This window comes from Amphritea sp. 1_MG-2023, from assembly GCF_030547545.1.
GTDB lineage: Bacteria > Pseudomonadota > Gammaproteobacteria > Pseudomonadales > Balneatricaceae > Amphritea.
This window is the reverse complement of the sequence record NZ_JAUOQE010000033.1, coordinates 1-45,554: the sequence shown is the minus strand read 5'-3', so window position 1 is coordinate 45,554 and position 45,554 is coordinate 1. Positions and strand designations below refer to the sequence as shown.

At 48.2% G+C, this 45,554-nt stretch carries 47 protein-coding genes; 20 read left to right on the top strand and 27 right to left on the bottom strand.

What is annotated here, in order from left to right; genetic code table 11:
• Positions 1–209: 209 nt before the first annotated feature.
• The 4 genes from gmd to Q4488_RS15510 form a co-directional block, all read right to left on the bottom strand.
• Positions 210–1,334, bottom strand: a complete 1,125-nt coding sequence (gmd, locus tag Q4488_RS15525; RefSeq protein ID WP_303581395.1) for a GDP-mannose 4,6-dehydratase — start codon at positions 1,332–1,334, stop codon at positions 210–212.
• A 304-nt stretch (positions 1,335–1,638) separates the two neighbouring features.
• Positions 1,639–2,979 carry an amino-acid N-acetyltransferase gene (gene argA / locus Q4488_RS15520; RefSeq protein WP_303581398.1) on the bottom strand — a complete coding sequence of 447 codons (1,341 nt, stop codon included), beginning with the start codon at positions 2,977–2,979 and terminating at the stop codon, positions 1,639–1,641.
• Positions 2,979–4,130, bottom strand: coding sequence for an acetylornithine deacetylase (gene argE, locus Q4488_RS15515; protein WP_303581394.1), 1,152 nt, complete (start codon positions 4,128–4,130; stop codon positions 2,979–2,981). The genes argA and argE overlap by 1 nt, the downstream gene beginning before the upstream one ends.
• A gap of 144 nt (positions 4,131–4,274) precedes the next feature.
• A complete protein-coding gene (locus Q4488_RS15510) occupies positions 4,275–5,270 on the bottom strand; it encodes a branched-chain amino acid aminotransferase (RefSeq protein WP_303581393.1) in 996 nt (331 codons plus the stop codon).
• 290 nt (positions 5,271–5,560) lie between these two features.
• On the opposite strand from Q4488_RS15510, the gene rfaC reads away from it, so the two are divergent.
• A complete protein-coding gene (gene rfaC / locus Q4488_RS15505; protein WP_303581392.1) occupies positions 5,561–6,550 on the top strand; it encodes a lipopolysaccharide heptosyltransferase RfaC in 990 nt (329 codons plus the stop codon).
• 4 nt (positions 6,551–6,554) lie between these two features.
• Here the strand turns inward: rfaC and Q4488_RS15500 are convergent, their stop codons facing one another.
• From Q4488_RS15500 to Q4488_RS15490, 3 genes are all read right to left on the bottom strand, one after another.
• Positions 6,555–7,391: a glycosyltransferase family 2 protein gene (locus Q4488_RS15500; RefSeq protein WP_303581391.1), complete on the bottom strand. Its 837-nt coding sequence runs from the start codon at positions 7,389–7,391 to the stop codon at positions 6,555–6,557.
• A 97-nt stretch (positions 7,392–7,488) separates the two neighbouring features.
• Positions 7,489–8,496 carry a polysialyltransferase family glycosyltransferase gene (locus tag Q4488_RS15495; RefSeq protein ID WP_303581390.1) on the bottom strand — a complete coding sequence of 336 codons (1,008 nt, stop codon included), beginning with the start codon at positions 8,494–8,496 and terminating at the stop codon, positions 7,489–7,491.
• A complete protein-coding gene (locus Q4488_RS15490) occupies positions 8,496–9,611 on the bottom strand; it encodes a hypothetical protein (RefSeq protein WP_303581389.1) in 1,116 nt (371 codons plus the stop codon). Before Q4488_RS15490 ends, Q4488_RS15495 begins: the two co-directional genes overlap by 1 nt.
• Positions 9,612–9,843: 232 nt before the next feature.
• Between Q4488_RS15490 and Q4488_RS15485 the strand changes: the two genes are divergently transcribed.
• Genes Q4488_RS15485 through Q4488_RS15475 form a run of 3 tightly spaced genes read left to right on the top strand, consistent with a single transcriptional unit; the run spans position 9,844 to position 12,358 of the window.
• A complete protein-coding gene (locus tag Q4488_RS15485) occupies positions 9,844–10,893 on the top strand; it encodes a glycosyltransferase (protein ID WP_303581388.1) in 1,050 nt (349 codons plus the stop codon).
• Positions 10,894–10,914: 21 nt separating this feature from the next.
• The gene (locus Q4488_RS15480) at positions 10,915–11,616 is read left to right on the top strand and encodes a sulfotransferase family 2 domain-containing protein (protein WP_303581387.1); all 702 of its coding nucleotides are present in this window, start codon (positions 10,915–10,917) and stop codon (positions 11,614–11,616) included.
• Positions 11,573–12,358 (top strand): hypothetical protein, encoded by a 786-nt coding sequence (locus Q4488_RS15475; RefSeq protein ID WP_303581386.1) that lies wholly within the window; start codon positions 11,573–11,575, stop codon positions 12,356–12,358. The genes Q4488_RS15480 and Q4488_RS15475 overlap by 44 nt, the downstream gene beginning before the upstream one ends.
• Before the next feature lie 70 nt (positions 12,359–12,428).
• Here the strand turns inward: Q4488_RS15475 and lpxL are convergent, their stop codons facing one another.
• Positions 12,429–13,349 carry an LpxL/LpxP family Kdo(2)-lipid IV(A) lauroyl/palmitoleoyl acyltransferase gene (gene lpxL, locus Q4488_RS15470; protein ID WP_303581385.1) on the bottom strand — a complete coding sequence of 307 codons (921 nt, stop codon included), beginning with the start codon at positions 13,347–13,349 and terminating at the stop codon, positions 12,429–12,431.
• A 146-nt stretch (positions 13,350–13,495) separates the two neighbouring features.
• Here lpxL and msbA point away from each other — a divergent pair, with 146 nt between their 5' ends.
• Together msbA and hldE are read left to right on the top strand one after the other, a co-directional pair.
• Positions 13,496–15,280 carry a lipid A export permease/ATP-binding protein MsbA gene (msbA, locus tag Q4488_RS15465; protein ID WP_303581384.1) on the top strand — a complete coding sequence of 595 codons (1,785 nt, stop codon included), beginning with the start codon at positions 13,496–13,498 and terminating at the stop codon, positions 15,278–15,280.
• Entirely contained in the window at positions 15,280–16,704 is a 1,425-nt protein-coding gene (gene hldE / locus Q4488_RS15460) for a bifunctional D-glycero-beta-D-manno-heptose-7-phosphate kinase/D-glycero-beta-D-manno-heptose 1-phosphate adenylyltransferase HldE (RefSeq protein WP_303581383.1), read from the top strand. The genes msbA and hldE overlap by 1 nt, the downstream gene beginning before the upstream one ends.
• 73 nt (positions 16,705–16,777) lie before the next feature.
• Here hldE and Q4488_RS15455 read toward each other — a convergent pair whose 3' ends face one another.
• Both Q4488_RS15455 and Q4488_RS15450 read right to left on the bottom strand, forming a co-directional pair.
• Complete coding sequence (locus tag Q4488_RS15455; RefSeq protein WP_303581382.1) at positions 16,778–17,584, bottom strand: aldo/keto reductase; 807 nt, start codon at positions 17,582–17,584, stop codon at positions 16,778–16,780.
• On the bottom strand, positions 17,578–18,762 hold the full coding sequence (locus Q4488_RS15450; protein ID WP_303581381.1) for an FAD-dependent oxidoreductase: 1,185 nt from the start codon (positions 18,760–18,762) through the stop codon (positions 17,578–17,580). The genes Q4488_RS15455 and Q4488_RS15450 overlap by 7 nt, the downstream gene beginning before the upstream one ends.
• Before the next feature lie 98 nt (positions 18,763–18,860).
• Here Q4488_RS15450 and waaA point away from each other — a divergent pair, with 98 nt between their 5' ends.
• Positions 18,861–20,141 carry a lipid IV(A) 3-deoxy-D-manno-octulosonic acid transferase gene (waaA, locus tag Q4488_RS15445; protein ID WP_303581380.1) on the top strand — a complete coding sequence of 427 codons (1,281 nt, stop codon included), beginning with the start codon at positions 18,861–18,863 and terminating at the stop codon, positions 20,139–20,141.
• A 30-nt stretch (positions 20,142–20,171) separates the two neighbouring features.
• Here the strand turns inward: waaA and Q4488_RS15440 are convergent, their stop codons facing one another.
• Positions 20,172–20,750, bottom strand: a complete 579-nt coding sequence (locus Q4488_RS15440; protein WP_303581379.1) for an SIS domain-containing protein — start codon at positions 20,748–20,750, stop codon at positions 20,172–20,174.
• 11 nt (positions 20,751–20,761) lie between these two features.
• Complete coding sequence (gene cyaY / locus Q4488_RS15435; RefSeq protein WP_303581378.1) at positions 20,762–21,079, bottom strand: iron donor protein CyaY; 318 nt, start codon at positions 21,077–21,079, stop codon at positions 20,762–20,764.
• 77 nt (positions 21,080–21,156) lie between these two features.
• Between cyaY and Q4488_RS15430 the strand changes: the two genes are divergently transcribed.
• From Q4488_RS15430 to Q4488_RS15400, 7 genes are all read left to right on the top strand, one after another.
• A complete protein-coding gene (locus Q4488_RS15430; RefSeq protein WP_303581377.1) occupies positions 21,157–21,321 on the top strand; it encodes a lipoprotein in 165 nt (54 codons plus the stop codon).
• A 111-nt stretch (positions 21,322–21,432) separates the two neighbouring features.
• Positions 21,433–22,683, top strand: coding sequence for a diaminopimelate decarboxylase (gene lysA / locus Q4488_RS15425; protein ID WP_303581397.1), 1,251 nt, complete (start codon positions 21,433–21,435; stop codon positions 22,681–22,683).
• 92 nt (positions 22,684–22,775) lie between these two features.
• The gene (dapF, locus tag Q4488_RS15420; protein ID WP_303581376.1) at positions 22,776–23,606 is read left to right on the top strand and encodes a diaminopimelate epimerase; all 831 of its coding nucleotides are present in this window, start codon (positions 22,776–22,778) and stop codon (positions 23,604–23,606) included.
• The gene (locus Q4488_RS15415) at positions 23,603–24,352 is read left to right on the top strand and encodes a DUF484 family protein (RefSeq protein ID WP_368411587.1); all 750 of its coding nucleotides are present in this window, start codon (positions 23,603–23,605) and stop codon (positions 24,350–24,352) included. Before dapF ends, Q4488_RS15415 begins: the two co-directional genes overlap by 4 nt.
• Before the next feature lie 12 nt (positions 24,353–24,364).
• Positions 24,365–25,312 carry a tyrosine recombinase XerC gene (gene xerC, locus Q4488_RS15410; RefSeq protein WP_303581375.1) on the top strand — a complete coding sequence of 316 codons (948 nt, stop codon included), beginning with the start codon at positions 24,365–24,367 and terminating at the stop codon, positions 25,310–25,312.
• Positions 25,305–26,030 (top strand): HAD family hydrolase, encoded by a 726-nt coding sequence (locus Q4488_RS15405; RefSeq protein ID WP_303581374.1) that lies wholly within the window; start codon positions 25,305–25,307, stop codon positions 26,028–26,030. Before xerC ends, Q4488_RS15405 begins: the two co-directional genes overlap by 8 nt.
• Positions 26,031–26,038: 8 nt before the next feature.
• On the top strand, positions 26,039–26,572 hold the full coding sequence (locus Q4488_RS15400) for a hypothetical protein (protein WP_303581373.1): 534 nt from the start codon (positions 26,039–26,041) through the stop codon (positions 26,570–26,572).
• A 9-nt stretch (positions 26,573–26,581) separates the two neighbouring features.
• Here Q4488_RS15400 and Q4488_RS15395 read toward each other — a convergent pair whose 3' ends face one another.
• The 4 genes from Q4488_RS15395 to Q4488_RS15380 form a co-directional block, all read right to left on the bottom strand.
• Positions 26,582–27,457 carry a DMT family transporter gene (locus Q4488_RS15395; RefSeq protein ID WP_303581372.1) on the bottom strand — a complete coding sequence of 292 codons (876 nt, stop codon included), beginning with the start codon at positions 27,455–27,457 and terminating at the stop codon, positions 26,582–26,584.
• Between the two features lie 72 nt (positions 27,458–27,529).
• On the bottom strand, positions 27,530–28,276 hold the full coding sequence (locus tag Q4488_RS15390; RefSeq protein WP_303581371.1) for an AraC family transcriptional regulator: 747 nt from the start codon (positions 28,274–28,276) through the stop codon (positions 27,530–27,532).
• A 57-nt stretch (positions 28,277–28,333) separates the two neighbouring features.
• Positions 28,334–29,077 (bottom strand): acetoacetyl-CoA reductase, encoded by a 744-nt coding sequence (phbB, locus tag Q4488_RS15385; protein WP_303581370.1) that lies wholly within the window; start codon positions 29,075–29,077, stop codon positions 28,334–28,336.
• Between the two features lie 50 nt (positions 29,078–29,127).
• The gene (locus tag Q4488_RS15380) at positions 29,128–30,504 is read right to left on the bottom strand and encodes a malonyl-CoA decarboxylase (protein ID WP_303581369.1); all 1,377 of its coding nucleotides are present in this window, start codon (positions 30,502–30,504) and stop codon (positions 29,128–29,130) included.
• A gap of 180 nt (positions 30,505–30,684) precedes the next feature.
• Here Q4488_RS15380 and Q4488_RS15375 point away from each other — a divergent pair, with 180 nt between their 5' ends.
• The 4 genes from Q4488_RS15375 (at position 30,685) to Q4488_RS15360 (ending at position 33,963) form a co-directional block, all read left to right on the top strand.
• Positions 30,685–31,125, top strand: coding sequence for a MaoC family dehydratase (locus tag Q4488_RS15375; RefSeq protein WP_303581368.1), 441 nt, complete (start codon positions 30,685–30,687; stop codon positions 31,123–31,125).
• 5 nt (positions 31,126–31,130) lie between these two features.
• Positions 31,131–31,676, top strand: coding sequence for a hydrolase (locus Q4488_RS15370; protein ID WP_303581367.1), 546 nt, complete (start codon positions 31,131–31,133; stop codon positions 31,674–31,676).
• A 97-nt stretch (positions 31,677–31,773) separates the two neighbouring features.
• On the top strand, positions 31,774–33,297 hold the full coding sequence (locus Q4488_RS15365; RefSeq protein ID WP_303581366.1) for a PAS domain S-box protein: 1,524 nt from the start codon (positions 31,774–31,776) through the stop codon (positions 33,295–33,297).
• 39 nt (positions 33,298–33,336) lie between these two features.
• Positions 33,337–33,963 carry a response regulator transcription factor gene (locus Q4488_RS15360; protein ID WP_303581365.1) on the top strand — a complete coding sequence of 209 codons (627 nt, stop codon included), beginning with the start codon at positions 33,337–33,339 and terminating at the stop codon, positions 33,961–33,963.
• A 78-nt stretch (positions 33,964–34,041) separates the two neighbouring features.
• Here the strand turns inward: Q4488_RS15360 and Q4488_RS15355 are convergent, their stop codons facing one another.
• From Q4488_RS15355 to Q4488_RS15305, 11 genes are all read right to left on the bottom strand, one after another.
• Positions 34,042–34,923, bottom strand: a complete 882-nt coding sequence (locus tag Q4488_RS15355; RefSeq protein WP_303581364.1) for a methylated-DNA--[protein]-cysteine S-methyltransferase — start codon at positions 34,921–34,923, stop codon at positions 34,042–34,044.
• Positions 34,916–35,809, bottom strand: a complete 894-nt coding sequence (locus tag Q4488_RS15350; RefSeq protein WP_303581363.1) for a DMT family transporter — start codon at positions 35,807–35,809, stop codon at positions 34,916–34,918. Before Q4488_RS15350 ends, Q4488_RS15355 begins: the two co-directional genes overlap by 8 nt.
• Before the next feature lie 218 nt (positions 35,810–36,027).
• Entirely contained in the window at positions 36,028–37,170 is a 1,143-nt protein-coding gene (gene hemW / locus Q4488_RS15345) for a radical SAM family heme chaperone HemW (RefSeq protein WP_303581362.1), read from the bottom strand.
• Between the two features lies 1 nt (position 37,171).
• The gene (gene rdgB / locus Q4488_RS15340; protein WP_303581361.1) at positions 37,172–37,771 is read right to left on the bottom strand and encodes an RdgB/HAM1 family non-canonical purine NTP pyrophosphatase; all 600 of its coding nucleotides are present in this window, start codon (positions 37,769–37,771) and stop codon (positions 37,172–37,174) included.
• Between the two features lie 43 nt (positions 37,772–37,814).
• A complete protein-coding gene (locus tag Q4488_RS15335) occupies positions 37,815–38,291 on the bottom strand; it encodes a DUF4426 domain-containing protein (RefSeq protein ID WP_303581360.1) in 477 nt (158 codons plus the stop codon).
• An 11-nt stretch (positions 38,292–38,302) separates the two neighbouring features.
• Entirely contained in the window at positions 38,303–38,893 is a 591-nt protein-coding gene (gene metW, locus Q4488_RS15330; protein ID WP_303581359.1) for a methionine biosynthesis protein MetW, read from the bottom strand.
• On the bottom strand, positions 38,893–40,059 hold the full coding sequence (locus tag Q4488_RS15325) for a homoserine O-acetyltransferase (protein ID WP_303581358.1): 1,167 nt from the start codon (positions 40,057–40,059) through the stop codon (positions 38,893–38,895). Before Q4488_RS15325 ends, metW begins: the two co-directional genes overlap by 1 nt.
• Before the next feature lie 138 nt (positions 40,060–40,197).
• The gene (locus tag Q4488_RS15320; protein ID WP_303581357.1) at positions 40,198–40,494 is read right to left on the bottom strand and encodes a DUF167 domain-containing protein; all 297 of its coding nucleotides are present in this window, start codon (positions 40,492–40,494) and stop codon (positions 40,198–40,200) included.
• 8 nt (positions 40,495–40,502) lie between these two features.
• Entirely contained in the window at positions 40,503–41,060 is a 558-nt protein-coding gene (locus tag Q4488_RS15315) for a YggT family protein (RefSeq protein ID WP_303581356.1), read from the bottom strand.
• 127 nt (positions 41,061–41,187) lie between these two features.
• Positions 41,188–42,012: a pyrroline-5-carboxylate reductase gene (gene proC / locus Q4488_RS15310; RefSeq protein WP_303581355.1), complete on the bottom strand. Its 825-nt coding sequence runs from the start codon at positions 42,010–42,012 to the stop codon at positions 41,188–41,190.
• Positions 42,013–42,069: 57 nt separating this feature from the next.
• A complete protein-coding gene (locus tag Q4488_RS15305; protein WP_303581354.1) occupies positions 42,070–42,768 on the bottom strand; it encodes a YggS family pyridoxal phosphate-dependent enzyme in 699 nt (232 codons plus the stop codon).
• A gap of 369 nt (positions 42,769–43,137) precedes the next feature.
• Between Q4488_RS15305 and Q4488_RS15300 the strand changes: the two genes are divergently transcribed.
• Entirely contained in the window at positions 43,138–44,172 is a 1,035-nt protein-coding gene (locus Q4488_RS15300) for a type IV pilus twitching motility protein PilT (protein WP_303581353.1), read from the top strand.
• Between the two features lie 15 nt (positions 44,173–44,187).
• The gene (locus Q4488_RS15295) at positions 44,188–45,354 is read left to right on the top strand and encodes a PilT/PilU family type 4a pilus ATPase (RefSeq protein WP_303581352.1); all 1,167 of its coding nucleotides are present in this window, start codon (positions 44,188–44,190) and stop codon (positions 45,352–45,354) included.
• Positions 45,355–45,554 lie beyond the last annotated feature (200 nt).

Here is a 45,554-nt window from a genome sequence, read left to right as displayed (position 1 = left end):
GATAAGAAGCTCAAAACCATCCCTTAACCAAGCACTTCTCTGTGATTCTCTGTGCCCTCTGTGGTGAACAGTTCTTAAAAAATCAACCACCGAGAACACAGAGCACACCGAGTAAAAGATAAGAAGCTCAAAACCATCCCTTAACCAAGCACTTCTCTGTGATTCTCTGTGCCCTCTGTGGTGAACAGTTCTTATCTCGTAAACAGTTCTTAATGTTCTAACGAGACATTGACGGCATAACCATTTTTTTTCAACAAAGCATGTTGCTTAGCTTTATTCAGGTCGTTCTGCACCATCTCGGCACACATCTCTTCGACGGTAATCTCTGGAGTCCAGCCTAACTTTTCTTTCGCCTTAGACGGATCGCCCAATAGCGTTTCAACTTCAGCTGGGCGGAAATATTTAGGGTCTACACGTACAATCACATCCCCGACACTCACCGCTGCAGCATTTTCACCCTCAACAGCAACAACCTCAGCGTATTCTTTAATGCCCTCGCCTTTAAATTCGAGCGTAATACCCACTTCCGCCGCTGACATACGCACAAATTCACGTACAGAGATCTGTTTGCCAGTGGCTATAACGAAATCTTCTGCTGATTCTTGCTGCAGCATCATCCATTGCATACGCACGTAGTCCTTCGCATGGCCCCAATCACGCAGCGCATCCATATTGCCGAGGTACAGGCACTTTTCAACACCTTGAGCAATATTAGCAATAGCCCGTGTTATCTTGCGGGTAACGAAGGTTTCACCTCGACGTGGGGATTCGTGGTTAAATAGAATGCCGTTACAAGCATACATACCATAAGATTCACGATAGTTAACCGTAATCCAATAGGCGTACATTTTAGCTGCTGCATAAGGAGAGCGTGGATAAAAAGGTGTCGTCTCACGCTGTGGAATTTCTTGTACTTCACCGAACAGCTCGGACGTTGATGCCTGATAAAAACGCGTTTTCTTTTCTAAGCCTAAAAAGCGAATGGCTTCGAGCAATCGTAAGGTACCAATGGCATCGACATCGGCCGTATATTCCGGCGACTCAAACGATACCGCTACATGGGATTGCGCACCTAAGTTGTACACCTCATCGGGCTGAATCTGCTGAATAATACGAGTCAGGTTAGAGGTGTCGGTCAAGTCACCGTAGTGCAGATGGAAATTAACATTCGCCTCATGTGGGTCCTGATACAGATGATCAACACGTTCTGTATTAAAAGAGGAAGCTCGGCGTTTAATACCGTGGACTTCATAACCCTTTTCCAACAAAAGTTCGGCAAGATAAGAACCATCTTGGCCTGTGACGCCGGTGATCAATGCGATTTTTTTCGTCATATCAGAACCTTATAAAAAGTAGTTAGTGACCATATGCTCAATAGAGAAAGCATTGTAACCTGAAGTATTAGTCTGAGTAAGGATAGAACTCTCTTGAAAGCCATGAAAAATGGACGTTATACAGGATTAGAGCTACGAAAGAAGTAGCCCATAATCTGCCGAGTTAATCCGTTTCGGGGACAATAATGGTATTTCAAAGAAACCCTAAAGTATCGATCATGTGCTAGGTTTTGAGTCTTAGCACTGATCTTGAACACAGTAGCGATGTCTCATGTCGGGGCGTTGCAGCAGCGTAACACCGTTACTATAGCGGCTTTACAAATGCCTTGGAGTTACGCTGAAAGTTATACATCTCTTGTTTTCTATTCGGCAGTTGATTGATTGCCGTTGGCTCGAAGCCACGTTCAATAAACCAGTGCGCAGTGCGGGTTGTAAGTACAAATAGCTGCTTAAGTTGTTGCTCTCGTGCGGAGGTTTCAATCGCTTGCAGTAAGGCTTCGCCCCGTTCACCACCTCGGTATTCGGGAGAGATCGCAACGCAGGCGAGCTCGCCGGCCTGTTCCTCATGAAACGGATAGAGTGCTGCACACCCGACAATCGCACCATCGAGGGCAACCACGGTAAACTGATTGATTTCGGCTTCTAACAGTTCTCGCGAGCGGCGGACTAAAATTCCGGCCTCTTCCATCGGCCGGATAAGTTCTAAAATCCCCCCCACATCTTCAATTGTGGCAGGCCTAACTTGTTCGTAAGACTGTTCGATCACCATGGTGCCGATACCGTTACGACTAAACAGTTCTGACACCAAAGCACCGTCTTCACGGTAGCTAATGAGATGGCTACGGGCAACACCATGCCGAGAGGCTTTCACGGCGGCCTGTAGGTGACGACACAGTTCCGATGGCACTTGATCAGGGGCGCTATGTTTCGCCATATATTGACTCACCAAGCGCTCAGCGGTGTCGGCTAGCAGTTCTGACCGCAGCGCTTCGCTACTATCACGAACCCCGCCGTTTTCGCCAAATAGTATTAACTTATCGGCATCAAGACTGATGGCGACCTGAGTCGCTACATCTTCAACGGCCAGATTGAAAATCTCCCCGGTGGGTGAGTAGCCCAGATGTGACAGCAGGACGATATTATTCATGCTGAGCTGCTGCCGGATCGCTTCTTGATCAATCCGCCGAACTTCACCGGTATGGCAAAGGTCGACACCGTTATAGATGCCGAATGGCCGAGCGGTGACGAAATTACCGCTACAGACACGAATTTTCGCACCATGCATGGGGGAGTTAGCCAGCCCCATCGACAGTTTGGCTTCGATTTCGATACGCAAGCTGGCGGCGGATTCGATCACGCAGCGGAGGGTGTTGGTATCGGTAATACGTAAATGATGATGCACTCGATCGACTATATTTTGCTCTTCAAGGCGCGCTTCAATTTGAGGACGAGAGCCATGAATCAAAACTAACTTCACCCCAAGACTATTGAGCAGGGCAATATCGTGAATAATGTTGGCGAAATTGGCGTCAGCGAGCGCTTCTCCTCCTAGCATCAGGACAAAGGTTTTCCCCCTATGGGCATTGATATAGGGAGAGCTATGGCGAAACCAGTTTACGTAGGGAGTACTTTCTTTATTCACGATTAAAAACAGTACCTTGCAATCAGTTGCTCTAATACCGCTACTGTAGGCTTTATCTGATCAAAAGCCAAATATTCATCGGGCTGATGAGCCTGATCGATAGAGCCAGGGCCCATCACAATGGTATCCATTCCCAAGTCTTGCATAAAGGGGGCTTCTGTACCGAAGGCGACAGCTTCGGCCTGATGGCCGGTGAGTCGTTCTGCGGTTGTCACCAGCTCAGAATGCTTATCGTTGCTAAAGGGGCGTACTTCGGGAAACAGAGGTTCAGTGGTAATCTCGACGCCAAACTTATTTTCTAGAGGCTGTAAGCGCTGACCAATGGCTTCTCGGAGCACGTCTGCCGACATGCCTGGCAGTGGACGTAGGTCATACTCTAATTCGCAAGCGCCGCAGATACGGTTAGGGTTATCACCCCCATGAATACAACCTAAATTGAGCGTGGGCACCGAGACTTTAAAATCGCTGTTTTGATAGTTTTGCTGTAACTCTTGTCGAAACTGGATCAACTGCCCTAACACTGAATGCATCGCGTCAAGTGCGTTTGCTCCAAGGGCCGGATCGGATGAATGGCCAGCGGTACCTTTAATTTTGATCTGCTCCATCATAATGCCTTTATGCATATAAATGGGGCGTAAGCTGGTGGGTTCGCCTATGACCGCGTAACGGGCCTTAGGGCGACCCGCCTCAGCGAGTGCACGGGCGCCATTCATGGAACTTTCTTCATCGGCGGTCGCCAGAATGATCAGCGGCTGTTTGAATGTATTGTGTGCATATTTGCGGGCTGCTTCGATGGCGATGGGAAAGAAACCTTTCATATCGCAGGTGCCGAGGCCGTAGAAGCGGTTATTTTTCTCGGTCAGCTTAAAGGGATCGCTATGCCATCGTTCGGCATTAAAAGGCACGGTGTCGGTATGTCCCGATAGTACTAGCCCGCCAGAGCCACTGCCGAGCGTAGCAATCAGATTGGCTTTTTCTGGGGCACCGGGAATGGCCATGATCTCAGTTTTAAACCCTAGCGCTGAGAGCCACTGCTCGAGCTTCTCTATCACCTTGAGATTACTTTGATCCCAATGAGCCGCGGTACAGCTCACAGAGGGCGTAGCGATCAGTTCTGTCAGCATAGTCAGCAACTCAGGCGTGGCAGGGCGCATGGCAATATCCGTGTATTATATAATTATAAGGCTATTGTGCAGTGTTTGAGGGTAATATAAAAGGTGGTCAATATATTCGTCAGTTAAAAAGAAAACCCCGCAAGGAGCGGGGTTGGCGAGGTATCGATTTAATGTTCGATGCTTTTAAATACGTGTTAGCCAGCCATGTTTATCTTCTGCTTTACCCCACTGAATATCATTCAATGCTTGACGCAATTTGAGGGTGGTTTGACCAATCCCACCATTACCAACCGGATAGTCTTTGCCGTCATGAATCAGCGTGCCGACTGGCGTCAATACTGCCGCTGTGCCTGATAGTGCTGCTTCACAGCCTGGCTTCGCGGCTCTTTCCAGTAGCTCATCAACGCTGAGTTGACGTTCTTGAACGTCCATACCTAAATCTCGAGCTAGGGTGAGGATGGAATCACGGGTAACACCGTGTAAAAAACTCTCATCTAACGCTTTGGTAATCACGGTATTGCCGTCGATTAGTAGGAAGTTAGCCGCGCCGGTTTCCTGTACATCACCCTCGGGGCAGAATAGTACCTGATCCGCATTGAACGCTTGTTTAGCTTTCATGATCGGCCGTAGCGCACTGGCATAATTACCACCACTTTTAATCATTCCCATATGCGCGGCACAGCGAGCGCCGTTCTCTTCCAGCAGCAGGCGCAGGGTGGTGTCACCTCCGGCAAAGTAATCACCAACGGGGGATAATAAAATATACTGGAAAGAGGTGACGGATGGTGCTGCCGCTTTCCCGATGGCTGGCTCTGTACCGAAGTGCGTCGGGCGAATATACATCGAGCCAGGAGGCGCAGGCACTTCATCTTTATAGCGGCTGACAATGTCGATGATCATCTGGCCGGTAGCGGCTTTATCGATGGCTGGCAGTGCCAGCAACTCGCTACTCTGAGAAAAACGTTCGATATTGCGATCCATACGGAAAATATTGATCGATCCGTCTTCGTGTCGGAACGCCTTAAGGCCCTCAAAGCAGGTGCTGGAATAGTGTAGAACATGGGCACCGGGATGTAGCTGAATGCTGTCGCTACTGACGATCTCAGATGGGCTCCAGCGATTGCCATCAAACCTAGCGATTGCCATTTCCGGTATAAACACAGTTCCAAAAGCTGCCATTGGTTACCTCGAACATATAAAAAGTTGATGGGTCTGAGTGGATTGATCTGTTGCACGCAGCGCGATTCAGAGAATTTTCAGGCAAACAATTGTAATCAGCAATCGCTAAAAAGGGAATCGGCTAGCGGATAATAAAGTTGGCGAAACGATAGAAAAGTCGTTATTTATTGATCTCTAGGGGGCTGTTGTTATTGCGTGGTACAAAGCTGAAGGGTCGATAGGTGACGTGTTAGCGAGAAATGCTATACTGCGCCTTTATCTAATATCCTCTTTGGCCGACAGGAACCCCCTTGAAAGTTCTGATAGTAAAAACCTCATCCATGGGGGATGTTATTCATACACTGCCAGCGCTGACTGATGCGGTGAAGGCGATACCCGGTATCCGTTTTGACTGGGTAGTCGAAGAAGCGTTCGCTGAAATTCCGAGCTGGCACTTTGCTGTTGATAAGGTCATACCCGTTGCGATTCGTCGTTGGCGCAAAAATATCTGGCAGGCGCTACGCAGTGGCGAGTGGCGGCGTTATCGCGCGGCGTTGGCTGAAACCGATTATGATGTTGTCATTGATGCACAGGGACTGATAAAAAGCGCCTTGCTGGTGACTCGCTATAGTCGAGGCATACAGTGTGGTTATGATAAGCACTCCGCCAGAGAGCCATTAGCTGCCCGCTTTTATCAGCGTCAATACTATGTGGATGAACAGCAGCATGCAGTAGAGAGGACTCGTCAGCTGTTTGCTCAGGCGTTGGACTATGAGCTTGAAGGGCGGGGCGACTTCGCCATTCGCAAGCATTTTATTGACGATCAACAAGCGGCCTCGAATTATCTCGTATTTTTGCATAGCACGACTCGCTTTGATAAGCATTGGCCAGAGGTGTATTGGCGAGAACTCATCGCTAAGGCGGAAGCAGCCGGCTGGAACATTAAATTGCCCTGGGGCAGCCCTGAAGAAAAGGCGCGGGCTGAGAGACTGGCCAAAGGGCATCATGCGGTTGAGGTTTTGCCTAAATTAAATCTGGCGCAGGTGACCACGGTATTAGCCGGTGCAGCTGCCTGTGTGTCTGTAGATACTGGATTATCGCATATGGCCGCCGCACTGGATCGGCCTAACGTGATCCTGTTTGGTCCTACCGATCCAGGTCTTGTGGGTGGCTATGGCAAAGATCAGCTCTGTCTTGAGGCTTCTCAACAGAAGCCTAGCGAGCGTGAGGTAGAGCCTGCCGTGTTTGCTAACCTGACGCCGGATATCGTGTGGACTAAACTAATTAGGATTACAGATTGATCATCTAGCTATTTGTGATCGATAATTTTTTATGCTCTAGAACACCTAGCTTAAGCAAGGTATCGATCTCTTGTTGGTTAAGGATAAAGCGCTTAAACTCATCCTCAAGTGTTCCTTCATTGAGCATCCGAACCCAGCGTCTATAATGGTCTCCCATTTTGGCATTTGTTGTTTCTAACAGCCGTTTTCGGTTTTGTATATTACGTTCGAATTGTGCGTAGTTTCTGATGGGATAATGGTGTACAGAAATACCGGGCTCGTTTCGAGCATTCATCAGCTTCCAGACATGTTTAGCCCGGTGGTTGCCGCCTTTGAGTCGAATGAGACCATATGGGTTAACAATGGTTTTAGGGCTGATTTTAACTAATAGCATTGCGACGGCAGTTTCATTGATTTGAGCACTAGAATCATAAAGTATGGGGTTTTTTACTCGCAGTGATGCATGTGAATAATGATAACCCTTGCTTAAAACTGAGTAATCTAATGCCATATTATACCGACGAACAGTAACAACTGAGTCAGTATAATGAAGATAGTCTTGGAGTGATTCTGCTTCTTCAGCTTGCCAGAATTCGTCAGCATCATTACTGATGACTAAATCTGCTTTTAACTCGGTTCGGCAATACTCTGCCAGTTCAGTCATCCAGCGTGCTTGTTGATAGTTTTGGTCAGGCTGATCTATAACGTGCAGGTCAAATTCGGATTTCAAAACCTCAAGAATTTCTCGTGTTCCATCATCAGAGGCGTTATCCATAACGGCGAAACATTGAACGCCCTGCGCAGCATGGTAACGAATGTTATCTTCAATAATATCGGCTTCGTTCTTGACGAGTATCGTCATAGCTAACCGGATCGGACCTCGGTGTCTCAATCTATGGTGCCAATATTGAATGGGTTTTAGTATCACGGCTCTTCTCTGTAATTTAGATATAAAAGAACTATTTAGTGCTAACACCTATACCAGAAAGTAACTCTTTCCACCCGTCTGGAATAGTCGCTGAGGTGAGTGCTTCGACCTCTAAGTCAGGTCTAAGGCATTTTGCTGTTAATAAAGCTGTAGAAATATCGCCACAGAGTATACAGTTAGTTTTAAAGAGGGATAGCATTATCTCGATTGGTAGTTCAGCAGGCAACTCTATGAGCCCTTCTAGTTGCAAAGAGTGTTTTGCTGTGGATCTAGGGTGATGTTTGAACGCTACACATTGCCCTGATTTTGAAGTAATCCACGTATGTAACCGATTAATTTTTGTGCTATCAAGTACTGACTCATGAGGTAACAATAATAGAGCGTCAAGCTGCTGCAATGAATGTGCAAGCTCTGGATAGTTTTCTAGGCAGGCTTGAGATAGTTCTGTAAACTCTGATCTGGTGATATCCAAAGGGAGATGTTTGATATTTTTTCCTTTCAGTAGCGGGGTTACTTGCTTCGGAAAGGTAACGTGAGCGATACTTATCCAGTCTGATGCACCAATAGTTGGCGGCTGTTTCCACCATGTGCCATAGGATATTTTCTTTATAAAATTATCTATCAGTTTATCTTTGATCCAGTGAGTTTTACGACCTAAATAGGTATAAGTGCCATCATCTATATAATGCCCTATTGCTTTGCAATGGCAATGGGCCATTGCGTATTGAAATTCAATTCTTCGATCATTAGCCGTGTAAATGTTGCTCGGATTTATTAATGATATTAACTGATTTATTTTTTTTAGCTCTTGCTTTCTTTGCTTTTTTTTCGTTAACCCTTTGGACTTTTTAGAAACTATTTGAATTGAGTTGAATGGTGAATTTTTCCATGTAAGGAATGACTTAACAAATGGAGATGCGGATGGCGGTTGATCTATTAAACATATATATTTTGAATCGCGTGCTGGCAAGGAGAAAGCAACCATGCTTGCTGTAAGCATATTGAAAGGCGTAGATGCAAAAAAAAGATGGCTGCTCATTAGCTGATTTCCTGAATTCTTTTTATAACATTTTTTAGGTGTTCTGAGGAGCTATCTTGCCAACGGCCCGGTAATTGATATTCCTTAACTAGATACTCAAAGAAATTAGAAATGATTAGTGGGTCTGGATGCCATTTATAAGAATTTCTTATTGCGTTAATTAATTGTTTTTGTGTATTACAGGTAAGTGTTAGTCCATCTATATTATAGAAAGCCTGGCCTAAGGATATGACTGTTTTGTTTTGAAGTAATGATTCAATACCAACAGTTGAGTTGATGGTTATCACTGCTGTTGCATGATAGATAAGTTCAGCTGTAGTTAATTTATCATCATCTAATAATAATAATTTTTTAGATTTTTTTGAGCTTTCTATTGATTTTGAATAATTTTGAGAACATGCAGGATGAGTCTTAAAAATAAAAATAGGAGATTCTTTGTCAAGTTCAAGAGATGCTTTATTTATTATTTCAATAAAGTCATACATATCTTTAATCCAAGGTGAGAATCGTATTATTTGACTATCAGTATTAACTTGCAAGGGAATGAAAATATATTTTTCAGGAAGTTTTTGTTTTTTTAAAGTGCTTGGGTTGAATGTAATTAGCTCTTTGTAATTGAATTTTCCGTCGGAATATGTCTGGTAAAATGATTTTTCTCTTGGGACTGAGTTTAAATAGTTTATGCCATGAGGGTCAATTGTTGTATGTCCAGGTAATAGCCCGTTTTCCATATAAATACATTGGATTCCAAGGTTTTTGGCAGCGATAGATACAATTGATTGCCTATGTTTTAGACCGTTCCATAGAATAATTTTATTAATGTTTCTATTGGCTAACGCTTTATAGTAGCAAAGATATAGCCAATAGGACTCAGTGGATTTGAGCGCGTTAAAAAAAAACCAGAATGTAGTGTTTTTGAAGCGGTACTTGGAATGGTTTTTCTTCTCACTGATGAGGATATGTACTGCTGCATTGATACTTTTGAAGGGGATGGAGGTCAGTGCAGGGATAACGCATTCCTTGTAATTGATGACTCTACTACTATCAAGGTAGGTTGCTAGCTTGCTGAAGTAGTCTTTATGTATCCTTCGAGAGGCAAAGAACGCAGTAGTCATGGGCTATCCAGATTAGATTATTTTAACGCAGTAGGGTACAATGATACTATTTCATGCATACTAATAAAAGCTGCTTATGGTCACTAGTTATGCGGGCGATTTGAGAATGTTGTTGTTATTGCAGCGAAAATAAAAGAAGTAATTGAGACTATTTTTTATTATCTTTAATAACTCGTTTTTTACATGCTGTTGAAAATCTTATTCAAATAAAGAGAAGTTGGCTTTAATATTTATGAGAAAATACCGGATAGGCTTTTTGCTAGGGTCTTTAAATGGTGCTGGTGCCGAAAAGACAATAATTGTTATTGCTAAGCAGTTAGCTGTTCTAGGTCATAATGTTTATCTTTTACTATTAAAAAACACTGGCGATTATTTCCCTCCTGAAAATATCAAGCTGATTGAGGTTGAAGGGGAAGGGCGCCATGAAAAAAACAAATCATTGAGTGTGATTTGTGAAAAAACAAACTTCAATTTTTTTGTGACTAGTCGAGCTGAATATTATGATGCAATTAGTGCTGAAAAAATATTTGCGTCTGTGCATATAACGCCCACAGCTTGGATAGATCTTCCTAAATGGAGGTTTTTGAAAAGATGGATGCGAATTAAAAGGCTGAAGTCAAAATTCAAGGGTAAGAACTTAATTGCGCTTTCTTATGGAATTAAAAATGATTTAGTCTCTAACCTTGGTTGTGATGAAAGTAATATTGTGGTGTTAAATAATCCATTTGAATTAAGTGTTATGCGCAGTAAATCTATTGAACGCCAACATGGATATGATTTTGAATATATTGTTTATGTTGCATCATTTATTGAACGTAAACGACACGAAGATCTTATTAATGCATTTCACATGCTAAAAAATGACTCAATAAAACTAGTACTTGTTGGCAAAGGAGAATTGGAATCTAAAATTAAGGCGTTGGTAAGTGCAAGAGGTCTGACTGATAGAGTTGTTTTTCATGGTTGGGATGCTAACCCTTATTCTATCATTAAAAATGCAAGAGTGTCTGTTTTGGTCTCTTCTGCTGAAGGGTTACCGAGAACGCTCGTTGAATCTTTGGTATTAGGTGTGCCTATGGTTTCCACTGATTGTCCGTCAGGACCAAATGAGGTTTTAACTGGAAATTTAGCAAAGTTTTTGGTTCCGATTGGTGATACCGTAGCGCTTGCTAATGCTATTGACAGTGCATTAATAGAATATCCGGAAATAAAACCGGAAGTAGTCGAGCGGTTTGATGCTAAATTAGTTGCTAACAGATATATATCCCTATTTGAAAAATAGTTACTTGCAGAGATAAGATTCATGATTTCAAAAAAATATAGTTGTATTTTTATACATATTCCTAAAACAGCAGGTCAGAGTGTTGAACAACTGTTTATAGATGATGAAGGATTGACGAAAGATACTAAGTATCAGTTATTACTTGGTATTAATCCTGATCCAGAGAAAGGCCCTGAACGTATTTCTCACTTGAAAGCATGTGAATATAAGCAGCTTGGATATGTATCAGAAGCGGAATATGAAAATTTATTTAAATTTTCATTTGTCAGGAACCCTTGGGAGCGGATTGTCTCCGAGTATCGTTATAGGCATTTTTGGAAGCAGTTTAGCTTTCGGGACTTTGTTCTCAGTCACCTTCCAGAAGAGGACAGCTACTGTGATTACTCTCGGCATATTATACCTCAAAGTGATTATTTGTATGATGAATCTGGAAAGCTTATTGTGGACTATGTAGGGCGATTTGAAACTCTACAAGATGATTTTTATAAAATATGTCAAGCTATTGGTTTTGATAATAATGTAATACCCCATATAAATAAATCTGGTCTAAAAAAGTTTAGACATAAAATAAAGCGACAAATTGGATTGACTAAATCATTTCAAAAAGACTTTAAAGATTATCGTGCCTTCTTTGATGATGATACTGCGAGTATAGTTGAGAACATGTACCGGAAAGATATTGAAAACTTTGGGTATTGTTTTGATGGTTCAGCAAAAAAGTAGATCTTTAGTGGTTAATATGAAAAAAATTAAAGCAATTGTCTTAACTTATGATAAATATCGTAGTTTTACAGATCATATGATTCTTTGCTACGAAAAGTTATGGCCTCAGCATCCGTTTATATTTCAGGTGCCATATCAAGATATTGAACCTACAATTTTATCTGATAAAGTTGACTATATTAAGTGTCCTTCAGATATTAAAGGGACAGTGCTTACCTTGCTTAAAGATTTAGATGATGAAACGCTTGTCTATTGGTGTATTGATGATAAGTATCCTATTTATCTCAATGTTCATGAAATTGAGAAAATACATAGCGACGTATGCCAACAAGATAATGGTGGTATAGATGGTGTGCTTTTTTGTCGGTGTAGAGGTATGCTGGAAAGGAAAAATCTGGTTAAGAAAAGCTTTTTTAGTAGAAGGGAAGACGTATTAATAGAAAGGAAAAACTATCAGCAAATATGGCTCCACCAATATCTAAAAGTTAAAGTGATACGAAACCTTTTTAAGGCTTTTCCAGATAGTATCTCTACAGCGAAAGTTATGGATTCCTATAAAGATCAGTTAGAAAAACCAGCTGATCAGAGGATTTATGTGACACGGGATAATTTTGCTACATTTGGTGAAAGTACATCGCGTGGAGTTGTCACGGAAAATTGTTTTAATAGTATGAAAAATCATGGGGTTATTATTCCTGAGTGGGTTACTGAAACTACTAAGAGTGAAATCATTATGGGGTAGTTATTAGCTTAGCCTGTATGCTATTACCTAATAATGCAAAGGCTTTGAGTAAGTTGGCTTCAGTGAAGATTTAAATTCGATATTTATTCTTGATTTTTTTCGGCTGTGTCTTAAAGCGTTTATGAACCCACATATATTGAGAAGGGGCTTTTCTAATACCCGCTTCTATTGCCTGATTTATCAATGTAGCGTCAACCTCTTCGGAACCTGAGGGAAACCCTGTTACTTCACTACACTCCAAAATATAGCCTGAATTGTCAGGCTTTCGCCAGCAATCGAGTTTAATCAAGGGGGAGCCATTTAAACTATGCATTTTGGTGGTCGCTAACGTAGTGGCGGCAGGGTGACCAAAAAAAGGTGCAAACGTCGCATTTTTTCGCCCTAGGTCTTGATCGGGGGCATACCAGATACAGTGATTCTTGCGCATTGCGCGTAGCATTTGTCGCGTTTTTTGGCGTTCAACCGGAAAACTGAACCGCTGTCGTCCTTGGGTGAAAAACCATTCAAGCATCGGGTTATCATGTTGTCGATAAAGGGTACTGCAGGGTTTGCCGTGAAGGGAGAAAAGTAACCCGGCAAGATCCAAACAGGAGAAATGCCAGCCCATTAAAATCACACCATGACCTTTGTCTAGGGCTCGATCGAGCAGATCGAAGTTGTGAAACTCGGTTCGTTGACGAAAAAAACGTTCATCTTTCCAGTAGGCCCAACCGGTTTCAATCAGGCCTATGCCGTTATTTTCAAACACTTCTTTGATGCGTTGCTGTTGTTCTTGAGGCGATAATTCAGGAAAGCAGAGCTGAATATTAACGCGGGTGATATGACGGCGAGTTTTCATCAGACGGTAGAGCGCTCGACCAAGGTATTTTCCGATCGATAAGCCCCAGCGATAGGGAAGTGCACAGATTAAGCGTAGCAGGCCGATACTCAACCATATCAGCCAGTATTTAGGTGCAAGAAAATCTGACCAGCGTGCTTCTTTGTTGCCCACAATTCATCCAGATACTGTAAAATCAGGCAATTATAATGTTCGTGCTTACGGAACACTAGTATCAAGTCCGTTCGACTGTTAATGCGTTGAAGCTTGATGACTCGGATTTCGTGTGCCTTAGTGAATTGATAAGAGCGTTTTGATTTGTGAAAAAAGATAACAGTGTTCAGGTGTATCTACGCTTATTGCAGTATGTCAAAAAGTATTGGTCAGCATTTCTGCTCAGTGTGCTGGGTTTTGCGATTTATGCCGGTTCTCAGACGGCATCGGCTAAATGGCTGGAAGCCTTTGTCGATACCGTTGGCTCTGGGGAGTTTGATAATCGTGGCTGGCTGGCGCTCGCGGTGCTGGGGATTTTCTTTGTTCGAGGGCTGGGTACTTTTTTGGGTAACTATGGCCTGTCTTATGTCGCACGGTTTGTTGTCCATGACTTAAGAACCGATCTATTCAAACACTTGTTGCTCTTGCCCAGCAGCTACTTTCATAAGCATTCCAGTGGCGAGCTGTTAGCGAAGCTGACGTATAACGTTGAGCAGGTCACCGGGGCGGCAACTAATGCGCTCAAAGTGGCGATTCGTGAAGGCTTTACGGTGTTAGGTTTATTTGGCTATATGCTTTACCTCAACTGGAAGTTAACGCTGTTGTTTCTAGTGGTTGGGCCTGTGGTCGGGGCCGTCGTGGCGATTGCTGCCCGACGTATGCGCGGTATTAGTCGGCACGTACAGAAGAGTGTGGGGAATATTACTGCAGCGGCCTCAGAGGCGATTAAAGGTTATCAGGTGGTGCGTATTTTTGGTGCCACTGAGTTGGAAGTCGATCGATTTACCAAAGTCAGTCAGCAAAATCGTCGTCAGGTGATGAAAATGGTGGTGACTCAGTCGGTCACCACGCCCGTTGTACAGATGATGGTGGCCGGTGTGATTGCACTGATGACTTATCTGGCGATGCAGCCTGAGTTGATTAATGAAATGAGTACCGGTCAATTCATCGCCTTTATTTCTGCAGCAGCATTGATGGCCAAACCGGTGCGTTCATTAACTGAGATTGGCAGCATGATTCAGCAGGGTTTAGCCGCTTCGGAGAGTGTTTTTGAGGTGGTGGATACCGCCCCGGAACGCGATACTGGCACGCATGATCCTGAGCAGGTTAACGGTGCATTAGCCTTTAATAAGCTTGGTTTTAAGTATGAAGCCGATGGTAAGCAGATACTCGACAATATTACCGTGGCGATTAGGCCGGGTGAAACGGTTGCCTTGGTGGGGAAGTCGGGAAGCGGCAAGTCGACGTTAGCGGGGCTGTTGCCGCGTTTTTATGATGCGACTGAAGGCGAAATTTTACTCGATGGCTGCAATATTCAAGATTATACATTGACCAATCTGCGCCGTCAGATTGCCTTAGTCAATCAGCAAGTGGTGCTTTTCAATGGTACGATTGCTGAGAATATTGCTTACGGCGGTATGGCAAACTGTTCTCGCGAGATGATCGAAGCGGCGGCCGAGGCGGCTCATGTGACTGAGTTCGTGCAGCACCTTCCCGATGGGCTAGAGACGATGGTGGGTGAAAATGGTGTATTGCTCTCTGGTGGTCAGCGACAGCGTATTGCAATAGCGCGAGCGATTCTCAAAGATGCACCGATTCTGATTCTGGACGAAGCCACCTCGGCACTCGATACTGAATCTGAGCGACATATTCAAGATGCGCTTGAACATGTGATGCAAGGACGCACTACCTTGGTGATCGCTCACCGATTATCAACCATTGAGAACGCTGACCGCATTCTGGTGATGGAATCGGGTCGCATTGTTGAGCAGGGGTCACATACGCAGTTACTTCAGCATAATGGCATTTATGCTAACCTGCAGCGGCTGCAATTTTCTGAGGTTGCCGATGATACTGATATAGATCAACCTGCCGATCAGGATACTAAATAATGAAACTGGTAATGCCCCAATTAAATAAAGCTCAAGTGTTAGTGGTGGGTGATCTCATGTTGGATCGCTACTGGCATGGGCCTACTTCTCGCATCTCACCGGAAGCGCCGGTGCCGGTGGTTAAAGTCGATCAAAAAGAGGATCGTCCCGGTGGCGCGGCCAATGTGGCGTTGAATATTACGGCCTTGGGTGGGGGTGTTTCTTTAGTCGGTATTGTTGGTAAAGATGAAGCCGGAGAGGCGTTACAGCAGCAGCTCGTATCGGCTCGGGTGAATTGTGAGTTTTGTCACAGCAGCCGCGAACCGACGATCACCAAGTTGCGCGTATTGAGCCGTCATCAACAGCTGATTCGGTTAGATTTTGAAGAGCGTTTCAGTGCCGAGCATAGCGATGATGTGCAGCAACAGGTTGAGGCGTTGTTAGGTAACGTACGGGCATTGATCTTATCGGATTATGATAAAGGCACCCTGAGTGATCCTCAACGTTTGATTCATGCGGCACGCAAGGCCAAGGTGCCGGTACTGATCGACCCTAAAGGTACAGATTTCGAACGCTACCGTGGCGCAACATTACTCACACCCAATATGGGTGAGTTTGAAGCGGTGGTCGGCCGGTGTGAATCGGAGCAAGCCTTGGTCGAAAAAGCGAAACGCTTGGTGCTGCAGCTCGAGCTTGACGCGTTACTCGTCACGCGCAGTGAGCAGGGGATGACACTGATTAAGCCGGGCCAAAATGAGGTGCACTTTCCTGCCCGCGCCCGCGAAGTGTTTGATGTGACTGGCGCGGGGGATACGGTGATCTCTACTCTCGCCACGGCTCTGGCCGCTGGGGAAAGCTTGGAAGTGGCGACGGGGCTGGCCAATATTGCTGCGGGTATTGTGGTGGGTAAGCTGGGCACGGCCGCGATTAGTGGCCCAGAGCTACGTCGGGCGGTGAATCAAGCGCAAGGTTCTGAACGGGGCGTGGTGAGTGATGAGCAGTTATTAGTGGCGTTAGCCGATGCCCGTGCGGCGGGTGAAAAAATTGTCTTTACTAACGGTTGCTTTGATATCTTGCACGCCGGTCATGTGGGCTATCTGGAGCAAGCTCGGGCTCAAGGGGATCGCTTGGTCTTGGCGATTAATGATGATGAGTCGGTGCGACGACTGAAGGGCGAAGGTCGACCGATTAATCCAGTCGAACGCCGCAAAGCTGTATTAGCGGGGCTTGAGGCCGTGGATTGGGTGGTTAGCTATGCTGAGGATACGCCAGAGCGCTTGTTGGCACAGGTTCGTCCTGAAGTGTTGGTGAAAGGCGGTGATTATGGTCTCGATGGTGTCGTCGGGGGGGAATTTGTGCGTAGCTATGGCGGCGAGGTGAAAGTGTTGTCGTTCCTCGATAATTGCTCCACTACCGCCATTGTTGAGAAGATTCAGGGTAGCTAACGCAACTTCTTAACGTAACTTTTAACGCAACTTAATAAGACAACCTTAAAGCGCCGCCCTGTCGGTGGTTTGCTTAAGTGGTGTGGCGGGCTAGGCAGTCGGCCACAGTCGTCACATTAGCGCGCAGATGATCGGGATTAATGGTGCCGATAATGGCACTGCTAACGCCGGGATGCCCCAGCACTAAATCAAAACTGGCGCGTACGGGGTCGGTGGTGTGTGCCTGAGGAATATGTCCCGAGGACAGCGCCTTTTTGATAAAAATACCTTTCTGCTGGGCGAGAGCATAGTCGATCACCGGTAATTCATGTTGATCATTCAGGTTGTAAGTGATCATGGCGATATCCGCGTGCTTGAGTGTTTCGATACCGCCTTCGATGGTCTTAGTCGACATTCCCCCTGCACGAATTTTACCTTCGGCTTTGAGTAACGCGAGCTGCTGTAGGACGCCGTCCTGATGGATCCGCTGCAGATCGTTACCGTCAGAATGTACTAAGAGGATATCGATCACATCGGTGTTGAGCCGTTTTAAGCTGCGCTCAACGCTGAAACGGATATGTTCCGGACTGAAGTTAAAGTGTGATAGCCCTGTTTGCGGATCAAATTCTTCCCCTACCTTGCTACAGATTAGCCAATCATTGCGTTGATTGGTTAATAGCTGGCCCAGTCGTATCTCGCTGTTACCATAGGCGGGTGCGGTATCGAGTAGGTTAATGCCGAGCGCTTTACTGATATCCAGTAGATAACGTGCAGCGGTATCATCCGGAATGGTGAACTGATCGGGATACTTTACGCCTTTATCGCGTCCAAGCTTTACCGTGCCAAGCCCAATAGGGCTGACCTGTAAATCGGTACCGGCAATCGTGCGAGGGGTTAGCAAAATAGAGTCTCCCAGACGGGTTGAGCAATATCGGGACGGGGCAGGTGATCAATGATGGTCGTATCGGCGCGGTATTGCGGGCTAATCGCTTGATGCTGCAGCAGGGTGAGAATTTGATCGGCTAAATCTGGCGCTAATGCCAGTTTGGTTGGCCAACTGATAATGCTATTTTGTTGCGCCTGGGCAAAGGCTGAGTCAGGCCGAGTGAGCGATGATTGTTTGGGTTCCGCGCGATTAATATGCAAACTCGCCCAGCGAGGATTCTTCAAATTAATCCATGGCAGTAGTTCTGCGATCAGCTTTTGGGCTTTTTCAATCTGTTGTTGTGGCGTTAAGTTGACCCCAGTTTCAGCCAGATTACCACCGAGATACCATACCTGTTCGCCATCAATGGTGGGGTGTGTGGTGATAGTGACCACTGGCTTACTGCCGCTACTGATGCAGTGAGCAAAGGTCGGTAATACACTAGCGTGTCGCACCATGACCATATGCAGAGGCCGACGCTGCATCTGTGGCTGCTCAATATTTAGCTGCTGCAACAGTGCTTCAGTCCCTTCACCGGCCGTGGTGATATAGCGTTGCGCTTCGATGTGCACTTGCGGCAGTTGTATCGCTGCGATCGAGCCTTGAGTGGCACAGACTCGAACGTCATCGGCGGTGACTTTAACGATACGCTGTAAGACTGGTTTCGTCAGTGCTTCGATGACCGATGGCACATCGAGCACAATTTCATTCAGCTTGTAAAGGTTGCCACGAAACTGTGGGTCGTTGAATACCTGAGGTCGCTCCTCAGCGCTGATGGCTTCTACTCGGCCTTTTAGGGCTTTGCTGGCAAAAAAACTGGTCATTTTTGCCCCAAGGGAGGCTTTCGACCACATGTAGTGGGCTTCTGAGAGTATCCGTGCGGCACTGAGATCCAACTCTCCTCGGCCCTGCAAACAGGCACGCCAGCGAGATGGCATATCGGCTATACTGCTGGAGGCTTGAGTCAGCACGCCATTTAGAGCATATTTGGTGCCACCATGGATGATGCCTTGCGAACGCACTGACTGAGCACCGCCGAGATCACCCGTTTCTAACAAGAGCGCATCAAAACCCTGTTGTTGCGCGCGATTGAGCAACCATAGGCCAGCGATACCGCCCCCCAGAATCACCAGATCTGTCTTTATCGTTTGCATGTATTATTCCGCCGATTAACAGTGACTATTATACCTTCGGTATCATAGTCTGATAATGGTAAACTGATTTTTTCTGTCCGGAATACGCTTACCTTCATATGGCCCGATTTCTTTATTCGTTGTTATTTTACTGCCTAACACCGCTTATTTTGTTGAAACTATGGCGACGTGGGCGTCAGAGTCCAGAATATCGTCAGCGTTGGCGAGAACGGTTTGGCTTTGTGCCCCGTTTAGCCGGTGAACGGCCTATCTGGATTCATGCGGTTTCGTTTGGTGAAACCATGGCGATTATTCCGTTAGTCGAAAAACTATTGACGGAGCAGCCATCGATACCGGTGTTCATCACCAGTATGACGCCGACCGGTAGTGCGCGGGTGCAGCACCATTTTGGCGATCGTGTTGGTCATGCCTACTGTCCCTATGATCTTCCTGATGCCTTGAGCCGCTTTCATCGACGCATTCAACCGCGAAGCTGCGTCATTGTCGAAACGGAACTGTGGCCTAACCTTATCCACAGCTGTGCTAAACGCGGAGTGCCGATCTTGGTAACCAATGCTCGCTTATCTGCTCGCTCGGCACGTGGCTATCAGCGGTTTCAATGGCTTATCAAACCGATGCTGCAAGAGATCACCACGATTGCGGTGCAAAATCAGACCGATGCGGAGCGTTTTGCCGCTTTAGGCTTGTCTGTGGATAAGTTGCAGGTAACCGGCAGTATTAAATTTGATATCGCTGCGCCGCAAAACAGCGTTAGTGAAGCCGCGCATTTACGCGCTGCTTGGGGGGCGGAGCGTCCGGTGATTATTGCGGCGAGCACCCATGATGATGAAGAAGCGCAACTGCTTGAGGTATTTGCTAATCTACAGTCGCGCTATCATAACTTACTATTGATTTTAGTGCCGCGTCATCCCGAGCGTTTCACTACCATCTACGATCAGAGTCTCTGTGCGGGATTTGAGACCTGCCGTCGTAGTCAAGCGTCAGCGCCAACCCCAGAGTGTGAGGTTTATCTGGGCGATACGATGGGCGACCTAATGACGCTCTACAGTACGGCGGATATGGCTTTTGTCGGTGGCAGTTTAATTGAGAGGGGCGGCCATAACCCACTCGAGCCGGCGGTTTTGGCTAAGCCGGTGTTAATGGGACCTTATGTGTATAACTTTCAGCACATTGTCGAGACGATGACACAAGAGCTGGCGCTACAAGTGGTGAGTGATGCTGCCGAGTTACAGTCAGCTATGGCTGAACTGTTGGCGCATCCGGCACAGGCGCAAGCGATGGGGATGCGAGGCAGCAACTATATTGCCGCGAATCGTGGCGCGTTGGAGCAACAGTTGGCGTTGCTGAAACAGCAGGCAGGCATTGATTCACCTGCATAACATACTTGCCTGCTTTACTCGCGATTGAGCTTAGGAGGATGTCTCCTCGGCAGTACTGAATTGTCGATCCATCGCTTCACACAACCAGTGTCCAATAAAGAGATGCGCTTCCTGAATTCTCGCGGTTTCAGTGCTTGGCGCCTTAATGAGATGATCGGCAATACTGTTCAGTTTGCCGCCATTTTCGCCGGTCCATGCCCAGCAAACGGCGCCGATAGTTTGAGCCGCTTCGATGGCATGAATAACATTGGCACTGTTACCCGAGGTGGATAGCCCGATCACCAGATCACGAGGCTGACAAAGCGCTTCGATTTGACGGGTAAACACAGAATCAAAGCTATAGTCGTTTGAATGCGCGGTTAGAATCGAGGTATCGACGGTCAGTGCGATCGCCGGTAGTGCCCGTCGTTCAGCTTTATAACGGACCACAAATTCCGCGGCTAAATGCTGACTATCCGCGGCACTGCCACCATTGCCCATCAACAGAAGTTTACCGCCGGCAGCGAAGGTAGTCGCAATTTGAGCCGCGAGGGTGTCTACATCGGCTTGGATTTCCGGTAGCCGCTTAAACGTTTGCAGATGACGCTGCAGCGCGTTTTCAAATGACATGGTATGGATCCTTACAGGTCGAAGCTGAATGACTCGCCAGCTTGCTCGGCTAAAATGGCGCTCAGCACATCATTTAACAACGCGCCATCGCTATCACGCACCCAGGTATCACCGTTAAAATCAAAGTGAAATCCACCGCTACGCGCCGCCAGCCAGAGTTGTTTCACCGGTGTTTGACGGGTAAAGATCACTTGGGATTTGTTTTCACAGATGATTGTGAGTACGCCGCCGTTATTCATGAAATCGATGTCGGTTTCTGCGGTATCTAAAATTTCTTCTATCTGTTCGAGGGTGTCGTCAACTTTCTGGCTAAATTCAGATTCGTTCATGCTGGTCACAGTCGGTTACTCGGTGGCAAAAATTATTATTAGGGCAGAGTATATAGCAGTTCGTGCTGGTACTCATCATGGCAACAGCCCTGTATAATCGAACGATTAATTTAATGTCAGGGATAAACGTTGTGAAAGCCTGTTGGATAGCCATTTTTTTTAGTGCCTTGTTAATCGGTGGTTGTGGTCAGAAAGGTGAACTTTATCTGCCCGATCAAGCGCCTAAACAGACGCAACAGTAACCACATAGCATACCGGCCATCTTTGTTACGACTGAGGTTGTAGCGGCGATGACTGATAACACGGGTTCAGCCTTGCTGAGCAGTAACTCTATTGAAAGCAGACAGAAGACAATGGATAATTTTCAATATCTTAACGGCCATCTTTGCGCCGAGGAAGTGCTGGTAAGCCGCATTGCCGAACAGTATGGAACGCCGACGTATATCTATTCCCGCGATGCCTTAGAGCGCGCTTATTTGGATTATGCTCAGGCACTTGAGGGCCGCGATGCCTTGGTGTGCTATGCGGTAAAAGCGAACGCTAATATTGGCGTATTGAATGTGCTGGCGCGCTTAGGGGCGGGCTTCGATATCGTCTCATTAGGTGAGTTAGAGCGAGTAATTAAAGCCGGTGGCGATCCCGCTAAGGTTGTTTTTTCTGGGGTCGCTAAGCGTGAAGATGAGATGCGTCGCGCGCTGGAGCTGGGTATTCATTGTTTTAATATAGAATCTGAAGCCGAACTTGATCGCTTAAATAACGTCGCCAGTGACATGGATAAAGTGGCGGCGATCTCGTTGCGCGTCAATCCCGATGTCGATGCCGGTACTCATCCGTATATCTCGACCGGTTTAAAGGATAATAAGTTCGGGGTGGCGATCGATGATGCGGCACGGATCTATGCCTATGCCCATAGCCTGAGTCATTTGGATGTGCAGGGTGTTGATTGTCATATCGGTTCACAGTTAACCGAGATTGCGCCGTTTCTCGATGCTTTAGATCGTTTGTTGTTGTTGATTGATAGCCTGGCTGAACAGGGGATTACGATTAAGCACCTCGATCTAGGCGGTGGCTTAGGCGTCTGTTATACCGATGAAGTGCCACCAACGCCACAGGCATATATCGCCGCCGTGATCGAGAAGCTGGGTGATCGTCCCCTGAAACTGATTTTTGAGCCGGGCCGCTCGATCGCCGCTAATGCGGGTATCATGATTACTCGGGTCGAGTTTTTGAAATGCACCGAGCATAAAAACTTTGCCATTATTGATGCCGCGATGAATGACCTTATCCGTCCAGCACTTTATAGTGCTTATATGGATATTATTCCGGTGGATGTGCGCCAAGAAGGTGACGCTCGTCGGTTTGATTTAGTGGGGCCGGTATGTGAATCCGGTGACTTTTTAGGTAAAGACCGTGAATTAAATATCGCGCCGGGCGATTTATTAGCTGTTTGTTCTGCTGGTGCCTATGGTTTCGGCATGAGTTCTAATTACAATACGCGTAACCGTGCGGCAGAAGTGATGGTGGATGATAATCAGATTCACCTGATTCGTAAGCGTGAAACAATTGTTGATCAGCTGCGCGGTGAAGCGGTATTACCGGGTTGATAGGCCGATCTTCCCATAACGGATAAGATCAGTTGAATCGCCCGACAGATGAGGCAAAGCACTGTCCGAACAGTGCGCCTGACGAGATGATTATGCTAGTTAGATTTACAAAAATGCATGGCTTAGGTAACGATTTTCTGGTGCTTGATACGGTAACACAGAAGGTCAAGGTTAACGCTGAGATTGTCAGCCGACTGGCCGATCGCAACTTTGGTGTAGGGTTCGATCAGTTACTCCTGGTCGAGCCGCCGAGCAATCCTGATATGGATTTTCGGTATCGTATCTTCAATGCCGATGGCAGTGAAGTTGAACATTGTGGTAACGGTGCTCGCTGCTTTGCCAAGTTTGTTCGCGATAAGCGCCTGACGGCGAAAGAGACCGTGGCGGTAGAAACTCAGAAAGGGCCGATCTATCTCACGATCACTGATGATAAACAGGTGATCGTGGATATGGGAGTACCGGTTTTAGAGCCTCAGGATATTCCCTTTAAGGCGGCGCAGCGAGCGGCAACCTACCCCATCGATGTCGATGGTCAGACTGTACAGATTAGTGCGGTATCGATGGGTAACCCTCATGGTGTGTTAGTGGTGGATGCCGTTGATAAAGCCCCGGTTGAATCTTGGGGGCCAGCACTGGAATCCGCACCGGACTTTCCCGCGAAGGCGAATATTGGTTTTATGGAAGTGATTAGCGGTGCCGAGATCCGTTTGCGGGTTTACGAACGGGGTGCGGGAGAAACTAAAGCCTGTGGCACCGGTGCTTGTGCGGCAGTGGTGGCGGGCCGTTTGCGCGGTTTGTTAGATGATAAAGTAACCGTTCATCTGCCCGGTGGCACGCTGCAGATTGAGTGGCCCGGTGAAGGCGAACAGCTACTGATGACTGGCCCAGCAACGACGGTATATGAAGGACAGATTTTCATATGAGCGATTCTAACAGTGTCGAGCCTAAGCTCGATCAAGCAACCTCTTCAATGGCGAGCTCGGCAACGCTGCAGGCCGCGACAATCAGTGCCGAGCAGGTGGCCGATTATTTAACGCAGCATCCCGATTTTTTTAGCACTCATGAATACTTGCTAGAAAAGCTTTATGTGCCACATCAACGGGGCACGACGGTGTCGTTGGTCGAACGTCAGACCCATTTGCTGCGGGAAAAAAATCGAGAACTGCATGATTATCTCGGTGATATGCTGGGTATTGCGCGAGAAAACGATATTCAGTTTTCTAAAACGAAGACTATGATTCTAGCGTTGATGGATGCGCAAACCCTCGATGATGTCGCGGTCGCGATCGATGAAAGCCTGTGTCAGGATTTTAATAGTGATACCACCGCGCTTGTGTTGTTCAGTGAGCAACGGGAAGAACAGAATAACCTGCGGCTAATGCCCCGCGCGGAAGCTGCAGCCATCGATACACTGGTGGATCAGTCCCAAACGCGGTGCGGAAATTTAACCGAGTTGCAAAATCAGTTTCTGTTTCGCGATCAGGCGTTTCGGGTTAAATCGGCGGCCGCGGTACCCTTGGTGAAAGGTGAGACTCTGGGAGTCTTGGCCATTGGTAGCTATGATGCGAGTTACTTTCAGAGCAATCAGGGCACGCTGTTTTTAGATTATATCGGTCAGGCACTCAGTCGTGTGCTATCACCCCTGCTGCAGGTAAGCAGACCCGATTGAGGAGCTGCATTGATGGCTTCAGGTAACGCTGACTTAGATAAGTTTTATACTTATCTAAGTAGCGAACGGCAGTATTCTCGTCACACGGTTAATAATTATCAACGTGATCTAGCGCGTCTGCTAGATTATCTACAACATAGCACTCTGTTTCCCGATGGTCAGATTGATTGGGCACGCATCGAAGCCAAACATATCCGCAACTTTGTGGCTTGGGTTCATCGTGACGGTTTAGGTGGGAAAAGTATTCAGCGGCTATTGTCTGCTACTCGTAGTTTCTATAAATACCTTTATCGTGAAGGACTGGTGAAGCAAAACCCCGCGTTGGGTGTCGCCGCGCCTAAAAGTCCGCGTCGATTACCGCAAACCTTAGACGTCGATCAACTGAATCATCTACTCGATAGTGATGGGGATAAAACCGATCCATTGGCGTGCCGTGATCAGGCGATGTTAGAACTACTTTATTCGTCAGGGCTGCGTCTAGCGGAACTTGTGAGTCTTGATTTAGACAGTATCGATTGGCAGGATGCAAGTTTACGGGTAATGGGTAAAGGGGCAAAAGAGCGCATTTTACCGATTGGTGCACCGGCGATGCAGGCACTCGATCACTGGCTTGAGCGGCGTGATAGCATGGCGAGATCAGGGGAGATGGCCGTCTTTGTGAGTAAACGTGGCACGCGTATTAGCCGTCGTAGTGTACAGTTACGTATCGATCGCCGCGCAAAGATGCAGCATACTCAAGGGAAGGTTTATCCACACCGGTTACGTCATTCGTTTGCCAGTCATATGCTGGAGTCTAGCGGTGATCTGCGTGCGGTGCAGGAGTTACTCGGACATGTGGATATCTCGACCACGCAGATCTATACCCATCTTGATTTCAGACATCTGATGGATGTTTACGATAAAGCCCACCCTCGGGCGCATAAGCAGTCGCATAAGAAGGCGCAACAAGACGATGATTAAATGTATAACCTTCGATCTGGATGACACCCTTTGGGCAGTTGATCCAGTCATTGTAGAAGCAAATAACACCTTATATCAGTGGTTGAGTGAACATGCGGCCGCGTTTGTAAAATGCTATCAGTTGAACGATTTCGATCATTTGAAGCAGCGCGCCTTAGAGACCTTCCCTGATATCAGTCACAGTGTCACCCTGATACGTTTGAAACAGTTGGAAATCGGTTTACTCGCCGCCGGTTATACCGAAGCACAAGCGGTGGCGTTGGCGCATCAGGCATTTGAGGTGTTTATCGAAGCCCGCAATCAGGTTGAGCTGTTTGAACATGCGCGGGCGATGCTGGAAAAGTTAAAAGCTAAGGGTTATTTGATCGGTGCGCTGAGTAATGGCAATGCCGATGTCAATCGCGTTGGCCTTGGGGATATCTTCGATTTTGCCCTGAATGCCGATGGTGTTGGTAAAGAGAAACCGCATCCATTGATGTTTGAACGGATGCTGCATCAACAACAGTTACGTGCAGAGCAAGTTATCCACATCGGTGATAATCCGCATCATGATATTTTTGGTGCTAAAAATGCGGGACTGTGGACAGTCTGGGTTAATTTGGATCAACGTGCATGGCCGGATATTGAGCCAGCGGATCGTGCCGTAACCTGTCTTAAGGATATTCCGGATAATGTGGCGCAGATAGCGGCTATTTCTCATCATCGGGCAACCTTATAGGAAGCGATATGAACGCATCGAAATCAGCGAATACAGTGCCGCAGAATCAGATTAATCTCAGCTATAACGCAGCTGAAGATCGCATTCTTATTCGTGCCAATGAGAAAGGTAAAGAGTATCGCGCTTGGTGGACACGACGTTTGGCGTTACAGATGAGCAAACTGTTTGATGAACATACTTTCCCCACTGAAAACAGCGCCAGTCATCTGCAACCGGAACAACGGCAAAGCCTCGGTGATATCGAAAAGCATGGGGCCGTACAACAGGCTGACTTTGCCACCCCCTATCAAGCTGAAGCCAGTGATTATCCCCTAGGAGAAGCGGGTATTTTGGTGCAACGTATCGATATTAAAACGCTGGATAAGTTGGTGCAGATCATAATGCTACCTGCAAAAGGGGAGGGCATGACGCTGAGCTTGCCCCCCAGTCAACGTTATTCCTTCGAACATATGCTACACAAGGTGATGGTCGCCGCTGAATGGCTGTCGGCTAAGCCCGCCGATAGTGTGGGCACAGCGGAAAAGCCACTGCAAGCCCACTGACGCTAGGTATTATGCTTGGCGACGCCGATATCCGGCAATCAATGAGCCGATCACGATGGCTAAGCAGGACAGCACTAAGGTGATATCCGCTGGGGCTAGTCCAGCGAGCACTAATAATAGCGCCGAGATCAACGGCGCTGAATAGGCTAGCACCCCGAGCAGCTGCAAGTTGCCATGTTTAATACCGTAGTCCCAGGTAAAGAAAGCGATGCCGACCGGACCGATCCCTAGACCAATTACGCCGATCCATTGAGTCATTGAGTCAGGCCAAACAGTGGTTTCCCACAACCAGTGGCAGAGCAGTGCTAACAGTGCGGTGGCCGCGCAAAACCAGCCCGCGGCATCGGTGGATACCTGTTTGACCAAGCGACTGAGCACCGAGTAACCCGACCATATCAGGGCGCAGGTGAGGGCCAGCAGATAGCCGCTAAGATACTGCGGGTTAAAGCCGTCAGCACCCTGCCCGATAAGTAACCAGCAGCCGAATAGGGCAATGATGGCGCCGAGCATATGTCGCTTGAGCAAATTTTCACCGGGTAGTAACCCCGCCAATAAAACGATCAGTAACGGCCATAGATAGGCGAGCAGACTGACGCTTACCGCTGGTGCCTTGGTCATCGCGAGAAAGTAACAGAAGTGATAACCAAAATATCCACCCACGCCTAACACCCACGCCAATCTTGGTTGTCGCAGGTGGCGTAAGCCAAGATGCCCCTGACGCCACCAATTGACTGACATCAGCAGAAACGCCAGAGTAAAGGTCATCGCCATTAACTGAAACGGCGGTATGCGGCCTTCGGTTAAACGAGTGAGTAAGGCAAGTGTGCCCCAAAGGAAAATCGAGATCGAGCCAATGAGAGTCGCGCGTATGGTTTTGTTTTGCATAAAAAATACTCGAAAAAGAATAACATCAGCATAGCGGTATCGTCGGCGAGAGGCTTTCTCAAGATGGCGTTTTTATTTGCCGCAACGGCGGAAGTAGCTCGGCGGAATATCGAAATGCTTGCGAAACCGGTCGCTAAAGGCTGCGAGATTGCTATAACCGGTGGCCTCAGCGACCTGCTGAATGCTGAGGTTTTGTTGTTCCAATAGTTGCCAAGCCCGTTGCATCCGTTTTTCGAGCAAATATTGCATCGGTGTCATACCTAATTGTTGTCGAAACAGTTGACTCAACTGACGTGGGCTAAGGTTCGCGATGCTCGCTAATTGAGCCAAACTAACGGTGTCACAATAGTGTTCATCTAGGTAACGGCGTGCGGTGCTGATGCGCCGATCAAGGTTGAGTGGTTCGTTCTGTTGCTCATGCAATAACTGTATTAACAGGAGTAACATTTGTCGTTGGCTGGTGGCAGAATTTGATTGCTGTAGTTGAAACTGGAGTTGCAGCTGTAGGAAGCCGACATATTGAATTAACGCCGGTGTTAGTTGAATAAAGGCGGGTAAGCGTTGCAGCTCAGGCGCTAAGGCCGCCGGAATATCCGCGACCACAAAGCAGTTATCATCCGCGGCGGCAAAGTCATGATCCTCTCCCGCTGCGATAATCGCGGCAGATTGGCACGAAACCTTGCCTGCCCGTTGACCCACGGTCATCTCCAACAACCCCGCCACCGGCAGCACCAACTGATGGTAATCATGCTGGTGGCGGTTAGTCTCGGCGCTGTAACTGCGTAGAGCCAGCGTAAAGTGTTGATTCGACGATATCATGAGCGAATTGTAACAGCCTCACTGCTGAGCGGAAGATCTTAATTCAGAGGCTGAGGATTAACTCATATACTCGCCGCCATTGACAGAGAGGTTCGTCCCGGTGATATAACCCGCCTCCTCGGCGGTTAAGAATGCGACTGCGCGGGAAATCTCTTCCGGCTGTCCAAGACGGCCCACCGGGATGCCAGCGACAATCGACTCTAATACATTCTCCGGTATTTGGCGCACCATCGGGGTGTCGATAAAACCTGGCGACACCGCATTAACGGTAACGCCTTTGCGGGCACCCTCTTTAGCTATCGCCTTAGTGAAACCATAGATACCCGCTTTAGCGGCAGAATAGTTTGCTTGACCAAACTGACCCTGTTCACCGTTTAGCGAAGAGATGTTAACGATCCGGCCAAAGCCACGGTTGCACATGGCATCAAACACCGGCTGACACATGTTGTACATGGAATCGAGATTGGTGCGAAGTACTGCCTGCCATTGCTCTGGCTGCATACGTTTGAGCGGAGCGTCACGGGTGATACCGGCGTTGTTCACCAGAATGTCGATCGGTCCAAGTTCGCGTTCCACCTGTGTGACAAAGTTGCAGCAGCTATCGTAATCGGTGACATCCACGGGATAGATCGTGATGTCATAGCCCGCTGTTTGCATCGCTTGTTGCCAAGCTTTAGCATCATTATCGGTGCCAGGTAGGTAACTTCCCACCACTTTATGGCCCTGATCGGACATGGCTTTACACATGGTTTCGCCTAAACCACCGTTGGCGCCGGTGACGACGGCTATACGTTGGGTCATGTTGTTCTCCTATCGATATTATATTTATTGGTTATGGCTGCGTATTGAGGTTATCGCTTGAGCCTCGATTTCAGGTTCTGAGCCAGTGCGACCGAACCTTGCTGGTTGTAATCTTGACTGCGCGATTCAATATGCGGTAATTGGTAGAGATAATTGACCATGATACCGGCCGACTGCTGTAAGCCTTTGGCTGAGGAGTCAGCCAGCCAGTTCAGCTGGGCGATCTGGGCACCATTGGTCAGATGAAAGTGGGCTACAGGGTCAGCACTGAAGTGGCCTCTTTTTTTGGCTTGGCTAAGGTAGTAGCAGGCCAGATTCAATAAGGGCTCACGGGCTTCAGCCGGTGGCTGATCTACGCTGATATCCAAATCTGACTTGAGCTGTAGCCATTGTTTGCCGCCGGGGAGCTGTTCGAGTTCGGCGCTATCCTGTTTAGCTAGCCAGCGGCAAAAGCCGGGCATCGGTGAGAGGGTTGAAAACTGTGTTAGCTGAGGGTATTCCTGTTGTAGTTTGGCAACCACTCGCTTGATCAGAAAGTTGCCAAAACTGATACCAGCCAAGCCCTGCTGAGCATTCGAGATGGAATAGAAAATAGCGGTATCGGCCTGTTGTATATCCTGTAGTGGCGCGGCTTCATCGAGTAATGTTTGAATATTATCGGCTAACCCTTGCACCAGTGCGACTTCGACAAAGATCAGCGGCTCGTTAGGCATGTTGGGATGAAAGAAAGCAAAGCAGCGACGATCGGAATCGAGGCGATTTTTGAGATCATCCCAGCTTTGAATTTCGTGTACCGCTTCATAGGCGATCAGTTTTTCCAGCCGTTCGGCACTGGATTGCCAAGTAATTTGCTCTAGCTGCAGCAAACCAATATCAAACCAACCGATCAGTAAACGCTTCAGATCGCCTTCTAATTCGGTGAGCTGTGGATAAGTTTTTTTCAGCGTCAGGAGTTCGGCACGCATATCCACCAGAAATTTAACCCCCTCTGGCAAACCGTTGAATTGGGTGAGTAAGCGTAATCGAGGAGGGTCCAGTGACTCTCTTAATTGCTGTACCGCTTCGGCACGTTGTTCTGCTGGTGCGCTTTGCCACTGTTGGAAACACGTTTCGACCTGCTCGTTATTCACGCCATAATGTTCGGCGAGTAGCAATAAAAAGCGGCTGCGACCCTGTTCGTTCAGCCTTAGATAGCTGCGTCCCAGAATAACGGCACGGCTACGTGCAGTGACCTCATTGCACGCTTGTAGTAGACAGCTATCCATCCACTGAATCAGTTGTTCCGCATCGCTAGGTTCTAGCGTGGGACTGAGTTGTAGCTCATCTGCCAAGGGGGTATCGGAAGGTGTGCGCCAGATACGACGTAGATGGCCAATCGTTCGGCTTAGCAGTGTCGGAGCTTCCTTTGATTGTTGGATCTGAGTCATATTCGTTTTCCTCAGCATTATTCAGAATGCCGTTCTATGTTGCGCCAAATTAACAGGATTGAATCATAAAACCAAGGGTTTTTACTTGGTTTTATAGGTAAAAACCATTACTGTTGAGTCCACAGAGCTATCTCATCGCCTGCTTTAAGGGCCAGAATAACAATGATTGAGGATGAAACGATGGATGATTTACACGGGTTTTACTTGGAAGACTTAGTGGTAGGGCAAACGGCGAGCTATGCCAAAACCGTGACGGAAGCGGATGTGGTGCTGTTTGCAGGTGTGTCTGGCGATGATAACCCGGTGCATATCAACGCCGAATATGCTGCCCAAACGATGTTTGGTCAGCGTATTGTCCATGGTATGTTTAGTGCAGCACTGATCTCTGCAGTACTGGGGACGCGCATGCCAGGGCCAGGTGCGATCTATGTGGATCAGCAGTTAAAATTTAAAGCGCCGGTCTATATTGGTGATACGGTGACGGCCACGGCAAAGGTGATAGAGATTAATGAGGCGCGTCGCCGAGTGGTTATGGAAACCGTCTGTAGTGTGAAAGGCAAGGTGGTTGCTGAAGGTGTAGCGACAAATATGGTTGATCGCCGTCCAGTTCAAAAAGGATAAACAAGATGCTGATGAATAAAGAAAAATGCGCTCTGCTAGTGATTGATGTTCAGGCTAAATTGTTGCCAGGTGTACATCAGAGTGAAGCGTTAGTGAAAAACTGCCGTTGGTTGATGGAATTGGCGCAATTGGTTGATGTGCCGGTGTTGGGCACAGAGCAATATCCACGGGGCGTGGGGCCAACCACTGAAGAGTTGAAAGCACTACTGCCAGCGGATGATTTTATCGCCAAGACTTTTTTCTCCTGTGTGGATTCACCGGAGTGCAGCGCTCGTATCGATGCGATGGATTGTGAAACATTTGTAATCTGCGGTATGGAAGCCCATGCCTGTGTGATGCAGAGCGCACTGCGCTTACGGGAGCTAGGTAAAACCGTCTATGTTGTCGCCGACGCAATCTCCGCCCGTAACCCAGTAGATACTGAATATGCGATTGCTCGGATGCGAGATGAGGGGGTTAAAATTGTCACGCGGGAGATGGTCGGTTTCGAGTGGATGAGGCGCTCTGATGTGCCTGAGTTTAAGGATTTTAGCATGAAGTTCTTACGCTAATTCAGCGTCTATCTCGTATTGCTACCAGATTGGCCGAGTCCGGTAGGGCTTGGTCAGGTAGCGATCATATGCCTAACAATTATCGGAGCCTGTCGGGATGAAGACCACAGATCGTCATAAGCCTGCGCCGGAGATCCTGATGTCGCCGGCGGAGGTCGAGCGGAACCGGCTTTTGGCCGAGATGGCCGAACAGTCGACGGATATGATCTCGCGGCATAGCCCAGACGACTGGTGTTTTATCGATGTTTCCCCCGCGGTTACCCACTTGCTGGGTTACAGTGTCGATGAAATTGTCGGGATCTCGGCCTATGAGCTATATCACCCCGACGATGTTGAAAACTTCAAACGTCGCGCGCCCAGTGTGAGTTATGAACGGGGCTTATATACCCATACCTACCGATTTCGCTGTAAAGATGGCCATTATACCTGGCTAGAAAGCACCAGCCGTACGATTCGAGATCCGCACACCGATGAGCTAAAAGAGATCTTAGTGGTCTCGCGGGATGTGAGTCAGCGTATTAACACTGAACAAGCGAACCGCCGTTTGGCCCGGGTGCTGGAACACAGCAGTGATTTAGTCGCCTTCGTGACGCCGGATCATCGGGTCAGCCAATTAAATGAGGCCGCCAGAGATGCTTTAGGATTAGAGGTCGATGGGTCTGAGCTGCCCTTAAATCGACTCTTTACCCCCGATAGTTATGCGGTGTTACAGCAGCAGGCTTTGCCGCAAGCGCGTGATCAGGGCAGTTGGCGCGGTGAGGCGCAGATGTTGAGTCGGCGACAGCAGCGAGCGATTCCCGTCATGTTAGAGGTGCTGGCACATCGCACACTGGATAACCAATTGGAATATTTCTCCACCGTGGCGCGGGATATGACCGCCATCAAGCAAGCCGAAGCGAAACAGCTGCAGTATCAACAAGAGATCGATCATGCTGCTCGGCTGATTACCATGGGCGAGATGGCCACGGGGCTGGCTCATGAGATCAATCAACCCTTAACGGCGGTGGTGAATTACGTGCGCGGTATTCAGCGACGCCTACAACAGGATCGAGAATCCGCGGTGGCGGCGATTGAGCAACCACTGGAAAAAATCGCCAATACTGCGCTGCGGGCCGGTGAAATTGTGCGACAGATGATGGATTTTAGTCGTAAAAGCGAGCCTGAACGGGCGTTGGTATCGCTAAATGTGTTAGTTAATGATCTGCTTGGCTTTTGTGCCAGTGCGGCGAAAAAACACCATGTACTACTGGAAAATAAACTACCAAGGCTCCCCGAGGTCTATGCCGATCGGATTCAGCTGGAACAGATACTGCTTAACCTGCTGCTTAATGGTATCGAAGCCTGCCATCGTGAGGCAGATCAGTCACCACTCAAGGTGTGGCTGGAGGCTTCAACGGATCAAGCGGGTCAGGTTATAATCTCGGTGCTGGATCAGGGGCCGGGTTTACCCGCCGATCCAGAACAGTTATTTGAGCAGTTTTTTACCACCAAAGTGGATGGGCTTGGTATGGGATTAGCGATCAGCCGAACCCTGATCGAGCGTCATGGTGGCCAGCTACAAGCGGAAAACCGTCCGGCGGGTGGCGCCAAATTTAGTTTTACACTGCCTACCGGCGAGTAGAATCCCGTCACAATATGATTAATTGATGATAAGAGCAATATGGTTAAACAGACGGTATATGTAGTAGATGATGATGTCGATGTGCGAGATTCACTGCAATGGTTACTCGAATCTGTCGGGCTGACGGTCGCCGCGTTTGATAATGCCCAAGCGTTTTTCGATAGCTTTGTACCTGGCACCAGTGGTTGTATTGTCATGGATGTGCGGATGCCGGGCTTGAGCGGTATCAGTGCGCAGAAACAACTGCCTGATTATCAGGTCGATCTTCCCCTCATTATGATCTCGGGTCACGGCAGTGTGAATATGGCTGTTACCGCCATGACCCAAGGGGCCCGCACCTTTATCGAAAAACCCTTTAATGATCAGTTATTACTCGATCATGTGCAGCAAGCCTTGGCGCAGGATCTCGCCCAGCGCAGCAGCCAACAGAAACGCCAAGCGGTACAGCAGCATTATGCGGCGTTGACCAAGCGTGAGCGGCAGGTGTTCGAACAGGTCGCTCAAGGGTTGGGTAATCAGGATATTGCCGATGTGTTAGGTATTAGCCGTAAAACCGTTGAGGGTCATCGGGCAAATCTGATGAGTAAGATGGCAGCACAATCACTGTCGGAACTCATTCAGATGGCGATCAGTCTTGGTTTGATGAGTGGCTATGCCGATCAGTAACCCTTACCTCTAAAGTTTAAAACTAAAGGCTTAACGTTAGCGGCTGCTCGTTAGGTAGCTACAATTAAACACGAGTTACTAAGGGCGAGGCATTTCGTCATCTTCTGACTCTCGCATCGCTTGAGCATATTCCCAGCCATGTATCGCTTGCTTACGTTCAGCTCCCCAGCGGTAGTGACCGCTTTCGCCACTTTCACGGATGACCCGATGGCAAGGGATGAGATAACCGATATTGTTCGCCCCCACCGCACTGCCCACGGCCCGTTGTGCTTTCGGCGATCCGGTCGCGGCAGCCAGTTGCGAGTATGAATAAAACTGCCCTGAACGGGTGTTTAATAATGCTTCCCATACTTTAATTTGAAAGTTCGTCCCCCGTAACAGCAGGTGCAGCTTTTGCGGTTGTGGGCGGGAGGGAAAGATCCTCTTTAATAGCGCTTCAGCGCCTGGGTTATCCTGCAACATAACGGCGTTGGGCCATTGCTGGCAGAGCTCGGCATGACGCTCGGCAGCGTCATCATCGATAAATGCCAGATAGCACAAGCCACGAGGAGTCCAGCCGAGCAGTGCCAGGCCAAAGGGGGAATATGCCATACCATAGCGTAACTCAACGCCGGCGCCACCGGCTTTAATCTCACCGGGAGTGAGTGCTTCACAGCTGATCATTAGATCGTGTAATCGACTACCGCCGGATAATCCCGCGGCGTGAGCGGCGGTCAGGCTATCGGCGGAGTTTTTTAGCGATTGCAGCGCATGTTCTTTGGTCAGGTATTGTAGAAAGCGTTTGGGAGAGATGCCCGCCCACGCGCTGAACATCCGTTGTAGGTGATGTTCGCTTAAGTCCACCGCTGCTGCGACCTCGGCCAATGATGGCTGATGTTTGGCATGCTGACGGATATAGCGAATGGCCGCCGCAATCGTCTCATAGGTGCGGGTATTATCAGTAGACGGGGGATTAGACATCGATAGGTCGCCTCTTGCGCAGCAGCGCCAGCGGATTAAAGTTCGTCACCAGGGCGACCCCACAGAGCACTATAGAGGCCCCGACAATAGTGTGCCAGCCGATCTGCTCATCGAGAAACAGGTGGCCCCATAAAACACCAAACACCGGTACGAGAAAGATCACTGTGATGGCTGAGGATGGGCCAACATCGGCGATGAGTCTGAAATACAGCAGATAAGCGCAGCCGGTGCAGAAGATACCCAGCAATAAAACCGCACCGATAACCTGTGGATCACCGCTTGCTTGAGCCGGGAAAAAGGGCAACAGCGGTAACAGCAGAAAAGTCGCCGCCCACATGCTGCCATGGGCATTAGTAAAAGGCTCAACATGATCGGCTCCCTGTGCATAACAGCTAGCGATACCGTAACAGAGTGCCGCGGCCAGCACTGCGATGATCGCCACCGTGGAACCTTCTTGAACCAGCACGGGGTCAAAGCCAAGGATTAGGCCGACTCCGGCTATCCCCGCGCTCAGACCGCAGAGGGTCTTGATCGTTAAGGGCTTGCGATAACGTAACGAAATCAGTAGGTTGCCCCAGATAGGCGCGGTAGCGTTGAGAATGGATAAGAGTGAAGCGGATAATGTCTGCGCAGCAAACCCCGACAGCAGAAACGGTAGGGCGGCGTTAAACCAGCCGAGCATAAAAAAATGCTTCCAGTGTTGACCTGCTTGTAGGTGGCGACGCAATAACCGAGCGATCAGTAAGAGAAACAGCGCCGCTAAGAATAACCGCAGTTCAATCATAACGGCGGGACCGATGACCGGCGCAGCCATTCGCATAAACAGAAAGGAACCTCCCCAAAGGGCGGCGAGTAACAGTAGTTGCAGTACACTCTTAAGTGGCATATACCTGATCCATGTTTCACAACCGTTTAGTTTGCTGATTCGCTGGATTAACCCCGTCAAACGCAAGGGTTAATGCCGTGACGATAAGAGCCTAAGTCTTATCAATCAGGCAAGCCGAGATTGCACCATTGCTTGATTAATTTAGTGTCAGTGATTTCTATCGTCAGCGCTACCCGATTCTTGCGATAGCGGGCTAAAGGGTTTGCCTGACCGTGCCGTTATGCCTCGAGAAACAGTGTGAGTAGGTCATTTAGAAACAGTCGTCCTTGAGGGGAGGGCGCGAGTCTATCTATCTCATCTGAAAGTAAGCCCTGCTGACGAGCCTGTTGCAGTTGTGCCGCGATGTGAACGAGTGTTAAACCGGTGTACTGTTCGAATAGCGTGGCGTCTACACCTTGAGTGAGCCGTAGGGCGTTCATCATGAATTCGAACGGACGCTCTTGCAGGCTGATATCTTGTTCGCCAGAGAGCGGTTTCAGGGCGTTCATATAGGCTTTCGGTTGACGCTGCTTCCAGCGTCGAGTGATACGGTTTTGTGCAGGCCAACTGATCTTACCGTGAGCGCCAGCGCCGATACCGAGGTAATCCCCAAATTGCCAATAATTGAGGTTGTGACGTGATTGATAGCCCGCTTGGCTGTATGCCGAAATCTCGTATTGCTCATAACCATGCTGTTGCAGCAGCGCTTGCCCCTGTTCTTGAATCGCCCATAGGGCTTCGTCTTCCGGCAGTTGCGGCGGTTTACTGAAAAACTCGGTATTAGGCTCGATGGTAAGCTGATACCAAGAGAGATGAGTTGGCTGCAAATCGATAGCTTGCTGTAGGTCGGCTAGTGCCGCTTGAGGTGTTTGCTCTGGTAAGCCATGCATGAGATCAAGGTTGAAATTATCAAAGCCTATTTGCCGTGCTTGGCTGGCGGCATGGATCGCATCTTGACGGTTATGAATCCGCCCAAGCTGCTGTAAGCGGGCGCTATCAAAGCTTTGCACCCCAATCGATAAACGGTTAACGCCAGCGGCTCTAAAACCGGCAAAGCGGGCTTGCTCGAAGGTGCCGGGATTGGCTTCCATGGTGATTTCGGCGTTGACAGATAGTGGCGTACGCTCGGCAATGCCACTGAGTATCTGTTCTATCCCAGCCGCATCAAACAGGCTGGGGGTGCCGCCACCAATAAAAATGGTCTCGATTTCACGTCCCTGCACCCCGGCTAGCTCTTGCTCGAGATCGCGCATTAATGCATCGATATAACGCTGTTGTGGAATTTCGCCAGACACCGCATGAGAATTGAAATCGCAATAAGGGCACTTACGTACACACCACGGAATATGGATATAGAGAGACAGTGGCGGTAGGCTGAGCATATTACAGGTAAGCCGGAATGAGTTGGATCAGTTGTTGAACGGCTTTACCTCGATGACTGATATTGTTTTTTTGTTCTGGCGGTAGTTGAGCAGAAGCAATATCCAGCCCGGGCACTAAAAATAGCGGATCGTAGCCAAAGCCATTCTCGCCTTGAGGTAACGGTAAAATCTGACCTTCCCAACTTCCCTGACAGATCAATGGGGTAGGATCTGCGGCATGGCGCATAAAGACTAAGACACAACGAAACCGGGCACTACGCTGTTCGGGCGAGGTGCCCTCCAAGAGCTGCAGGAGTTTCTGATTATTATCCGCATCGCTGGCGTCAGGGCCCGCGAAGCGTGCAGAATAAATGCCTGGGGCACCATTCAAGGCATCAACCTCTAGGCCTGAATCATCTGCTAAGGCGGGTAAACCGGTTAAATGGCAGGCGTGACGGGCTTTGATAATGGCGTTTTCAACAAAGCTCAGGCCGGTTTCGTCGGCATCCGGCAGATTAAATTGAGACTGCGGGACGACTTCAACCCCCAAGCTTCCCAATACCTGATTAAACTCTTTTAGTTTGCCTTTATTGCCACTGGCAAGCACAATTTGTCGGGACATTGAGCACCTTGCTATTCGAAAATTTTAAAAAGTAAAAAGGGTGTTAATCGATATAAAAACGTTGCTCAAAATCGATGCGATAAGCCGGTAGGTTTGGATCCGGTTGCACCTGTAGGTTAAAGCGTAATACCTGATCATCGGTAAACCCAAATTCGCCAATATAGTAGAGGGCTCCAGTCTCCTTGATCGCGGTAAAGTTTAACGTCTGCTTTTGCGAGATCAGGTTAGTAACATCGCCTTGTACCACCGCGGAAACCGGTTTGGTGCTACCATCGGCTTGTTCTTGCAGTACCGATATGTTCAGTAATCCCTTGGTTTTGCTACGTTGTATCCCGTAGGCCGCGGCGACATCTGGGGCAATAAAACTACTATTAAAGGCGTTGTAATGAATTCTATAATCGCCATGCGCGACCATCTGCTCGGCATTGGCGCTAAAGGCGGCGCTGAGTAGGCTTAGCATCATGATCAATGCGGCTGAAGCATGTTTGATTCTCTGCGTGTATCGAATGAGTGCTTGCATCGTATATCTCCTTAACGTGTGATGCGGTAAATGGCGACTTCGCCGAGCATATTGGGCCACAACCGGATCGACCAGTGATGTTTATGTTCATTATCCACAACGGTGCGATCGAGGATGTGGATATTACGTTCGACACACAGTTGTTCAAAGTCTTTAAAGGTACAGAAATGAATATTGGGTGTGTTGTACCAAGTATAGGGCAGGAATTTCGATACGGGCATTCTGCCGCGAAAGGCCAGATAACCTCGGGCACGCCAATGACCAAAGTTAGGGAAGGTGACGATGCACTCTTTACCTATGCGTAGCATCTCATCGACAATTTGATCTGGGCGCGTCATCACCTGCAGCGCTTGTGTCATGATCACGGTGTCGAAACTATGATCATCAATACTGGCGAGCCCGTCATCAATATTGATTTCGATAACATTGACCCCTTTCTCAAGGCAGGCGGTGATATTGTCATGATCGACTTCTACCCCATAACCGCGAGTATTCTTCTGGTGTTGCAGAAACGACAGCAGCTCTCCGTCACCACAGCCAAGGTCGAGTACTTTGCTATTGGGCTTTACCCATTGCTGAATAATCTCAAGATCAGCGCGCATTAGGTGTTCTCCTGGGATGAGTTGGGAATATCGTTAGCGACCTGCTTCATATAGGCTGAGTAAATATCAATATAACGTGGAGTTGGTATCAAGAAGGCATCATGGCCGTGATCGGAATCCACTTCGGCATAGCTGACCTGTCTCTCTGCAGCAACTAAGGCATCGACAATTTCACGAGAACGCTCTGGGGCAAAACGCCAGTCGGAGGTGAAGGCTATCAGCATAAATTTACAGCGCGCATGACTCACGGCCTTGGCGAGATCGTCGCCATAATCGGCAGCGGGATCGAAATAATCCAAGGCTTTGGTCATCAATAGATAGGTATTAGCATCGAATGCGGTGGAGAAGCGTTCGCCCTGATAATGTAGGTAGGATTCAACCTCGAACTGTGGATTAAAGTCATAGCTGAGTTTGCCCTCTCGCAGCTCTCGACCGAACTTCTCCCGCATACCATCATCCGACAGATAGGTGATGTGTCCCAACATACGGGCCAGCATCAGGCCTGTTTTTGGTACCTTTCCATTTTCGTAAAAATGACCGTTATTAAAATCGGGATCGCGAGAGATCGCTTGTCTGGCAACCTCATTGAAGGCAATATTTTGGGCACTCAGTTTCGGTGCGGCGGCAATAATCAGACAGTGTCGCAGTCGTTGAGGGTAATTAATCGCCCATTGCAACGCTTGCATTCCCCCTAGACTCCCTCCGACCACGGCGGCCCATTGCTGAATACCGAAATGGTCGGCCAGTCGCGCTTGGCTTTCAACCCAGTCGGGTACGGTCATAATGGGAAAGTCGGGGCCGAAGGGTTTACCGGTGTCTGGATTGATGCTTTGTGGGCCGGTAGAACCATGACAACCGCCAAGATTATTCAGACCGATAACAAAGAATGTATTGGTATCAATGGGCTTCCCCGGCCCGATCGCCGAGTCCCACCAACCCGGTTTATTCTCTTCCGCGCTATTGTAACCGGCTAAATGTTGATTGCCGGACAATGCATGACACACCAAAATGGCATTGGACGCATCGGCATTCAAGGTGCCGTAAGTTTCGATGATGAGATCATAGCGGTCAAGCTGACGGCCGCAGGCTAATGACAGAGGTTGATCAAAACAGATCGTTTGTGGTGTGACGATACCAACAGAATCTTCAGGAAATGATAGAGGCATAATATTCTCTTAACGCAGATGACTTGAAAAGTGATGCAGACGTACGTGGTCGAGCTTCACATTTCGTACAGCAGAGCCTTGTTATCTAGAATCAGATAGCTCGTGGGACGGTCGTTATGCAGAGATTTCGGTATCACTTCAGTTAGGCTCAATCGTTAATTGTTGAGGAAATTTCTTCGGTTGTTCAATTTTGACTCGCTTTTGCCGGCCCAGTTCGCCCTTGAGTATCGACACTGAACTTTTTGCCACGCCAAACTGTTTCGCGAGGAATTTTATCAGATGGGCATTGGCCTTGCCTTCAATTGGCGGTGCCGTAATGCGAATTTTAACACTATCATCATGTAGCCCGACAATCGCATCATGACTGGCTTTAGGCTGCAGGTGACAGCTAAGAATTAAGCTATCATCCTGCCAACGATAGAAGGTATCTGCCATTGCCGATCTCAGAGTAAAAAGTGAGTTAGGCTACTCAGCTGTGAACGCGCGATCTGAATCACAAAAAAGATTAGGATCGGTGATAGATCTAAGCCTCCCAAGGAAGGAATAACCTTGCGTGCCAGACCAAATACAGGTTCTGTCAGTTGAGTGATCAGTTGCGGCCCAGGATGGTAACTACCGGGCGCGACCCAACTGATAATAACAGAGCCGATGACCGCATAAAAATAGATCGTTAACAGCGTGTCTAGAACGCCGACGCCAGACAGTACCAGCATGGCGGTGAAGTTATCACCGATACTCTGTCCTTTAAATAATAAGATGGCACCCCAGGTGGCAATATTAATTAAAAAGGCGAGTAATAACGGTGACAGATCGATGTTAGCAGGGCGCGGCATTAGGCGCTGTAACGGCGCGAGTGGTACGGCCGTTATTTTCACCACGGCTTGGCAAATGGGGTTGTAATAATCGGCTTTAGCTATCTGTAGTAAGAAGCGTAGCACTACAATAAATGCATATAGCTGGCCGAACAGCTGAATAATTGAACTGAGAGGATCTGATCCCATTGTCTCTGTTCCTGTTACAGGTATCTGATTAAGTTGGGTCTGGCGCTATGCCTTAATAAAACTGACCTAGAGTATAGAGCCTTTCCTCATGACTATGAACCACAGAAAGGCTTTTTATAACACCGGTTTATTGACCGAGCTCTGCGGCCATCACTTGAGCGCGATCATGACAAGCCTGCATCCCGTTTTCGATGATTTCGGGTAATCCCTGAGCGGTAAAGGTCTTGATCGCCTGTTCGGTGGTACCGTTAGGCGAACAGACACGGCGGCGCAATTCCGCAGGCTCGACATCACTTTGACGCGCCATCTCAGCGGCACCGAGAGCGGTCTGAATGGTGAGTTGCTGTGCTACGTCGCGACTCAGCCCCAGCTTCTCGCCAGCGGCGACCATCGCTTCCATGATAAGGAAATAGTAAGCAGGACCACTGCCGGAGACGGCGGTCACCGCATCCAGTTGCGGTTCATCATCGACCCACAGGGCTAATCCGGTCGCTTGCATCACTTGTTCTGTCTGCTGACGCTGAGTGGCGGAGACCTGCGGGTTGGCATAAAGACCGTTGGCGCCGAGCTGGACTAAGGCGGGCGTATTGGGCATGCAGCGAACGAGAGCAATATTGCCCCCCAGCCACTGTTCTAAACTGTTACACAGAATACCTGCCGCGACGGACACGATCAGCGGTTGATGTTGTTGCACCGCCGGCGCCATCGCCTGAGCCACGGCTTTTAACTTTTGCGGTTTAACGGCAAGAATGACGATATCGGCAGCGGCAACTGCGGCATTGTTATCAGTGGTGGTCTGCATACCTTGCTGTTTCAGATCCGCCATGTTGTCGAGCTGAGTCCCTGTGGTCCAGATGTTAGCAGCCGGATAACCGTTGCTAATTAATCCACCGATAATCGCTCGAGCCATGTTGCCTGCGCCAATAAATGCCAGTGTAGGTTGTGTGCTCACGTTAAACTCCTGATCTTAAAACTGTCTGAATAGTTGTATTTGTCTGAGGCTGCGGGACTATTCGCTGTAATCTCGAGGGCCAAATAGCGCGGTACCGATGCGCACCATGGTTGCACCTTCGAGAATCGCGGCTTCCATATCAGCGGACATACCCATTGAGAGTGTATCTAGCGGCGCACTCGGTAGTTGCTGTTGTAAGTTTTGTAACAACGTATTGAGCTGTGCAAAGGGTTCGCGTTGACGCTGCGGATCATCGTTACTGGCGGGAATCGCCATCAGTCCGCGTAAGCGAATATTCTCTAAGCTGGCAACATCCCTCGCGAGCGCGCTGAGTTCGCTAGGTAGCACGCCAGACTTACTCGACTCGTCACTAATATTGACCTGTAAACAGATATTCAAAGGCGGCATTCCCTTGGGACGTTGATCATTGAGTCGTTGCGCGACTTTTAGACGGTCGACACTGTGTACCCAGCTAAAGTTTTCTGTAATCGGTCGTGTTTTATTGGATTGTATCGGGCCGATGAAGTGCCAACAAATATCTAAGTCATCGAGGGCTTCAATTTTGTCCAGCGCTTCTTGCAGGTAGTTTTCGCCAAAATCGCGTTGCCCAGCGGACCAAGCCTGACGTAACTCATCCGCGTGACGTGTTTTACTCACGGCCAGTAGCTTGATGGTTGAGGGTGAACGTTTGGCGTGTACTGCCGCCGCAGTGATTTGTGCACGAACCTGATCAAACCGGTCTGTTATCTGTGTCATATTTGTAAAAACGAGCGATTGGCTATAATGAGTGAATCTGATAAAACGGATATACAATGTGGATATATTATAATGCAATCCGTCAGGATGAGGCCATTATACTACCAGAGACGCGAGTGTCGCCCGTGAATATTTGCCACAGCGGTTAGGGCTTTTCGATAGGGATACGGGGGGCTTTTCAGGGTTTTATGGTAAATCACTCGAACACTGAGGCAAAATAGACCGATTAAAGCCTTTATAAGCTTGATAACAGCTTTTATGATGGGGACAGGACATGCGCGGTTTGTTAAGCCTTTTTTGTCAAGGCTGTGACGCTTACAGATAATCAATGGAGCTGCTGGTCGGCTCCTTAAAAACACCTGAGAAGCCATGGATATTACAGAACTCTTATCTTTTACCGTTCAGCAGGGAGCATCCGACCTCCATATTACCGCGGGTATGCCCCCGGTTATTCGGGTTGATGGCGAAGTCCGTCGAATTAAGTTGCCTTCTCTTGAGCATAAACAAGTTCATACGCTGATTTACGATATTATGAACGATAAACAGCGAAAGGATTATGAGGAACGGTTCGAAACCGATTTTTCCTTTGAAGTGCCTGGCTTGGCACGTTTTCGTGTCAACGCGTTCAATCAGAACCGAGGCGCGGCCGCCGTATTCCGGACAATTCCGAGTAAAGTGCTGACCATGGACGATCTAGGCATGGGACAGGTGTTCCGCGATCTGTCCGATAATGCTCGGGGATTGGTGCTGGTGACAGGCCCCACGGGTTCGGGTAAGAGTACCACGCTCGCCGCGATGGTCGATTACATTAATGAGACGCGTAATGAGCATATTCTGACGATTGAAGATCCAATCGAATTTGTTCATCAGAGTAAAAAGTGCCTAGTCAATCAGCGTGAAGTGCACCGTGATACGCTCGGATTTGAAGAGGCGTTACGTTCGGCGCTGCGTGAAGACCCTGACATCATTTTGGTGGGGGAGATGCGAGATCTGGAAACGATTCGTCTAGCATTGACCGCTGCTGAAACGGGTCATCTAGTCTTTGGTACGTTGCACACCACATCGGCGGCGAAAACCATTGACCGTATTATCGATGTGTTCCCGGCGGCAGAGAAATCGATGGTGCGGTCGATGTTATCGGAATCTCTGCAAGGGGTTATCTCTCAAACGTTGTTGAAAAAGCCGAAAGGGGGACGAGTGGCGGCGCATGAAATTATGGTGGGTACATCGGCGATACGTAACCTGATTCGTGAAGATAAAGTGGCTCAGATGTATTCGGCGATTCAGACGGGGGCAGGCTTTGGCATGGTGACGCTCGATCAATCACTTTCCGATTTAGTCAAGAAAGGCATGATTACGCGTGAAACGGCACGTAGTAAGGCCTTGAATGCCAAGAATTTTTAACACGGAGTCATGATATTGGATATTACTCAGTTACTTAAGGTTATGACTGATCGGGAAGCATCTGATTTATTTATCACCGCAGGGGCTCGCCCGAGCATTAAGGTTGATGGCACGATTAAGCCATTAACAAAAGAGGCGTTAAAGCCGGCTCAGGCGCGGGCGCTGACTTACAGCACCATGAACGATAAACAGATGGCTGAGTTTGAAGGGACGCATGAGTGTAATTTCGCCATCAGTGCGCATGGTATCGGGCGTTTTCGTGTTAGTGCCTTCTTTCAACGTAACTCGCCGGGCATGGTACTACGGCGAATCAATACCGATATTCCGTCAATGGAAGCGCTGAATATGCCGCAGGTGCTGAAAGATCTGGCGATGACCAAGCGCGGCTTGATCTTGTTTGTCGGCGGTACCAGTACCGGTAAGTCGACCTCTTTAGCCTCGATGATCGATTATCGCAATGCCAATAGCGCCGGTCATATCATCACCATTGAAGATCCGATCGAGTATATCCATGAACATAAGCAGAGTGTTATTACTCAGCGGGAAGTTGGCCTCGATACCGAGTCGTTTGATATTGCACTGAAGAATACCTTGCGTCAGGCTCCCGATGTCATCTTGATGGGGGAGATTCGTAGTTCAGATACCATGGGGTATGGCCTGACCTTTGCTGAAACGGGCCATCTTTGTATGGCGACATTACACGCGAGTAACGCCAATCAGGCGTTAGACCGTATTATTAGCTTTTTCCCGCCCGAACATCATGCGCAGATTTGGATGGATCTATCGCTTAATCTCAAAGCCATTGTCGCTCAGCAGTTACTGCCGACCAAAGACGGCAAGGGACGTCGGGCGGTTGTTGAAGTGCTTATCAATACGCCACTGATGCAGGATCTGATTCGTAAAGGTGAGGTGCATGAGTTAAAAGAGGTGATGAGTAAATCCACCAACTTGGGCATGCAGACCTTCGATCAGGCGTTGTTCAATGAATATAAAGCCGGCACGATTAACTATGATGTCGCTATTGCGCATGCCGATTCACCGAACGATTTACGCTTGATGATCAAATTAAACTCAGACACCAATCCTGATATCGATAGCGGCTCGGAATCATCGGGTTTCTTTTTGCAGGATGACGAAGATTTTCTGCAAAATGAAGGGGCGCTGGATGTTAAAGGGATGTAACAACGTAGGTTTATAAAGTTTATAAGGATTCGATTGATAAAACCCCGTCAACCATGACGGGGTTTTTTGTTTGCACGTATGACTAAGGAAGGTGCGAATAAGTCCGTTGTGTTCTCTGCGAAGATTAGAATGGCCAGATACGCGAAAGCCAGTGCAGCGAAATGTCTGGACCTTTTCAAGCTGGCTGACAAAGTAGATGA

Bases quoted from the DNA above. Each gene is read 5' to 3' on its own strand.
- gmd (WP_303581395.1), bottom strand. From the start codon at position 1,334: ATGACGAAAAAAATCGCATTGATCACCGGCGTCACAGGCCAAGATGGT.
- argE (WP_303581394.1), bottom strand. From the start codon at position 4,130: ATGCGCCCTGCCACGCCTGAGTTGCTGACTATGCTGACAGAACTGATC.
- Q4488_RS15510 (WP_303581393.1), bottom strand. From the start codon at position 5,270: ATGGCAGCTTTTGGAACTGTGTTTATACCGGAAATGGCAATCGCTAGG.
- Q4488_RS15500 (WP_303581391.1), bottom strand. From the start codon at position 7,391: ATGACGATACTCGTCAAGAACGAAGCCGATATTATTGAAGATAACATT.
- Q4488_RS15495 (WP_303581390.1), bottom strand. From the start codon at position 8,496: ATGAGCAGCCATCTTTTTTTTGCATCTACGCCTTTCAATATGCTTACA.
- Q4488_RS15490 (WP_303581389.1), bottom strand. From the start codon at position 9,611: ATGACTACTGCGTTCTTTGCCTCTCGAAGGATACATAAAGACTACTTC.
- Q4488_RS15485 (WP_303581388.1), top strand. From the start codon at position 9,844: ATGAGAAAATACCGGATAGGCTTTTTGCTAGGGTCTTTAAATGGTGCT.
- Q4488_RS15480 (WP_303581387.1), top strand. From the start codon at position 10,915: ATGATTTCAAAAAAATATAGTTGTATTTTTATACATATTCCTAAAACA.
- hldE (WP_303581383.1), top strand. From the start codon at position 15,280: ATGAAACTGGTAATGCCCCAATTAAATAAAGCTCAAGTGTTAGTGGTG.
- Q4488_RS15450 (WP_303581381.1), bottom strand. From the start codon at position 18,762: ATGCAAACGATAAAGACAGATCTGGTGATTCTGGGGGGCGGTATCGCT.
- waaA (WP_303581380.1), top strand. From the start codon at position 18,861: ATGGCCCGATTTCTTTATTCGTTGTTATTTTACTGCCTAACACCGCTT.
- Q4488_RS15440 (WP_303581379.1), bottom strand. From the start codon at position 20,750: ATGTCATTTGAAAACGCGCTGCAGCGTCATCTGCAAACGTTTAAGCGG.
- cyaY (WP_303581378.1), bottom strand. From the start codon at position 21,079: ATGAACGAATCTGAATTTAGCCAGAAAGTTGACGACACCCTCGAACAG.
- Q4488_RS15430 (WP_303581377.1), top strand. From the start codon at position 21,157: ATGGCAACAGCCCTGTATAATCGAACGATTAATTTAATGTCAGGGATA.
- lysA (WP_303581397.1), top strand. From the start codon at position 21,433: ATGGATAATTTTCAATATCTTAACGGCCATCTTTGCGCCGAGGAAGTG.
- dapF (WP_303581376.1), top strand. From the start codon at position 22,776: ATGCTAGTTAGATTTACAAAAATGCATGGCTTAGGTAACGATTTTCTG.
- Q4488_RS15415 (WP_368411587.1), top strand. From the start codon at position 23,603: ATGAGCGATTCTAACAGTGTCGAGCCTAAGCTCGATCAAGCAACCTCT.
- xerC (WP_303581375.1), top strand. From the start codon at position 24,365: ATGGCTTCAGGTAACGCTGACTTAGATAAGTTTTATACTTATCTAAGT.
- Q4488_RS15405 (WP_303581374.1), top strand. From the start codon at position 25,305: ATGATTAAATGTATAACCTTCGATCTGGATGACACCCTTTGGGCAGTT.
- Q4488_RS15400 (WP_303581373.1), top strand. From the start codon at position 26,039: ATGAACGCATCGAAATCAGCGAATACAGTGCCGCAGAATCAGATTAAT.
- Q4488_RS15395 (WP_303581372.1), bottom strand. From the start codon at position 27,457: ATGCAAAACAAAACCATACGCGCGACTCTCATTGGCTCGATCTCGATT.
- Q4488_RS15390 (WP_303581371.1), bottom strand. From the start codon at position 28,276: ATGATATCGTCGAATCAACACTTTACGCTGGCTCTACGCAGTTACAGC.
- phbB (WP_303581370.1), bottom strand. From the start codon at position 29,077: ATGACCCAACGTATAGCCGTCGTCACCGGCGCCAACGGTGGTTTAGGC.
- Q4488_RS15380 (WP_303581369.1), bottom strand. From the start codon at position 30,504: ATGACTCAGATCCAACAATCAAAGGAAGCTCCGACACTGCTAAGCCGA.
- Q4488_RS15375 (WP_303581368.1), top strand. From the start codon at position 30,685: ATGGATGATTTACACGGGTTTTACTTGGAAGACTTAGTGGTAGGGCAA.
- Q4488_RS15370 (WP_303581367.1), top strand. From the start codon at position 31,131: ATGCTGATGAATAAAGAAAAATGCGCTCTGCTAGTGATTGATGTTCAG.
- Q4488_RS15365 (WP_303581366.1), top strand. From the start codon at position 31,774: ATGAAGACCACAGATCGTCATAAGCCTGCGCCGGAGATCCTGATGTCG.
- Q4488_RS15360 (WP_303581365.1), top strand. From the start codon at position 33,337: ATGGTTAAACAGACGGTATATGTAGTAGATGATGATGTCGATGTGCGA.
- Q4488_RS15355 (WP_303581364.1), bottom strand. From the start codon at position 34,923: ATGTCTAATCCCCCGTCTACTGATAATACCCGCACCTATGAGACGATT.
- Q4488_RS15350 (WP_303581363.1), bottom strand. From the start codon at position 35,809: ATGCCACTTAAGAGTGTACTGCAACTACTGTTACTCGCCGCCCTTTGG.
- hemW (WP_303581362.1), bottom strand. From the start codon at position 37,170: ATGCTCAGCCTACCGCCACTGTCTCTCTATATCCATATTCCGTGGTGT.
- rdgB (WP_303581361.1), bottom strand. From the start codon at position 37,771: ATGTCCCGACAAATTGTGCTTGCCAGTGGCAATAAAGGCAAACTAAAA.
- Q4488_RS15335 (WP_303581360.1), bottom strand. From the start codon at position 38,291: ATGCAAGCACTCATTCGATACACGCAGAGAATCAAACATGCTTCAGCC.
- metW (WP_303581359.1), bottom strand. From the start codon at position 38,893: ATGCGCGCTGATCTTGAGATTATTCAGCAATGGGTAAAGCCCAATAGC.
- Q4488_RS15325 (WP_303581358.1), bottom strand. From the start codon at position 40,059: ATGCCTCTATCATTTCCTGAAGATTCTGTTGGTATCGTCACACCACAA.
- Q4488_RS15320 (WP_303581357.1), bottom strand. From the start codon at position 40,494: ATGGCAGATACCTTCTATCGTTGGCAGGATGATAGCTTAATTCTTAGC.
- Q4488_RS15315 (WP_303581356.1), bottom strand. From the start codon at position 41,060: ATGGGATCAGATCCTCTCAGTTCAATTATTCAGCTGTTCGGCCAGCTA.
- Q4488_RS15305 (WP_303581354.1), bottom strand. From the start codon at position 42,768: ATGACACAGATAACAGACCGGTTTGATCAGGTTCGTGCACAAATCACT.
- Q4488_RS15300 (WP_303581353.1), top strand. From the start codon at position 43,138: ATGGATATTACAGAACTCTTATCTTTTACCGTTCAGCAGGGAGCATCC.